Origin of the sequence: Parasediminibacterium schistidii, from assembly GCF_046546515.1 — a bacterium.
Classification (GTDB): domain Bacteria; phylum Bacteroidota; class Bacteroidia; order Chitinophagales; family Chitinophagaceae; genus Parasediminibacterium.
In genome coordinates, this window is sequence record NZ_JBKHKJ010000014.1 from 57,672 (window position 1) to 115,342 (window position 57,671).

Sequence of the window (57,671 nt, forward strand, 5' to 3'; positions counted from 1 at the left end):
TTTTTAAGTAAAGTAAAAAATTATGATATTTTAAGGTCAGATATTACTCAACATTTGGAAATACTCTATACACTTCATTACGGAAAATTTTACTCACTGACGGACGATAATTACAAATTTTTAATTCTTGAAATTGTAAAGCGAAAAACACTTAATCAAGCCTATGGTTATGCTACAATTTTTCCAGATGAAGAAATTTGTAAAAAGGTAATTTCAGAATATAATTTTCAAAAAGTAAAGGAGCAAGGGTATAAGTTAAAAGAGCCTAAAATATTGCCCAAAAATTGGATTGAAATATACAATAGACTTTTTGAAATCATAAATAATCAAGCAGATACTGCAACATATTTTCCAGGCCGACGGTTTATTGACACAGTAAGGCAATATGAACCATATTTCCCAGACTATTCTCAATTTATTAACCAAAGAAATGTAGAGGGCAAAAGCATAAGTAGAAAAATATTCTATTATGATATTTTATTAGGACTAACCGAGGATGTAAGACAAAAAGTAATTAGTCGCATTTTGGAAATATTAAGACCTTTTGAAAATGAAAAAGTAATACAAATTGAGAATATTTTAGAAAACAGAGAACAAACATTTAAAGAACACATTCCTTCAAATTCAAAGGTAAGAAAGCCAACCGTCTTTATATCTTATTCATGGGATAATGAAGAACATAAAACCTGGGTTTTAAATTTAGCAAACAAACTTTGTGTTGACGGGGTAGAAGTAATTTTAGATAGATACTTTTTAAGGCCAGGGACAAATTTGCCACATTTTGTTGAGAAAAATTTAGACAAAGCTGATAGAGTAATAATAATATTTACACAGAATTACAAACTTAAAGCAGATAAAAGAACGGGTGGAGTTGGGTATGAATATTCAATTATGAACGTTGAGCTATATAATAATCAAACTTCTAACGATAAAATAATACCAATATTGCGACAAGGCTCAAAAGAAGAAAGTATTCCGACCTTTATGCAGCAGTTTATACATATCGACACAAGAAATGACGACAACTTTGAGAATAGTTATAATGACTTGATAAGAGAAATATATAATGAGCCAGAAATTCAAAGACCTGAAATTGGAGTGAAGCCTACATTAGGTCGCAGCTAGCACTAGCTCTGCTTGGCTTAGACTCATGTCTAAGTCATAGCGTTTGCAAATCTACCGATTTGCGCATCCCAGCTAGTCCACATGAAACTTAGTGTTGGCATAATCCGCAACTTCCCGAAAGTTTAAACTTTCGGGAAGTTTGGTATTTAGAAGTTTAAGGTTGAACACAAGAAAACTAATTATTTTACTTCAACCCAATGCCAGCCAAAGGCGGCAGGTTTACAAGTAGCTTATAACATTAAGAGGGTTCATCTAGCAATAGTACAATAAATAACTTTTTCAAAATGCTAATATATTTAGTTTATCTTCGTGCAATATTTAGCTTAAAGCATGGAGAAAAACAACCCAAGCTAAATCGAAGTTCTTTTTTTACTAATATTAAAATAGTTGTAGTGCCAAAATAGGGTTTTGTTTTATGGGCATAAAATCACTCACAAATCACTCACTTTTTCTCACAAATCACTCATAAATCACGCACAAATCACTCAAAAAGTACGCACAAAACACGCACAAAATACTCATATAAATTTGTCGATATTGTTGATAATCAATGGTTTAAATGAGTGAACGCGATTTTTGAAAAATGACAAGCGAGGAAAAAAGTCCGAAAAAAGGCAAAGCTGAAACTATTTTAATAAAAAAACTGATAAAATGGATATTGAAAAAAAAGTGCAAGTATTTTCGTTTTGCCTTTCACAGCTAGTCCACGTTAAAACTCGTGTTGCTCAACTTGGCGTAGGCTCCCGTCTTCGTCAAAGCGTTTGCAAAACTCCTGAATTGTGTATCCACCAAACTAACGTACCAGCCACTAATACTTGTATAGATGTTACATGCAAAATCTCTACCTAAGCTCAAAACAATATTAATGGGTAATAAATACCCCAGTTCTTCTTTGCGTGGCGATATATCCACGGCCATTATGTTAATAAAACCATTTTTGTTTGATATGTAAATATTGTTTAAATGAAAAGTTTAAACAATTGTAGCTAACATATAAATAATAGTAATAAGGATAGCATTGGCATTTTTTTTGTTAAAACGGGAGGGGCTAAATGTGTGGGAATACCCTTGAAAAAACATTTAGATAAGTTAAAACCATTTATTTATTCCTTTCGTAAGTATTCCTGCCATTTAATCAAGGCCTTTCTTTTTAATCGTTAAACAATTAATTTATGAAAAAAATTTTTCACTCTTTTGGATGGAAGCATTGCATGGTGCTTCCATTGGCTTTGCTGCTAAACATAGCAGCAAATGCTTCCTCGCACAGGGAAGCACCGTTGATTGCCAATGACCCATTGGCCGACAATACAGACGTGTATGCCTTCAGGAGTCCTGATGACACAAGTACAGTTACTTTGATTGCAAACTACATCCCTTTCCAGTTGCCGGAAGGTGGGCCAAATTATTACAGTTTCAGTCCTAATGTTAGGTATGAAATTCACGTTAAGAACAATGCCTCTACCACAGGTGACGATATTACCTATCGCTTTACTTTTTTTCAGGTAAATGAAGATTCTACTACTTTCTTCAACATCCGCCTTGGCAAGCAAAACCTAAAAACCACTTACAAGCTGGAAAAAAGCATCAATGGCGGTGCGTTTACAACAGTTATTGCTAGTGGCACGGTTCCCCCGCCAAACATTGGCCCACGCAGTATTGAAAATGCAACAGTAGGCTTAGGTACTACTTACGATGCATTGATGAATGCTGCTATTTCTACCACAGCTGCTGGAGAAAAAGTATATTGTGGCCCTGCAGATGACCCTTTCTTTGTTGATCTTGCAGGTGCATTTGATGTAGGCAACTTTAGGCCAGAAGGCAACACGACCAACCCTACTAAAGATGGTTTGGCACGTTTCAATGTGCACAGCATTGCTATTAAAGTACCTATTAAGCTGTTGCAAAAAGATGGCAAAACAGTAGATCAAGCAACTAGCATATTAGATGGTAGCTTTGTAATTGGCGTATGGGCCAGCGCAAGCCGCCAGCAAATTAAAACTTTGTCTGCCGCAGGAACTGGAAGTTATTCTGGCAATTGGGTACAAGTTTCTCGTTTAGGTATGCCATTAACCAATGAAGCAGTGATACCAATTGGTTCTAAAGACAAATGGAACACGGTAAAAGCCAACACAGCCACAGAAGGTGACTTTATCCCTTATTTCAAAAATCCTGAATTGGCTTTGTACATGGACGATTCTCAATTTGGTGGTGCTGTGCCTTCGATGAATGGGTTGCGTATCCAAAGCAAATCTTTAGGCGCATTCGATTTCAGGAACGGTAAAAAAGGATTGTATGGCCTTAAAGGCTCTCCAGCTGTAAAAGGTACTGCTTTGGACGATGCCATATTTGGTACCATTTTATTACCAGACAGTACTAGCCCAAGGGCGGTTGACTTATTGCCAATTTTCTATACAGGCGTGCCAAACCTTATCCCTTATCAATTGGCTACTGGCAAAGCTGGCGGAAGCCCATTGGCTGTTGGCAAACCATTTATAAATAATTTCCTGCCTACATTGGGTGATATGCTCCGCTTGAATATGGCTGTACCTATTACACCAAGGAATAGCAAAGACTTCAGTTCTTTGGGTATTATCCAAGCAGCGGTTTTAGGCTTGACTGATGCACGATATACTGCAAGTGGAACTGCGATGCAATTTATCCCTAATATGGACGGTTTCCCTAACGGCAGAAGGCTGGAAGACGATGTTACTACTATTGAACTGCAAGCGGTATCTGGTGTAGCATTAGCTGCAATAGGTTTATGGTACGATGATTATGTACCTGGAACTACACCAAGCCCTGTAACACCAAGGTTGGTAAACGTACTCAGTTTTAGTGCTGGCGTTACACACAACGATACCACTTTTAAATCGTCTTTCCCTTATGTACAAGCGCCATGGAGAGGGTATGATTACACTGCACAAACAAGGTTCTAACCATTAAAACATATTTATTATGAAACAAATTGTAAAATTGCTTACAGCCTCCATGGTTTGTTTGGTTATGACCCAAACCATTGCAAAGGCTTCATCGCATAGGGAAGCACCGTTGATTTCCAACGACCCTTTAGCCGATAACACAGACTTATACGCTTTCCGTAGCCCAGTTAATACAGACAATATTGTGCTGATAGCCAACTATATACCTTTTGAGCACCCAGCAGGGGGCCCTAATTGGTACACATTCGGAGAAAATATCCGTTACGAAATACACATTAAAAATCAAACCAGTACAACTGGTGATGATATAACCTATCGTTTTACGTTTAAACAAGTGAATGAGGATTCTACAACTTTCTTCAGTATACGTTTAGGTAAACAAAATTTAAAAACCACCTATACATTAGAACGAAGCATTGCAGGTGGCGTGTTTGTGCCAATTGTAATAAATGGTGTAGTTCCACCGCCAAATATTGGCCCTCGCTCTATTGAAAACGCAACAGTAGGTTTAGGTGCTACAAGCTACGATTCATTGATGAAAAAAGCAATTGCTACAGCAACAACAGGCGAAAAAGTATTTGCAGGCCCTGTTGACGATCCTTTCTTTGTTGACCTAGGTGGCGCATTTGATGCTGGAGGGTTTAGGAAAACTGGCAAGGATGGCTTAGCGAAATTCAATTGCCATTCATTAGTAATTGAAGTGCCTATTTCAACCTTGCAAAAAGCTGGCAAAACGGCTGCATTGGCCGCTAATATCCTAGATCCTGATTATGTAATAGGCGTGTATGCAAGTGCAAGCCGCCCATCAATAACAGTTTTGGACTCAACAGGAGGCAAACCAACTGCTTCTGGCACTTGGATACAAGTTTCACGCTTGGGTATGCCTTTAACCAATGAAGCGGTTATTCCAATTGGGCAAAAAGACAAATGGAATGCTACTGCTACCAATAGTGCTGGCGAAGGCGATTTTATTCCTTATTTCAAAAACCCAGAATTGGCTTTATACATGGATGATTCTCAATTTGGCAAAGCTGTGCCTGGCATGTCTGATTTGAGGATACAAACAAAATCTTTAGGTAGCTTCGATTTCAGGAATGGCAAAAAAGGATTGTATGGCTTAAAAGGTTCGCCTGCTGTAAAAGGCACTGCATTGGACGATGCTATATTTGGTACTATTTTATTGCCAGACAGCACTAGCCCAAGGGCAGTGGACATATTGCCTATTTTCTATACTGGTGTGCCAAACTTAGCCCCATATCAATTGGCAACAGGTAAAACAACTAGCCCATTGAACCCAGGCAAACCATTCATCAACAACTTCTTGCCAACCTTGGGCGATATGCTCCGCTTGAACATGGCTGTGCCGCCAACACCAAGAAACAGTGCAGACTTTAGTTCGTTGGGTATCATCCAAGCAGCAGTTTTGGGCTTGACAGATGCACGTTATACTGCTAGCGGAACTGCATTGCAATTTATCCCTAATATGGATGGTTTCCCCAATGGTAGAAGGCTGGAAGATGATGTTACTACAATTGAGTTGCAAGCCGTAGCTGGTGTAACACTTGCCGCTGTGGGCCTTTGGTACGATGATTATAATGGCACTGGCAGCCCAGTTACCCCCAATTTATTAAGTGTAGTAGGATTTAATGCAGGTATTACGCATAATGATACTACTTTTAAAGCAAATTTCCCTTATGTGCAATCACCATGGAGAGGCTTTAATGGTCCAGGCTATGTAGGCCCAGTTAATACACCATTACCAGTAAGTTTTGTTGACTTTAATGCAAAAGCAACGAGCGGCAAAGTAGTACTTACATGGGATGTTGCCAATCAGGTGAATAACGACCATTACGAAATAGAACAAAGCACTGGTGGAAGTGTTTTTGCAACCATAGGAAAAGTAAAAGCTACTGGTGCAACAAGCTATACATTTACGGATGTTAGCCCATCTGCCAAAGTGGTTAATTACTACCGTATCAAGCAAGTGGATGCTGACGGGAAGTTTACCTATTCTCCTATACGCTCTGTGAAGTTTGATGCACAAGTTGCATTTACTGTATCGCCAAACCCCGCTACCAATTACATTAATGTGTACGGTAGTGTTGGCAGTCCTTTAAACATCCATCTTTACAATATAAGTGGAAAAGAATTGGCTGTGAAAACACTTGGGGCAAATGGTGCTGCAACCTTTAATGTGGCTAGCCTTGCAAAAGGTATCTATATTGTGGTAGCAGAAAGCAATGGCGTAAGGGTTCAAACTAAAAACATAGTAAAGGAATAATAAGGTATTGATATATCCTTGATAAATAAGGCCCGGTAGCTTGCTACCGGGTTTTTTTTATAATATTATAGAGAGGTATTCTATCTTTACGCAAACCATATTGAATAAAAAAACGTATTTGATAATAATTGAAAATAAAAAACAAACCCTTCTCCGAGGGATATTTAACCATCTGTTCATCTGAAAAAACTTCACGAAAATGAAAAAAAATCAAATTTACCTATTAAGCATTGTTGTGTTTTTTGTAGCAGTAACTGCTATTGTTTACAATTACAATCAAAAACAAAAACAAAAAGAAGGAACCGTTTATGCCTTGCTAGATAGGAAAGGCCCTGCCGCCAATAGCAAGGAATGGCTTGAAGTAAAGAAAAAAGCTGACGATTTAATGAAAGCCCTTGCAGCAGACCCTACTGATACAAAAGCATCTTTAAAATTAGCCGCATTATTCATCCAAGAAGCCCGTGAAACAGGTAATTTTGTGTATTATGATATGGCTGCCATGCACCAGCTAAATGGGGTGCTAAAAGCTGAACCTAGTAATTTTAATGCCTTGGTTTTTAAATCATTGATTCAAATGAGCCAGCACCATTTTGCAGATGGGTTGGTTACTGCACACCAAGCACAGGCTATTAACCCATACAATGCCTATGTATATGGCCTGTTGGTAGATGGCAATGTAGAAATGGGCAGTTATGATTCAGCGGTAGGTTATGCCGATAAAATGGTATCTGTTCGCCCAGACCTTACTTCTTATTCCCGTGTATCTTACCTAAGGGAAATATATGGCGACTATCCCGGCTCTATCAAAGCCATGAAAATGGCCGTGGAAACAGGAGGCGCAGGGGATGAGCACACCGAGTGGACAAGGATGCAGCTGGGAAATTTGTATGAAAAAGTAGGCGATTTTAAAAAAGCAGATACCCTGTACAATTATTCTTTGGCTTTAAGGCCTGCATACCCTTATGCTTTGGCTGGCTTGGCAAGGGTTGCTATGGCAAACGGTGATTATAAAAAAGCGATTGCTTATTATCAACAAGCGGATTCTTTGATAAATGACAACTCCCTAAAAGAAGAATTGGTTGACATTTACCGCCAAACAGGCGATACTAAAAAAGCAGATGAAACAGCCAATGCCGTAATTGCAGACTATAGCAAAGATGCTCAAGCAGGCGTGAGTGATGAAAACATTGGCCACTATGCCGATAAAGAACTGGCTTATGCATATTTAAAAGTAGGCAATACCGACAAAGCACTGGAACATGCCATGCTGGAATACAATCGCAGGCCAGAAAACATAGATGTAAACGAAGCGGTTGCTTGGGTTTATTACAACAAAGGTGATTATGTAAAAGCATTGCCGTACATAAAAACAGCCCTGAAAACCAATTCAAAAAACCCAACTTTATTAAGCAGGGCAGGGTTGATATATTATAAAAGCGGCGACAAGGCTACTGCAAAAACTTTATTGCAACAAGCTACCACTACCAATGCCTATATTGGTTATGCACTGCGTACAGAAACTACGGCCGCTTTGAAAGCTATTTAAATAGGCAAATGGGTAAGGAGTATGTAGGCAGATAGATTATTGTTTGTACAAAATAGCTTACCAGTGATACACTTCTTATAACTTATAATTCATAACTCATAATTCATAATTCCTCCCTAATTTGCCCTCAATGAAACGCAACTATTGGCAGCTTGCAGGCTTACTATTATTGTTGGTGCTATTATCGGGCAATCTATTTGCCCATACGGTTAATTATTCCCTAGAAAAAGCACCTACTGAAAATGTAGTCATATTCTACTTGAAATTAGGGTTTACACATATCATCCCACAAGGGCTAGATCATATCTTGTTTGTAGTAGGGCTTTGTTTGCTCAGCAGGAAAGTAAAAGTCATTTTATGGCAGGCTACCGCTTTTACGGTTGCCCATTCTATAACGCTTGCTTTGAGCATGAAAAGTATTATTGTAGCACCTAGTGCGGTGGTAGAACCCATTATTGCCCTCTCTATACTCTTTGTCGCCATAGAAAATATATTATTGACAGAATTAAAACCTTGGCGGATTGTCCTTGTGTTTATGTTTGGGTTGATACATGGAATGGGCTTCGCTAGTTCCCTTAATGAAATAGGCTTGCCTAGGAATAAATTTGCCCTGTCTATACTATCCTTCAATGTTGGGGTAGAGCTGGGGCAAATCAGCATTATTATAGCTGTTTTTAGTTTAATTGTTATCCCTTTTGGCAAGAAGCCCTATTATAAAAAATGGGTGGTGTATCCACTTTCCAGCTTGATTGCCTTGGTTGCTTTGTTTTGGACAGTGCAAAGGGTGATGGCGGTTTAGTTCAAAAAAGATAAAGAAAAACAACTACCTTGCAAATAGCAAAAAATGTGAAGGATGCAAACTGTATTAGTAGAAATAGAAGATAACAAAGCATTCGCCCTGCTGGAAAATCTGGAACGATTGAATATCCTGAAAATAGTAGCGGAAAAAGCACCTCGCCCAGCAACTCGGCTTTCTGAGAAATATAAAGGTGTTTTTACTAAAGAAGATGCAGAAAGCTTTGATAAACATACACAAAATATGCGCAACGAATGGGAAAGTATTTAATGGATAATAATGCCATTTCTCATTTCTTTTCGGGTACTTACACAGAAAGTGGATTGGATTTTATATCGAATATCATAGATGATATTCCTAATATTTCCGTAATTACACAAATTGAGGCACTTTCATGGATACAAGCAGACAAAAAGAAAGAACGAATTATAGCTGAATTTATAGCTGATGCCCATGTATTTATACTGACTAATGAGATAGTTGAAAAATGTATCGCCATTAGGCGAAGCAAAAAAATAAAAACTCCCGATGCGATAATTGCAGCAACAGCCATTGAACATAATCTTACACTTGTTTCTAGTGATAAAGGATTCGATAATATAAAAGATTTAGTTGTTATTGATCCTAATTCATTCTAAATAAACATATAGTTTACCAATCACTTTAATGGATGCATACAGAAATAGGTTTATTGTTATTGGCAGCCGTTACTGTGGCTTGTTTGCATACGGCCATGGGGCCAGACCACTACCTGCCATTTATTGCCTTGTCAAAATCAAGGGGCTGGAAATTCAGGAAAACATTGCTGTGGACAGTAGTTTGCGGCTGCGGTCATGTATGGAGTTCTGTGTTGCTTGGCCTTGGTGGAGCCGCATTGGGCTGGAGCTTGGCCAAAGTGAAATCTTTAGAAAATGTACGGGGCGGTATTGCTGGCTGGGCATTGCTGTCGTTTGGCTTGGTTTATGGCATTTGGGGCTTGTATCGGGCATATCAAAACAAACCGCACAAGCATTTTGATACTTTTGATGATGGGGAAATTTATGTGTACGAGCATAAGCACGGCGCAGCAGTGCAGGCAGCCGAAAGGCACAAAGTAACGCCTTGGGTCATGTTCATCATTTTTGTATTAGGCCCTTGCGAGCCGATGATACCCTTGTTGTTTTACCCAGCTGCAAAAAATTCTTGGCATGGAATGTTGCTGCTTATACTTGTTTATACGCTTTTTACATTGGCAACAATGGTGGTAATGGTGGTGCTGGGCTATTATGGGCTTGCCTTTGTGCAAACAGAAAAATGGGAGCGGTACATGCACGCCATGGGAGGCTTAACCTTGTTTGTTTGTGGGGTGGGCATGGTGTTTTTAGGATGGTAAAAGCAAGACTGGCAAAATGTTTGTAATGTTTAAAACTATACTTGTCTCGAAACCGTAAGTGTTGCATAATCATAGGTTTATTGTTATAAAAACATGAGAAAAATAATTGCATACTTGGTTTTAATGGCTTACAGTGCTACTGTAACCATGCCAGTTTTGCCTTATTTTACCGATTTCCTAGCGCATACTTTTTGGCTATACCAGCATATCTCCACGGTCCATTATGAGCATGGCCAATACCATACGCACTACCAATCAATAGAAATACAAAAGAAAGCGGATCCAGAAAAAGGCACAGCCCAAGGTAAATTCCCTTCATCTTCAAATGAGCACATCGTTTTGGGAGTAGATTATAATTCCCCTCATATTCATTTCTATACTATTGAAAAGCCATTGGATAATTTTTCAGTTTTTATTCCCCATAGCAACTTATTTACTGACTATCCTCCACCCAAAGCTTAAATTTCATATAGTAACATTCATACTACAATACTTCTTTAGCACCAAATTGGTGTTGGAGAGGGGCTTCGTATTGGATTTTATTGTCACTGTGTCTCCACTCGCTAATAACCTAAAAGGTAACGTATAGGGGCTGGGCTTGCCCTGGTCTGACTTAACGTTTTTTTTGCAACTATGGGTTATGACGTGCCTATTAATTTGCCTTTATTGGAAAGGGTAGGGGCAAGCCTTGCCCCTAAGGAAGCCCGATATTTTTTAACCTAACAAATGCTTTAATAAATGATAAAATATATAATCCCCATTTTTTTCTTACTCTTATCAATCTCCGCTATTGCCCAGCAAAATATTCAGGGTAATGTAGTGGATGCTGCCACCAACCAGCCAATAGAAGGGTGTAGCATCACTTTACAGCCAGCCAATATCATTGCCATTACCGACATAAGGGGGCGGTTTAGTTTCAAAAATAAAACGAAAGCAGGTATTACCGTTTCGGTAAATTGCATTAGCTATGCTTCCCAAGTATTGCCAATTGCAGCTTTGCAGGCAAAGAATGCCATTTCCCTTGCCGCCAAACAAGTGTCGTTGCAGGATGTAACCGTTGTAAACAATGCCGGCAACCAATACAAGCCCATTAGCAAAACAGATATTGCCATGCGAGGGGTAAACAATTCCCAAGAAGTACTGCGTATTATCCCCGGCATTGTCATTGGCCAGCACCAAGGTGGCGGAAAGGCGGAGCAAATATTTCTGCGGGGCTTTGATGCCGACCATGGCACCGACTTTAGCGAGGCAGTGGATGGCATGCCCATCAATATGGTGTCCCATGCGCATGGGCAGGGCTTTGCTGACAGCCATTTTATTATCCCCGAAACCATCGAAAGCGTTGACTTTAAAAAAGGCCCCTACACAGCATCCAAAGGCGATTTTTGTACTACTGGCTTTGTTGACTTCAATACCAAAAATGCACTTAGCAGCAATGTGGTAAAGGCAGAGCTGGGTATGTTTAACACCTACAGGGCATTAGGCATGTTTAATTTGCTCAACAAAAAAGCAAAGGAAAAACAACAAAGTTGGTATGTGGCATCGGAATACCGCTATTCAGATGCGTATTTCGATAATCCACAGCATTTCAAGCGTTTCAATTTGTTTACCAAATATACTGGCAAGTTATCTGCGCATACTTACCTCACGGTTTCTGCAACTACTTTCTGGAGTAAATGGGATGCTTCTGGCCAAATACCAGAGCGTGCGGTGGACAAGGGCATTATTGGTTTTTATGGGGCAATAGACCCGTATGAAGGTGGCATAACCTACCGCACCAATGCCAATGTGCAATTAGTTACCACTTTGAACAATGGTGGGCTGATTAAAAACCAGTTATACTATTCCAACTATCATTTTGACCTCCACACCAATTTTACTTTTTATTTGGTAGATACCGTTAACGGTGATGAAATAAGGCAGAAAGAAGATAGGGATTTGGTGGGCTACAATGGCAGCTACACACATACTGGCTATGTAGGCAATGTAAAATTGGCTACCGAGGCCGGCATTAATGTACGGGCAGATTTAACCCACAATACAGGCTTATCCCATACCGTAGATAGGTACACTACCCTTAACCAAATAAAACTGGGCGAAATCAGCGAGCTAAGCATTTCCCCATACCTAAGCGAGACTTTTAGCTTCAACGAGCATTTTAGCATGAATGCGGGGCTACGTTTCGACCAGTTTTACCATCGGTACAACAACCAATTGGCAAGCGACACCACACTGCCCGGCATAGGCGTATATAAAGCACAGGCCAATACACTTAGCCCTAAGCTAAATTTCTATTACCATGTAAACGACAGGATGCAGTTTTACCTCACCACGGGTAGGGGCTTCCATTCCAACGACACAAGGGCAGTGGTAGTAACCAATGGGTATGAAATATTGCCTTCAGCTTATGGGGCAGATTTTGGTACTGTTGTAAAACCAGCCACGAACTTGCTGTTGAACGCCGCCGTTTGGTATATATACCTTGGGCAGGAGTTTGTATATGGGGGCGATGGGGGAGATGTGAGTTTTAACGGCAAGACTAAAAGGGTTGGCTTCGACTTTTCTGGCCGCTACGAACCCATTAAGTCTTTGTATATAGATGTGGATGTAAATTATGCCCACGGCAGGGCAATCGATGAACCTAAAGGGGCAAACTACATACCCCTTGCACCCGTATGGACAAGCACTGGCGGCATTACCTACACCCCAAAAAAAGGCGTCAATGGAAGCCTCCGCTACCGTTTTGTAGGAAATAGGCCGGGCAATGAAGATTATAGCCTTACGGCTACTGGCTATTTTATTACAGATGCCGTAATAAACTATAGCACAGGAAAATGGGAGTACGGTGTAGTAGTAAACAATGTGCTGAATACAAAATGGAAAGAAACCCAGTTTGACACAGAAACACGCCTAAAAGGCGAACTCGCAGCCGTTGATGAAATGTGTTTTACACCGGGTACGCCGTTTTGCTTAAAGGCTTCGGTAATGTATAAGTTTTAGGCATTTAGGTGCTTGCCATTAAGGCACTAAAACACAAAGCAGCACAAAGGTTCTGCGCCTAACTAGCCCCAACACCGACCTCACCACAGCCTTCTCCAAAGGGAGATGGGGCAAGAACAAGGTAGAAGGAGCAAAATCAAAGGAGGGAATGTGAAGTACTAAGCGAAGATTTGAAATGGGTTCTTTTTTTTTTTTCGTGATTTATTTTTTGCCATTTTTATTTTTTTGCTTGTAACTCATTGATATTCAGTTGTTTATGTTTTTCAAGCCTCATTTTTTATGATAATTTAAGTGAATTTTATGATAGTTTATTGATAATGGAATGATAGTTTTATAATAAGAAACTAATAATTTATTGATAATAAACTGAAAAGATTTTGATGGTGAATTATCATTTTCCAAAGCCAACTAATATCTGATGCGGGAGGCAAGGCTAAGATGCCCTTAGTTGTTTCTTTAATATAAAACTTGCTTGCATTAGGTATATAGCCCCAAATAAAAATCCTATAAGCAAAACTTTTATGACGTATTTTCATGGGCTTTGCCGCTTGGTTTGGCTGGCTTTTGGCGCCCTGAATTTTATTTTTAAGTGTTTCTGCATTATAACTCATTGAAATACAGTGTTTTTTCGTTTTTTAAGATGAGTGTTTTGTGAGTGAAATGTGAGTGTTTTGTGAGTGTTTTGTGAGTGATTTGTGAGTGATTTCCGCGGAAAAGTGAGTGATTTTTGGGTGTTTTTTTTGAGCATGATGTAAACTGTCATGACGTTTTTTATAAATTAAAAAATAAGCCTCAAGTGGCTGTGCGCTAAGGGAATTATGAATTATGGACTTAGCGGCAGAACATAGCGAAAGGTACATGCCATAAGCAGCGCACCAGCAACACTGTTTTTGTAGTAGATTAGCGGAGGCCATATAGTACAAAGTTGGGATTGATTTGGGACCCGTGCAAAAGAAAAATCCTATATGGGGGAAATATGCCCCCATGAGTATCCCAAAATGCCCCCATAGTGGGGGAATTTGAATTTTGAATTATGAGTTATGGAACCAAGGGAAGAACGTAGCGAATGGTATGCGCCATAGGCTTTGCACCAGCAACACTATTTTTGGCGTTGGCGTGTACTGGGGGGGATTATGAATTATAAGTTATGAATTATAAGTTATGGAATCAGCTGTAGAACTTAGCGAATGGTATGCAACATAAGCTTCGCACCAGCAACACTATTCTTGGCGTGTACTAGGGGGATTAACCATAAAAGTTTTGGTTACGAGAGTATGTTATCAATTGGTTAAGTTTTAAAAAGCGCTTGCAAAACCAAGCGTTTTATAATAAAATAAAAGATTTTTTGCCTTGAAAACTAATTAACTATTAAAATAATATATGAATGCTTATAGCAAATGTTTACTTTTAATATGATTCGTAATTAAGTTACTGTTTTTTTATGAAACGATAAATGAAATATTGCAAAAAACTGCCCACATTATTTTATATTAAATTTTAGTTTATATAAAAAATGTTTTAAAATAAACGTTACAAAACTATGAGCAGATGCACTTGTACGCAGGCGGAGTGTTTTTTAGCACGCCTATTTTCTGTTTATAAACTTCATTTACATGAGAAAAAACGTACTTTCTACTACATTGCCGGGTTGTTTATTTAGTTGGGCATCAACTGCAGGAGATGAGCAAAAAGCTATTTCGTGGCGGAAAAGTAGCTTTGTAGGCAAAAGCCTGGTGCTGTTTTTTTTGTTGGTGTTATTTATAGGTGTGATAAAAACTGAAGCGCAGATTGATGGTGATTACAGGAGCATTGCAACTGGAAACTGGACTGGGGCAAGTACTTGGCAGGTGAGGTCTGGTGGTACTTGGGCTCCTACTAGTACGGCCCCCACATCTGCAAACAATGTTTATATACAAAGTGGGCACACGGTTACTATGACTGCTGATGCCAGTTGTCTTAATTTATTTATTGCTGGTATAGGCTTTACAGATGCAAGCACTACTCTGTCTTCAACGGGATCGGGCAAAGTGAATGTAAGTACTTTCAATTTGCAAGTGTATGGTACGATTAGTATTTTCACACAAGGCACTTTGTCGACAGCTGGTAGCCCATCAACAGGAACTGCAACCACTAGTACTGCCGATGGCAATATTCCAGGTACTACGGGCACGTTTACTACTTCTTCCACAATATATCCAATCACTACAGGTGCTGCCACTGGTGCTTCTGTTGGTACAGGAACTGTAACGTTTGTAGGTACTGCAGATAGGGCTTTATTTGTGCCTAATGGCTGGAATATTAATGGTACAATTAATGCAAATGTGATTTTCAATTTTTCAGCAGGAACAATCTGTACGCTTAGTGCAAATTTTCGTGCGGCAAATATTACAGTAGCTTCTGGTATATTGTCTACCTCGGCGCGTATTGGGTGCGGTAATAATAATACTTCAGTGCCAACCAATACTGGGGCGTTTGTGATTAATAATGGAGCTACATTTAGTTCTTCGGCTACAGGTGTAAATACTTCTGGAAATCAGGTAATATCACATTCGGCATCTTCTGCAGCAAAAAGTTTTACCGTGCAGGCTGGTGGAACCTTGCAATTGTCAGGGGCTGCTCCTTCGATAGATGCGGTAACTGTTTCGCTTTTAGGTACTGTTGTTTACAACGCAAGTGGGGCGCAAAATCTGCTAAGGCCAAGCAGTGTAACTTATTCTCCAGGAGGTTCTTCTGGCGCAGGTACAAGGGATTCGACAAATACATTTATATATAACAATATAACGCTTGCTGGCACGAGTGCTAAAACATTAATAGGTGGGTTAACAACAACTGTAAACGGAACTTTGTCTTTACAAGGAACGTCCAGCCTTTCATTAGGTACTGGCACTCTGTCTTATGGCAGCAATGCAATCGTTCAATATGCAGGTTCTGCAGCACAAACAACAGGTGCGGAGTGGCCAGTAAGCAGTGGCCCGCCTAACATAACCATCGGGAACAGCAATGGCGTAACCACAGCGGCAAGCACTGCCCTCACTATTAGTGGTACGCTAAACGACAGCGTGGGTACTTTTGCTTTGGGCTCTAGTTCTTCCATTACCTATGGCGCAAGCAGCACGCTAAAATATACGGGTACAATTGCCTCGCAAACCACGGGTGCAGAGTTCCCTTCAAGCAATGGGCCTAAAAACCTTACAATTAATAATACGTTTTCAGGCGGCACGGTTACTTTGTCTGCTGCAAGAACTATTTCTGGTGTGTTGACGTTGAATAGCGGGGTACTTGTTACAACAGGCACCAATTTATTAAGCATTACCAATACTGCCACTACAGCCGTAGCAACAAGCGGCAGTTTTTCGGCTACTAACTGCATCCGTGGGCCGCTTGCTAGGTCTTTGCCAGTGAGCCTTGGCTCTGGCAGCACTTACCTGTACCCACTAGGTATCTCTGGCAGCTATACCCCTTTTGAATTGGTGAACCCAGTTACAAGCTCAGCATCCAACGCAGTGGTGCAGGCACAAGTTGTGGCAGGCAACACTGGAGGTTCTGGCACAGCCTTGGCACTAAACACAAATTTGTATTGGTCAGCTTCTGCTACTGCCAATGCTGGCAGCCTTACCAGCACTACCATTAGGCTTACTGACCCCAACTATAGCCCTGCCACGCTGATAGCTAGCAGTGGCACACTGGCTGGTAGCAGCTACGCAACCGTGGGTTCCTGCACGGTGAACAGCACCAACAAAACCATTACATCACCTGCCTTGTCTAGTTTTGCACAGTATTTGGTGATGGGTGCCGTTAGCACTGTGCCGCAGCCATCTAGTTTTACGGCCACTGCTGCTTCCACCACCCAATTGAACCTAGCAGCATCTGGCAGTGGCTTCACGGGAATAGTGGTATATTATAATACAACTAATTCCTTTACTGCACCAACTCCTGGCAATGCACCAACCACCGTGCTAAGCGGGCAAACCATTGCTTATAGCGGCGCAATAGGCAGCCTTACAAACCTTACAGGGCTTACCGCAAATACCAAGTATTATTTTTCCGTTTACTCGTATGACGGGACTAATAATTACTCCTCAGCTCCTGTTACAGCAAATGGAACTACTTTGTCTAATGCACCAGTAATTGGCACAGCAAGCAGCATAAGCAGCAATGGCTTTACTGCCAACTGGACAGCACCTGCAACGCAGGGCAGTGCCTCTTTTACCTATAGCATAGATACCACAATTGTTAATAATAACTTTGGTACAGGTGCTGGCACTATATCTGGCATTTCATCCAGCTCATTGTCGCAAGTATTGACTTCATTAAGCCCACAAGCACTGTATTATTATAGGATATATGCAGTAAACGCAGGGGGCAATAGTGCTTACGCCTCAGGAAGCGTTTATACCCTTTCTACCCCAGTAACATCGCAGGGCACAGGTTTTGCGGCATCCCAAATAAGCACTACCAGCTTCGTTTTTACATTGGGTTCTTTAGCTAGTTACCCAGCTGCTGCCACGGGAGCTGCCACGAAAAGAGGATATTTGCTGGTTTACTCAACTGGCACGCCTGCTTTGGTAGCGTCTCCAAACGGGGTTATACCATCATCTGCTGTGTCTGTTGGCACCCCTATCATTACGGCAGAGGGTACACAGGGTTCAACCGTTCCTTCAGTTACTGGTACTACCGTTACTGGGCTAACCAACGGCAATACTTACAATGCCTTGCTTGTGCCCTATACATGGGATGGTACCAATACAGCCACATACAACTACCTTACCACAGGGGCATTGACCACTACCATCACATTGTACAATAGTGCCGCAAGATGGGGCTTTGCTTCTGCTGGGGCACCTACTATAACTGGTAATGTAACGGGCAATACTTTAGTGGGTAGCCCCACCTATACTGGTATAGGTGGCACGGCTACTACTGGCTTTAGTTATGCCACCATATCGTCTGGCTTGTCGGTTTGCCCTTCTGGGGATGCTGCTTCTCAAACATGGATCATAGACCAAGCATCTGGCAGTACCGTGGTAAACAGTACATATGATGGTATTTCAAATGCAACCCTTAGCACAAATTCTACACGATATGTACAATTTAACGTGTCGCCCGTATCAGGCTATAACCTTACTGTAAATAATTTGCAATTCCCCATTACTTTATCAGGGACAACAAGTTTAATGTACTATGCAATTGCGTATTCTAGAGATGGTTTTGTTAGCGATAAAAATTTCTTAACTGCCAATACAACTGCGGGTGTGAACATTCCGCTTGGCCCTATTTCTATTGCACCATCTTACAATACTCCCATCACGGTTAACAATGGTCAAACGCTATCTGTTAGATTGTTTTTTATAAGAAAATCAACAGTAGTATCAGGCAGTACTTATATTACCATAAAAAATCCAGTAATATCCGGTACAACTACTGCTGCGCCAGACCCATCTATCCTTAGCTTTTCACCTAATAGTGGCGGTGCTGGTACTTCGGTTACGCTTACGGGTACTAACTTCACTGGGGCTTCTTCTGTAACATTGAATGGCGTACCAGTAACAAGTTTTACTGTTAACAGTGCTACAAGTATTACTGCTACTGTTCCATCTGGAGTGGTAAATGGTGGTACATTCATTGTAAACACCAGTTCAGCAGTGCCTGCGGTTAGCCCTACCAACTTCCTAATTAATTACTATTACAAAGGTTCTGGCTCGCTTACAACAGTAAGCAACTGGGGACAAAATACGGCTGGCAATGATGGAAATACGCCATCAGCAGGCTTAACTGGAACTTATTGCAATTTCTATATTGTAAATGGCCCTGCAACAGTAGATGCCAACTGGACACTGGACAATACTTCCAACCTATATATAGGCGATGGAACTACTGCAACTGCAGCTACTGTTGGGTCTGGTGTTACATTGACATCTGGTACAGGTTCAATCGTTAGCCTGCTTGCCAATGCTACTTTACAAATTACAGGTACATATATCCATGCAAGCACAACTGCCCCATCTATTGCGGGTGTGTTAACTATTGGCAGCACGGGCTTGTTTAAAAATACGGCTGCAACCATTATATCGTCTGCAACAACAGCTAATTTTATTGTGAACGGCACATACGAACATGCGGTGGCCAGTACAAGTGCCAATACATCGGCCATACCAACTGCAACGTGGAACACGGGTAGTAATTGTAATGTAACAGGCAGCACAAGCTCAAATAGTTATCCTGCAAGGACTCAAACTTTTTATAATTTCACCTGGAACCCATCTGCCCAAACGGTGAGCGTCTCCATTCCACAAGTTGGTTTTGGTGTTACTAATCAATTGAATGTAATAAATACAGACGCTACTTATGTAGTACTTTCTTCTGCTTCGGTATCGGCTCTTACGGTTGGTAAGTTTGTACAAACGGGTGGTACTGTTTATATTTCTTCTGTATCCTCAACCGAGGCAAGGATATTTAATGTTGGAGACTTTAGCATTAGTGGCAGTAGCGTGTTTGCCATTTCCAACAATAGTACTTATCCGGGTACAATGAACAGTAGTGGCAACCTAACATTTGCTGGTGGTACGTTTAGAAACAACGTTACAGGGTTTGCTTATGTAAACTTTACTGGCACATCGCAAACTTATAATAGCGATGGTACTACCAGTTTTGGTACGAATGCGCTTACTTATGCTATAAACAATGGTACTACTTTAAACATTGCTACTGGCAACCTTTCATTAACAGGTACTTTGACAGTTGCATCTGGTGGTGCTATAAATGTGGCTTCTGGTGCTACTTTAACAGCTTTAAACACTATTACCAATAGCGGTGGCATCAATATTAATGGCGGTACTTTTGTTGTGGGCAGCGGCTTCTCTTATATAGGCAGCTCGGCTATCAACTATAGTGGCAGCACTTCGTTGCTGTCTTATACGGATGCCACTGCAAGCAGGGCATACACGGCAGGCAATGAATGGCCGTCAACCAATAGCCCAGCAAATGTAACCATCAACCTTTCTGGCACAGGTACTACGTCGGTTACTATTGGCAGTAGCAGGACAATAAGTGGTTTATTAACCTTGACTAAAGGCAATTTGATAGCAACTAATGGTGTTGTTGTTTCCAATACCGCCACATCGGCAATAACAGGCTCGTCTAGTTCTTATATTCAAGGTGCGCTTACTTGGTCTTTGCCAGTAAGCCTTGCATCAGGCAGCACTTATGTGTTCCCGATTGGACAATCAACCAATTACCTTCCTTTCTCATTGGTTAACCCTACCACCTCCAGCGCAGCAACAGTAACACTGCAGGCGTTTGGCGCAAGCACTGGCGGCAACGACGATAACAGTACGCTTACCTCTATCAGTGGCACAGAATACTGGGCTTTGATTAGTACAGGAGGCTTTACAAATGCCTCGGCATCCATATTCCGTAGTGCTGCATTAGGTTCATATAATACAATGGGGTATAGTGCTACAAAAACGGGTACATATACTAATTTGGGAGGCATGGTAAGTGGCACTTCGGTCATTAATTCTAATAGCTTTACAGGAAGCAAATATTTCACTTTTGCTCAAATTTATAGTGCAGGTGCGCCAAGCATCACCAGCTTTACACCAACACATGGTGCTGTGGGTACTGTGATAACCGTTACTGGCCGCAACTTTAAAGATGGCAGCGACAACAACTTGGTTACCTCTATTTCTGTTAGCGGTGTTGCCATAACTACCTATACTGTTAGTAGCGCAACCAGTATTACGGCTACCATACCAGCTGGCTTTTCAACAAGTGGGGTGGTAAGTGTAGTTACGGGTTCTGGAACGGCCAATAGCAGTTCTCAATTTAGCACCAATGCTTCTACACCAACCATTACCAGTTTTACCCCTACGGTAGGTGGCAGTGGTACAAGTGTAACGATTACTGGTACTAACTTCGACGATGCCAGCACATCAATAATTGTGTCTGCAGTAACTATAAGTGGTGTGCCAGCAACCAGCTTTGTAGTAAACAGTAGTACTTCTATTACAGTTACTGTTCCTAATGGCGTATCAACAACGGGTGCCATTGGCGTAACCACTTATGCAGGTACTGCAACTAGCGGCTCTAATTTCGCCCTTAATTTTTACTACCGTGGTGCAGGCAATATTACAGCAGCAACCAGTTGGGGGCAAAGTTCTAGTGCTTACGATGGCAATAATCCAGGTAGCGTAACACAGGCTTCTTCTAATTTTTATATCACAGGTGTTACATCCCCATCTTTAGATGCCAACTGGGCATTGGCTTCAACCTCTACGCTCACAATTGGTGATGGGTTAACTGCCAGTAGTTTAAATGTACCAGCATCTATTATATTAACAACAGGGTTGTCCACTACTGTTAAGGCTTCGTCCACTTTGAGTGTTGGTGCCAATGGCAGCATTGTAAACGGTACGTCTAGTACGTTAACACTTACAGGCAACTTATTGGTAGATGGTACCTATACCTATAATAACAATGCGGCACCAGCTATCAGTGCTGCTGGTAAAATAACCATTGGCAGCACAGCTGGTTCTGGTTTGTTTGTTAATAATAGCACGGTAGCATTGGGAACCTTGTCTAACAATTTAATTGTTAATGGCCAATTGACCCACAATCCAAATACTACCATTCCATTAGGCACCTGGAATACGGGTTCTACTATTTACATTGCAGGTGTAACTACTACAATGCCTACCCATACACAAACTTTCTATAATATGGTTTGGGATTGTTCAGGCCAAACAGCAGCATTGACATTGCCAGTTTCTGGCTTTACCTTGAATGGTAGCCTGACAGTTAAAAACACTGGTACTGGTTCATTGAATCTTACAAATACTTCATCTAGCACACCATTTACAGTAATTAATTACACGCAAACCGGGGGAACTGTACTAATTACCCCTGCTTCTACTAATATTAGCAAACTAAGTGCAAGTGGGAATGTTGCTATTAGCGGTGGTACATTTACTTTAAGTGCTAGTGGCACTTATTCTGGCACACTTGCAATAGGTGGCGATTTTAGTGCAACAGGAGGAACAATTGCTGGTGGCACTAGTGCAACCCTAAATATAATACAATATACCAAAGCAGGTACACAGGTATATACAGGTGGAGCCACATTTACAGGAACTATAAGCACTAATATTAGTGCTGGTAGCACATTGAATATTGGCTCTGCTACTTATAGCATCACGGGTGCGTTTACCAATAATGGCAGCGTAACCGGTTCTGGCATTATTAATTTGAATGGTACTGCTGCACAATCTATAACAGGTACAGGTAGTTTGCCAAGCCTTACTTTGGCCAACAGTGCTGGTGCTACTATTAGTAGCGGCATGCAAACTATTACAGGCGTACTAAGCGTAAATGCGGGCACATTTGCCGCAGGGGATAGTATGCTTACCTTAAAATCAACAGGAATATTAACTTCCGCCATATTAGGCCCTGTTTTAGGCACTTTAACCGGCACAAGAATCACGGCGGAACGCTATATTCCTAAAGGCTACCGCAGCTACAGAGATATTGCTCCAGGCGTTTACAGGGCAAGCAATACTATTTTCAACCAATGGATGGAAAATGGCAGTTATACCAACAATGGCTATGGCATGTTCATTACAGGCGGTACGCCTGTAGCTGGTACAACTGGCACTGGTAATAGTATCAGCACAGATGGCAATGGATTTGATGTAAGTGCCAATGCCGTGAAAACTGCTTATACCTATGCAAGCGGTGGTTGGACAAATATCCCTAATACAGGCTTGAGCCTTAACCCATTCCAAGGCTATAGGTTGCTGATAAGAGGTGACAGGAGTTTCAAGCTTTACGGTACGGCCATTGATAATACGTCACTAGGCTTGCTAATGTACAATGCTACTGCCTTGCGCGCCAAGGGTCAGCTGATTACGGGCAAGGTTGCCTACAGTAGTTCTGGCGTATCTAATACGGCTAGCAGTGCTGCGGTTACTGCTTACAACAATGCAACTTATGGTTTAACAACGGCCAACGATTCTAGTTTTAGCCTAGTGGGCAACCCTTATATTTGCCCTGTTGATTGGAAAATAGTTAGCGACAGTAGTGCTAATATTGAGAATTACTACTATTACCTGGATCCTACTTATGGTGCAACAGGGAGGTATTTAGCTGGCAACCCGGCTACTGCCCCTAACTATATACAGGCAGGGCAGGCTGTGTTTATCAAGAACAAGAAAGGCGTTTTGCCCGCTAACCCTAGCGTGGTGTTTACCGAGACCTCAAAAGCAGTTGGCAGTACAAAAAGCTATGTATTTGGTAGCGGCAGCCTTAGCAAGATGGTGCTTACGCTTTTGAAACAAATAGGCGGCGGCGACACCAGCTACTGGAAAATGGATATAGCCACTTTGGCATTCGACAGCAGTTTTAGCAATAGTTACGATGCAATTATAGACGTGCCTAAGTTGCCAAGCGCCTCGGACAACCTATCTATAAAACAAGGCGGCAACAGCCTTAGCATCTATGGCCGCAAACCAGGAACGAAGGACGATACCATTGGCTTGTTAATGTCAGGATTATCAAAAAGCAGCTACCAGTTGCAAGTAGATGCAACAAACTACAACGGCGGGGGATTGACAGCCTTTGTTTATGACAGCTACTTGAAAATAGCCACAGCCTTGCAGCCTGCTGTGAACACGATACCATTTACGGCAGACAATGCGGTAGCGGCTAGCTACCAAGACAGGTTTAGCATCATCTTCAAGCCTACTATATTGCCAATAAGCAACATAGTGCTGAACACAGCCTTGAAAAACGATGTGGTATCAGTTGACTGGAGCACGATAGGCATGGCAGGATTGGTTAGCTTCGACGTGGAAAAATCGCTTACAGGCACTGGCTTTGCCAAGTTGGCAACAGTAGCTGCAACAGCCAGCACGGCTGCATACAGTTTTATAGATGCATCTGTGGCAACAGGCAGCAACTACTATCGCATAAAGGCACTAAGTGCCACTGGCGAAGTTGCATACAGTGCTGTATCGGTTATAAAGAAAGGCGCTTTAGCAGTAAGCTACTCGTTCTATCCTAACCCGGTAACCAACAAAATGGTGAACCTGCAATTGGGCAACGTGGAAAAAGGTGTTTACACAGTAAGCCTCTACAACAGCCTAGGCCAAAAAGTAAGTGATAAAACAGTGCAGCACCAAGGTGGCACTGCTACTTACAGCATTGGTTTGGGCAAGGCACTTGCAAGCGGTGTTTACACAGTAAGCGTGCATAAGTCGAGCGGAGTAACAACTTACCAAGCAAGCCTAAGTGTAGAGTAAGGGAGTTTGAGCTAGGTTTTAATATAGTAGTATCAAATACTCAATTCATTTCCAATCCTTCCAAAAAAGATGGGGAAGCAGATAATCAAAAAAAAGCCGTTGGCGTATTGCCAGCGGCTTTTTTTTGATTTATTTTTTGAATTTGGCATGCTTGAATTATTTAGTGCATTCTATTATGATTTTATATATATTAAATGTATTTAGTGCTCAAGCTATTCAATTGGCAATAATGCCTAAATAAGTCAAATTTTTTTGATTAAAAAACCTTTTTCAGTTTTTTTTAATCTATTTTTAATATAATTTTAATCTTTTTTTAATTTTGTATTATATTACACCCAAATACTTGTTGTAAGTACAATTTGCTTTGAGGCATCACCCAACACACCTTTAGGGCCCTAAAGGTTGGGTTATGGTTTAAAAAATAATTGTAGTTATGTGGTGTTTAATTGCTTAATACTTAATCAAAAAAAATACTATTATGGAAACTGTAAAAAAATCGGCTCCCTTTATTATCCTGGCTATTGTAGCTATTGCGGCAATGTTTATACCTAGTTTGCCTGCCTTTGACGACAAAGGGAAAATTTACAATGCGGCAGACATTACTTGGGTTTTAGTAGCTACTGCATTGGTATTTTTAATGACCCCTGCCCTTGCTTTTTTCTATGGCGGCATGGTACACCGGAAAAATGTACTTTCTACCATGATGAAAAGCGTGGTTGCAGCAGGGGTGGTAAGCGTTTTGTGGGTAGTAGTAGGTTTTAGCTTGTGCTTTGGCGAAAGCATAAATGGCATAATAGGCAACCCATCCACCTTCCTTTTTTTTAAAGGGGTTGTGTCTAGCGGCCCATGGAGCTTGGCACCTACAATACCGCTATTGTTATTTTCTTTATTTCAGTTAATGTTTGCCATTATTACCCCCGGCTTGGTTGTGGGTGCAGTAGCAGAGCGGGTACGGTTTACTTCTTATATTATATTTATTGTTCTCTTTAGCTTGCTGGTATATGCACCTTTGGCACACTGGACTTGGCATCCGGATGGATTCTTGTTTAAAATGGGTGTTTTAGACTTTGCAGGTGGCACAGTTGTGCATATTTCGGCTGGCTGCGCAGCCTTAGCTGGGGCACTTGTTTTGAAACGAAGGAAAGTACACCAAGCACATACCGAAATTCCGCCAGCAAATATCCCTTATGTGCTGATAGGCACAGGGCTGCTCTGGTTTGGCTGGTTTGGTTTCAATGCAGGTTCTGCACTAGGGGCTAATTCCTTGGCTGTTTCGGCCTTTGCTACAACCAATGTGGCTGCTGCCGCTGCGGGCTTGTCTTGGATGTTTTTTGATGTGATAAGGGGCAAGAAACCGTCTGTGTTAGGCTTTTGTATTGGGGCAGTTGTGGGCTTAGTAGCCATAACGCCAGCCGCAGGCTTTGTTGCCATACCTCAAAGCATATTTATAGGGGCTATTGCTGCCGTGATTTCAAATTTGGCGGTATTTATAAAATCAAAGTCCACGCTGGACGATACGCTGGATGTATTCCCTTGCCATGGTTTAGGCGGCATGGTAGGGATGCTGCTGACAGGTGTTTTTGCAACAAAAACAGTGAATGCTGCTGGAGCAGATGGCTTGTTTTATGGCAATCCAGCTTTCTTTTTCACGCAAGTAAAAGCATTGCTAATAGTAGTGGGGTATAGTTTTACTGTTTCGTTTATTATTTTTAAAGTTATTAATTTAATTGTCCCTATACGGGTGAGCGAGGCGGAAGAAGAAATAGGTTTAGATGCTTCGCAGCACAATGAAGAATATGGGCAAGGCACATTGATAGTACATAATAGTGGGAAGCTTGCTGAGGTATGATGATTTTAATATATTAGTAGTGGGATACTCCTGGCCGCCTCTGCGGCTGGGATTTTTTTATTAGCTAACAGGATACAATAGTGCAGGAATTTTTGTGCAAGAGCTGTGTTAAGTAAATGAAAATCAATATGTTTGCATTAAATATTGAATATAAGTATTTTAAATACTATTGGTTAAGGGATAATGTTTTATAACAATGGCATAGAAGTGTTATTTTTACACAATAGCAAGATGGCTTAGGATAATATTTACTATTACAAATACCCACCCAAAGCCCACTATACATTAGATGAATATTTTAATTGGAGATGATCACGCTATTGTGCGGAAGGGATTGAAGATGATTTTGACCGAGGCATACCCTCATGCTTATATTGAAGAGGCAATAGATGGGGCAGACCTTGTAAAAAGACTGCATAATAAACCTTGGTCAGTAATCATTTCTGACATTTCTATGCCAGGCCGGTCAGGACTAGAAATTATTAAAGTAGTAAAAGAATATTATCCTAAGATACCCATTTTAATTTTGAGTTTGCACTCGCCAGAGCATTATGCCGTGCGTACATTCAAAGCAGGTGCATCGGGATATATAACTAAGGAAAGCGCACCAGAAGAATTGGTAAAAGCAATTGAGCAAGTATTAGGAGGGAGGAAATACGTTAGCCCAGAAATAGGGGAGATGCTGCTCCATGCACAGTTGGATGAGTACAATGAAGAACTGCACCAATCACTTTCTGATAGGGAAATGGAAGTGTTCAGGCAAATAGCATTGGGTAAAAAAATTACAGATATAGCAGAAGAACTTTCATTAAGCGTTAATACCATTAGTACTTACCGAACTCGTATATTGGAAAAAATGCACTTATCTTCAAATGCTGAAATTGCTAGGTATGCTTTGCAGCATGGGATACTTTAGTAAGTAATGAGTTATAAATTATGAATTATGAGTTTTTGGGAGTTGGGTGATTTAGAAGCATTTACATGCAATAAATGAATTACATTAAAACATAACTCATAATTCATAACTAACCTACCCCAGCTTCCTTATCTTCTCAATAATGCCTGTAGTAGAGAAGCCTTGGACAATCGGGTTTATTACTACTTTGCCGCCATTGGCAATTACTTCCTCGGCTCCTACAATTTGTGCTATAGTGTAATCCCCGCCCTTCACAAGAACGTCTGGCAATATATTTTCGATGAGGTTCAAGGGCGTGTCTTCTTCAAATATCACCACTGCATCTACAATTGCAAGGCTTGCCATGATTAGCGCACGGCTTTGCTGGTTATTTACAGGCCTTTCGTCCCCTTTCAAGCGTTTTGTGCTGGCATCACTATTTATGCCTACTATCAATAAGTCGGCCTCTTTAGCAGCCTGGGACAGCGAGAATATATGGCCTTCGTGCAATATGTCGAAACACCCATTGGTAAAAGCAATGGTTTGCCCTTTGATACGCCAACCTAGGATTGTTGCCAACAGTGCAGGCAATGTATATATTTTGTTTCCTATCGCATTAATTTGTTTCATTCACAACAGGGGTTTTGTTGTACCAAGGCAATAGCCCAAGGCAAATAAAGCCTACTATTACCACAATTAAAAATTGGGCGAACCATTGCAATGTGCCATTCGCATAACCTATTTCAAAAGGAACGTCGTTTTTTTCTAAAACTTTGGCAAGGAAAAAGGCATAAGCCCCAATACCGCCTGGGGTTACAATCATGCCAATGCTCGCAAACGCAAGTGCAGAAATAGCAACGCCCAAGCCAAAATGGTCTGTGCCATGCGTGGCCATTAACCCAACCCATGTGCCGCCAATGTACAGTCCCCATATACCAACGGTACACAAAATAAATTTGCCTTTTTGTTGTAAGTGACTAATAGAGCTAAGGCCCTCCCAAATGCCTTTTACAATCCTTTCTAAAGCAATGACTATTTTTAGGTGGGCAAAGGCCCTGAACCATATTTTGGCAGTATAAAAAAGTATAAGCAGCACGGTGCAGATAATGCCTACTTTAACCCATGAGAAATGCCCATTTTTATTAGCAAAAAGCTCCAGTAATAGTTGCTTGCCATATTGGCCTACTACTTCGTACTCAGACACAAAAGCCAACAAGAAAATAAGGATTAAGCAAACAACGTCAACAGCACGCTCTATAACAATGGTGCCTACCAGCTTTTCAGCAGGAACATGGCCGTATTTTGATAATATCGTGCATTTCAGCACTTCCCCAAGCCTAGGCACAGCCAAGTTGGCCAAGTAGCCAATCATCACAGCAAAAAAAGTATTGACAATTCCTGGCGAATAGCCCATGGGCTGCATCAAGGTCGTCCAACGTATTGCCCTTAAAATATGGCTAGTGGAAAGGATAACAAAAACGGGCAGCAATAACCAATAATTAGCAGTAAGTAACGATTTTTTAAATTCTGCCCATTTATTGGCGGGTATCTGGTGAAGGCTCCACCAAACCAAAAAAACGCCTATGCCTAAAAAAAGGAGGTATTTTATAAGGTTGGCTATTTTCTTGTTCATGAACGCAAGTTGAAAATGAAAGTCGGCAAATTACGCAACATTATTGCGTATAACCTATTTCCTTTTTTTTGTAAATATAGCTAAACCGCTGTTTAGTTCAGCATTAAAGGAGCATATTGTCTATTAAGCGCACACCATTAATAAATGCGGCTATTAAAATGACAGCAGGTGTTGCAGGATCCCAATAGGTAAGTTCTTCTAAAGTAATGGCATTGCAAACTGCTATATAATCAATGCTGCTGAAACCGTGGGCAAATAACTTTTCAGTTATTTGAGTTTTAAGTGCAGTGAAACTGATGGTTGCAATTTGTTCTTTTGCAAACAGAAGTGATTGGTAAATGGAGGTTGCAAATATCTGGTCTTGTTCCGATAGGCGCATATTCCTGCTGCTCATGGCCAACCCGGAGCTTTCCCTGATGGTAGGGCAAATAACTAGCTTAGTATTTATTCCAGTAATTTCTAGAAGCGTACGAACTACCATGCACTGCTGGTAATCTTTCTGGCCCATCAAAAGCTGGCTTGGCTGTATAATGCTAAGCAAGCGGTGTACTACCTGGCATACACCTTGGAAATGCCCTGGCCTGTATTTGCCTTCCAGCAACGTTTCTATCCTGCCCAGTTTATAATGTAATAAAGGAATGCCCTCTGGATAAATTTCCTCTGGGGAGGGCAGGAATAGCACATCGCATCCTGCCCTGTGCAGCAATGCTATATCATCCTCTGTTTTTGAGGGGTATTTTTCAAAATCAGTTTTGTCGTTAAATTGGGTAGGGTTTACAAAAATGCTGCAAATAGTAAGTTGGGTTGCTTTTTTGCATTCAGCAATCAAAAACAAATGCCCATCGTGCAAAGCACCCATAGTAGGCACAAACCCAATCGTTATCTGCTTGTTTTTTTGGTCATTCAGGAAAGTAGATAAGCTTGCAACCGTTTTAAAAATAATCATTATATGCAAATTTATTGTTGCGTAATAATACTATAAACTTATTTCGCTCTATTTTATGTATTTTTGCCGACTTGTTTTCAGGCTACTCAAAAAAATTACGACGTAACTAGATGTCAAAGAAAAGAATTTTATTCATAGCCACAGAAATGTCGCCTTATTTAGAGTTAACTGAGTTTGCAGAAATTGTAAATAAGTTAGCCATCAAAAGCAACGATGCTGGTTTAGAAGTACGTTGTATCATGCCACGTTTTGGCGTTATTAATGAACGTAGGCACCGTTTGCATGAGGTTGTCCGCTTGTCGGGTATCAATGTGTCGGTTGATAACGACGACTATCCCCTGCAAATAAAAGTAGCTTCTTTGCCCAATGCACGGTTACAAGTTTATTTTTTGGAAAATGAAGACTTCTTCAAGCGAAAGCATATTTTTCATGATGAAAATGAAAAGTGGTTTGACGACAATGGCCTAAGGACTATTTTCTTTTGCAAAGGGGCACTGGAAACAGTGAAAAAATTTGGTTGGGCACCGGATATTATCCATTGCAGTGGGTGGATGACCAGTTTGGCACCAGCTTATATAAGAACTGCTTATAAGAGGGAGCCTGTATTTGGCAACAGCAAAATTGTATTTACGATAGGGGAGAATACGTTTATAGAAAAACTAGCACCCGATTTTATAAAGAAGGCTTTGATTAACGCCAACATTAAAGAGAAAGATTTAGATGCTTTTAAAGAATTAACTAATACTGCTTTATTGAAAGGGGGTGCTACCTATGCCGATGCCATTACTTTTGGTGCAGAGCAGCCCAACCAGCAATTGATTGATGAGTTTAGCAAAGCAAAGGGGAAGAAAATAGTAGGCTTTAAAGGTTGGGATACCGACTTATCCGAATACATGGAATTGTATAACAGCTTTGCCATTTAATACTGGAATTGCAAAAATTAATTTAAAATAGTCTATTTATTTTATAGAAATTTTTCATTAATTTTTAACCCTAAAAAGTTCCTATACTATTATATTTGCATTCCATAAACATAAAAAAAGTTATTAATGCCTTATTTATTTACATCCGAAAGCGTATCGGAAGGACACCCAGATAAAGTAGCTGACCAGATTTCTGATGCTTTAATTGATAATTTTTTAGCTTTTGACCCCGAGTCGAAAGTAGCTTGCGAAACATTGGTTACTACTGGTTTGGTTGTTTTGGCTGGCGAGGTAAAAAGCAAATCTTACTTGGATGTACAGGAAATTGCCCGTGGCGTAATCCGTAAAATTGGATATACGCTAAGCGAATATATGTTTGAGGCTAACAGTTGCGGTATTATTTCTGCCATACACGAACAAAGTGCCGACATTAACCAAGGCGTTGACAGGTCTAACAAAGAAGAACAAGGAGCTGGCGACCAAGGGATGATGTTTGGATATGCCACAAACGAAACCGATGATTATATGCCACTTGCCTTGGATTTGGCACATAAAATATTGATAGAACTGGCAGCTATCCGCAGGGAGAAAACAGATATTAAATACTTGCGCCCAGATGCTAAAAGCCAGGTAACACTAGAGTATGACGATAACAACAAGCCTGTGAGGATAGATGCTATTGTTGTATCTACACAGCATGACGACTTTGACACTGAAGAAGCCATGCAGGTGAAAATTCAAAAAGACATTGTTGAAATATTAATCCCTAGGGTAAAAGCGAAGTATGAAAAATATGCTTCCCTATTCAACGATGAGATTGAATATCACATCAATCCTACCGGTAAATTTGTAATTGGGGGCCCTCATGGCGATACTGGCTTAACTGGCCGTAAAATAATCGTGGATACCTACGGTGGCAAAGGCGCACACGGTGGTGGTGCATTCAGCGGCAAAGACCCAAGCAAGGTTGACAGGAGCGCAGCTTATGCCACTAGGCATATTGCTAAAAATTTAGTAGCAGCGGGCGTGGCAGAGGAAATATTGGTACAGGTTTCTTATGCTATTGGCGTTGCAAAACCAATGGGTATTTATGTAAATACTTATGGCACATCTAATTTGGGAAAAACCGATGGGGAGATTGCCAAGATAGTAGAAGGCTTGTTTGACATGAGACCATACTTCATAGAACAACGCCTTAAACTCCGCAACCCTATTTATAGCGAAACGGCTGCTTATGGCCACATGGGCCGCAAGAACGAAGTAGTTACGAAACAATTTAGGGGCCCAGATAATGTTATCTTTACCCGTGAAGTTGAATTGTTTACTTGGGAAAAGTTAGACTTTGTGCCTGCGGTTAAAGCTGCTTTTGGATTAAGTTAGTTTCTTTGAAAAGTAATGTTTTATAGAAAGAGAGGTTGCCGAAAGGTAGCCTCTCTTTTTTGTTGGACATAGTCGTTTTTCCACAGGGAAAATTGTCCACCTACTAGCGTTATTTGTCCATTTTTTAGGCTTATTGGTGTTGCATCTTTGTACTGTCAATAACGACAAACAATTAAAAAGAAATAAAATGACAACATTCACCGTCCCTACAAGGGAACAAGTAGCTACCACCAACCAAGTAATTTTCGATAATTTACAAAAAGCACTTGGGTTTGTACCCAACCTTTATGCAACCATTGCTTATTCTGATAATGGGCTGGCAAGGTTTCTGGCATATCAAAATGCAAAAACCAGTTTGTCTAATAAAGAAAAAGAAGCCGTTAACTTGATTGTAAGCCAAGTAAATAGATGTGCGTATTGCCAAAGCGCACATTTGGTTTTGGGGAAAATGAATGGCTTTTCATATGCGCAATTATTGGATATTCGCAAAGGAAAAAGTGAAGATACCAAATTAAATGCATTGGTAAGTTTAGCCGCAGATATTACCAAAAATAGGGGCAATGCAAGTGCAGAGCATGTAGATCTATTTTTTGCACAGGGCTATTCCAAAGAAAACTTGGTTGATTTAATATTGCAAGTAAGCGATAAAACAGCCATGAATTATTTGCATAACCTTACGCAAGTACCCATTGATTTTCCAATTGCGCCAGCTTTGTAAATTCACTTAAAAACGAGGTTGTGCTGTATTAAGCCAATCTCGTTTTTTTTAATTTAAATTGTAAATCACATCATCATGGAAATAGAAAAAAGATACCCGTTGCCACCTTTTGATATGGAGAAAGCCCTGCAAAAAGTGCAGATGGCGGAAGATGCCTGGAACAGTAAAGACCCTGAAAGGGTGGCCAAAGCATACACCATTGACAGCGAATGGAGGAACCGCACACTATTTATTAACGGCAGGGAAGAAATTATTGCTTTCTTGAAAGTAAAATGGGAAAAGGAACGTCATTACAAACTAAAGAAAGAACTATGGGGTTTTAGGGAAAACAGGATGGCAGTAAGATTTGAATATGAATACCAAAACGAGGCTGGCCGATGGTTCAGGGCTTATGGGAACGAGAATTGGGAGTTTGACGAAAATGGGCTGATGCAAAAAAGATATGCCAGCATCAACGATTTGGAGATAGAAGAAAAAGACAGAAAGTTTAAATAATTGCTAAGGCGATGGTGCAAAAAAATACATTTACATTAATTAACTCACAAACGGGCAACCTTGCATTTAAGTTGTTTTCTTTTGAAGACAATAGTTATTGTGACCATATCCAGCGGCTTAATTATTATTCATTGATTTGGGTACAGAAAGGGGAGGGGATTCTAAAAGCCGATTTCTCAGAATGTAGCTTTGGAGAAAATACATTGTTTGCATTTGCCCCTTACCAACCATTTATGATTGCCGCAGATAAAGAAATACAAGGCATTGCTTTGAATTTTCATCCCGATTTTTTTTGTATCCACAAGCACCACGACGAAGTAGCCTGCAACGGTGTATTGTTCAACAATATTTACAACCCACCCACAGTAGCAATAGATACGGCAACAATACCTATATTCGATATTTTGGTAGCGCAACTAAAAACGGAAATGCAAAACCCCGCACTGGCCCAATACGAATTGCTGGTTTCTTACCTGAAAATATTTTTGATAACTGCTGCACGGCTAAAAAGCGAACAGGATCCCACTCCAAAACAGACTGTACAAAGCCACAAAGAGCCTTTTATTTTGCAGAACCTTAAAAATTATATTGAAACACATTTCAAGACCAAGCACTCCGCCAGCGAGTATGCAGATTTATTGTTCATCAGCCCAAAGGCATTGGCAAAAATTACAAAGGCGCATTTTAATAAAACCCTTACCAATCTAATTTCGGAACGCATTATAATAGAAGCCAAGCGGGAGCTATACCTAACCAGCAAAACGGTAAAGGAAATTGCCTATACGCTAGGCTATGAAGACGAGCATTATTTCAGCCGCTTTTTTAAAAACAATACTGATGTTTCCCCACAATTGTACAGGGAAACCGTTGGTTTTGATCGTGCGAGGAGCGTAGTTTAGTAATCAAATTCAATTTCTTAAAAGGTATTTAGCAAATATTTGCTAGCACACATCAAAGAACTAAATTGCCAATATGATTTGTATCCATGCGGGTAGGTGCATTTGTTGCATGGGGATTTAGCTGGGCAGAAAATTTTATTTACTTTTTTTAAAGAAATAACTACAAAAAGCAAAATGGAAGAAAAAGAGAAATATTTAAAAATTCTCCTCTTTCTTCCATTTAATTATATAGAGCACAATTCAAAAAACTTCAATCCCCTTTTTTTAAATTGATTCGTGCTGCTTTTAGCCTTCGTGCCTTTGTGGCAAATTAAATTATAAGGCTTTTATTTCTTTTGGCTTCTTGATGGTAAATACCCTGGCTATGTTGAAGCCAAAGCGTATGCCGCCATCGCCCCATTTATCGGTTGTTTCATTAATGAAAGTCCTTTCTGTCATGCCAGTAGAATTGGTAAAATGGAATTGGAATACGTGACCGCCTGTTTCTATGTCAAATCCTGCCGAGAATGAGTTTACATAGCCTTCATCCTTGGTAAACCTGTAATAATACTCTGTAGTAAGGTTTACACGCTTAGACAAGCGTAGCCTCCCCCCAACGCCTAGTGAGTACTTATCGTTTTTTTGGTAAGAATAATCAACAGAATTATAATGCACAAGCGTTGGCATCAATTGCAAGGAAATATAGTCATTAAACTTGCGGGCTACCAATACTTGGGCGGAATAAGAAAAACGGTCGCTATAGTTGTTCAGCTGGCTATTTTTTACAGTTTTCCATATTACAGAACCGGCAACACTTACCGATATAGGCATTTTTATTTTGCCTGTTGACTGCCGCAGTAGTTTTGCTTTTGCAAACCCATCGTATGTTTTTTCAAAAGTACTCCTGCCTACGCCTACCATCAACCATTTGTTGATGCCGTAGTCAACACCCATCCGCATGCTAGCAGCGTCTAAGCCAAACAGTGTGTAAGACCCTTCGTTTACCGGATTGAACCTGTGCGATATTTTTACATCCAATATCCCTGCCCCCACGTTTTCAATGGATTGCCCATTAATCAAACGGGTAGTTTTAAAAATGGCTGTTGTATAATCTGTTTTATTCAGTTGGTCTTTTTTGTCTTGCTCCTCTTGCGATTTAAATAAGTCCACATCTTGGGCTTTGCCAATAGTATAGCAACCCAACGCTAAGGCTAAGATAAAAACTTGTTTCTTCAATGCTATTTTCATGAAATTATTTTAAGATACCAATTATTAAATGATTTATTGCCTCATAAAATAGGCTATCTGTTTTTGCCACAAAGGCACAAAAACACTAAGAAGCGCAAAGAAAAAGAAGTACTAAGGTTTTGGCTAACAGTAGCGTACATAAGTCAGGTTCTTTTTCTTTTCTTCTTCTTTATTTCTTTATGTGCCACTTTGAGCCTTCGTGCCTTTGTGGCAGAAAAAACCGAGCAGTAGCACGTTACTCGTATTTGCAATTAATAGCCAGCTTGGCATCTTCAGCTATTTGCGAGCCGATATAGCTACCTGTAATATAATCTTTCAATTTCACTTTAAAATCTGCCTTTAAAACGGGTTTACCGCCTTCTACACTAATTGTTCCTGGTACAGTTATCTTTTTACTAACGCCATGGATGGTAAGCATGCCTTCGGCAGTAGCGGGGTAAACACCGTCTTTTTCAAAATTAACTGCAGAAATATTGGTGATATATCCCTTGAAATCTGCTTTGGGAAACTTGGTGCTTTCCATATAGTTTTCATTAAAATGATCTTCCATCAAGGCATTGGGGAACTTGAAACTTTTTATCAAAACGCTAAATACCATCTGCCCTGTTTTTTCAACTATTTTACTGTCAACTTGGTTGTTTACAGCTTTAATGTCTGTAGTGGCAGAAGCATCAAAAGTAATTTGACCAGACTTTGTAACAAATATTTTTTGTGCAATTGCACTTGTACAAAGCGTTGCAGCAAGCAAACCAATCAAAACAATTTTCTTTTTCATTTTTTAGTATTTTATTTTATTGTGGTAAGCCCTTATTGATCCAAGCACTTATTTTATTGATGTTGCAAGCACTCAATTTGCTTGCACTTTTAGGCATTGGGTTAGATGTCCAATTTATATCACTTTGCAGTACACCAGGGTTTGAGGTGATATAGGTTTTCAGCATATCATAGCTATCGTACTGGTATCCGCCTCCATTGTTGGCAGACCCACTATGGCAGGAATAGCAATTCTGGCTAATAATAGCTTGTATGTCTTTGCTGTAAGTAACAGAAGTAGTGTCGCAAACAGCCGCTGCCGCATTGGGGTTTATTACATCGGCTTTGTCGTAATAACACCCAGCTATGCAAAAGCAAGCAATAGCAAAAAAGATTATTTTTTTCATAAATAATTTTAAAAATTTTAGTAAGCTTATTTGCCATAGAGGCGGGAAAACACAAAGAAGCACCTTTTAATAATAGTTATATTATAATTTATAACATAACCATTATATACGCTAAATGTGTTTTTTTAGTTGCCTCACTTAAAGATGGATTTTTACAGGGTATGTTGAGGAAATGCAAGCGTCGGCATCTTTAATTTTCAAATTGTAAATAATTGTATCAAGCCGTGCAAATGAATCTGGCAAGGCTTTCCAGCTTTTTCCACCATCAATACTGCCTAAATAGGGCTTTTTGCCACTCCCTTAAATATTGAGGGTATCAATAATAATGTAGCCGGATGTATGCACCGGCAAAGAGGGGTCAGTACCATAGTCAAATATGGAGTGATCGCTTGCCGTGTCTAAAGTAAAGTCTTTTCCAAGGCACTTGTCCAATACACCAGCCTCGTGCTTGCAGGAAATGCCAAAAACAATAGCCAACAACACTGTAGGCCATGCAAATAAGTTTCTTTTTCTTGCTGCCATTTATAGTTTTTTATATGGAATGATCAAAAGCAATTATTCACCACATAGACACATAGTACACAATGGATTCAGGACAAGGGTTGCCAACCTTCAAAAGGTTGGCAACCCTACTATAATGCCATACGGTCAAAAAGAAAGAACCTGATTTATATTATCCTATACCTTTTAACCTTCTTCTTCTTTGTGCTTTTTCGTATTTTTGTGCCTTTTTGGCAAAAAAACATTGCTAATATGGTATTATTCTAGCGCCAAAGTAATCCTTTGTACAATGGTATTGCCACTAGAAACTACCACGTAGTAAATGCAATGAGCCGATATATTGCCCACTTTTAAACTCAAGCTATTAGCGCCCTCAATTACATTGTAAGCAGTAGTAGAAATCTTTTTGCCCGCTATATCTACAACCTGTAAGCTAATGCTGCCCGATTTTGCTGCTGTATATTTCAATTTCAAGTCTTGTCCAGCTTTTATTGGGTTGGGATATACATTGGTAATAGCATTTTTAGACGCTTGCAAAGATACTGATTGCAAAGTTGAATAAGTGCTGCTACCATCCTTATCTACTATTTTCAATCGGTAATAAACTGTGCCGTGGAAAGTACTTGCGTCATCTATATAAGAATACGCAATTGTAGCAGAAGAGTTGCCTGCGGCTGATACTTTTCCGACAAAAGTGAAAGTGGCACCGTCAATACTTTTTTCTATTTCAAAATAATCTGAGTTTATTTCAGTAGCAGTTACCCAGCTTACTTTGGCTTTTGTGCCTAGGGCAACAACACCAAAGGAAGCCAATTTTACTGGCGTAGGCAAGGCAACAGTAGTTGTAAATGTGCTGCTGTAGCATTTGTCGCCACTAGAGCTACCATTGTTATTGGCACAAAGGCCAGCAAATTTAAAAGCAACAGTGCCCGGAGTATTAGGTGCAGTCCAGGTAATATTATCGAAGGCATAACTAGTTGCTGTTAAAACAGGAGCAGACGTTCCATGGTGCACATTGAGGGCCGCAGTGCCTGAAATTGCGGCATTAGGATTTGTAGTAGCAAAAGCACCTTTGGCAGCACTCATGTCAAAACCCCAGCGTTTTCCTCCAGGGTCCGAAAGGGTAATGGTAACAGGGTAAGCAGTTCCAACAATAGTTGTGGCTGGTATGCCCGTAAGCACAATAGATCCAGCAGTGCCTTTGGCATGGCAACTTTGGCATCCGCCGCTGTAGCCTGTTACAGAATTGCCATTAATGTAAGAGACCCTTTTAGGGCTACGGATAGAAGATGTCCCTATTACGATAAAAAGGGAAGCAGAAACAAATACTAATAGCGTTTTTCTCATTGCTGTTTTATTTAATGTATAAAAAAACTTGGGTTGAAGGTATGTTTATAAGGGTACGCCAACGATTACTTTACTTTTGATAGTGATAATGCCCTATTTATTGTAATATATAGTTTATAAAAAATCCAACTAATTTATCCTGTAATACTAATCACATTTGCATTTACTGGAACTATATATTTTTTAATGCTAAATTGAGTTGGCGGTATCAAGATTGCTAACTTATTGCGTTCCATAACAGGCCTATTCTGTACTTATTATCAATGTTGCAACTTTATAAAATAAAGCCCAACTAGATAAAGAGGCTTTATTTAAAGGTAACGTTGCCTATATAATATTAAATTATAATTAAAATGGTAGTTGAGCTCAGCTATTTGAATAAAACGAGCAGATTGGGAACTGTTTTAACTTAAAAGGCATAACTATTGTGTATTGTGCTTTATTTGTGTTCTTCACGGTTGAATATTTTTTTAATGAACATGGCTGTGGAGCGTTATTTTTGAAAACGTTATTTATCAATTAACCATAAAAAAATAAAATGAGCCATTCAAAAATCACGTTGCAAGCAACTGTAGGCGCAGGCATTAAGAAAGTTTGGGATTATTACACTAACCCAACGCATATCATCCATTGGAATTTTGCCGACCCAAGCTGGCATTGCCCAAGTGCAGCAAACGATATGCGCATAGGCGGTACCTACAAGGCAAGGATGGAAGCCAAAGATGGAAGCTTTGGGTTTGACTTTGAAGCTATCTATACTGAAATGACAGAAGGCAAACATTTTACCTATGGCTTTGGTGGCAGGTCTGCCACAGTTCAATTCAACGATTCGGATGGCAAAACTGAGGTAGTGGTAACCTTTGATGCTGAAAATGAAAACCCCATCGAGATGCAAAAAGGAGGGTGGCAAGCTATTTTGAATAATTTTAAAAGCTATACTCAAAACAACTAAACTATTTGACGATGCCTCGTGTACCATGTGTTTCTTAATTCTTTGTGTACTTTGTAGCAAAAACTATTTAGAGCAAGATTTAGAATAACTTAAAAAATAAAAAAAATGAAAAGTTCAATCAAAAGCAAAGTATTATTTGTGTTCGCCCTCCTTTTTGGTTTAATGTTTATCAATGCGGGGCTGAACAAATTTTTTAATTATATGCCTATGCCGTCGAACCTGCCACCCAAAATGATAAAAGCAATGGCTGCATTTATGGAAATTGGCTGGCTGATGCCGCTAATAGGCGCTGCAGAAATAATTGGCGGGGGTTTAATTATTTTACCAAAAACAAGGGCGTTAGGCGCATTAATTATTTTCCCCGTTATGGTGGGCATAGTACTAACCAATATTGTTCAAGATACCAGTGGCTTGCCAATAGCGTTGGTGTTTAGCATTATCCTGATTTGGATAATGATAGAAAACAGGGCGAAATATTTGCCATTGCTAGGGTAAAATTAGTATCCTTAAAAATTTAGAATAACGAATAAAATAAATAAATTAAAAAAATAGAAATCATGGCACTTATCAATCCCCACATTAATTTCAATGGAAATGCCGAGGAAGCATTCAATTTTTATAAATCTGTATTTGGAGGGGAATTCGCAAAGATTATGCGCTTTAAAGATTTAGCAAGCGCTGAATATCCCATAGCAGAAAGTGAAGCAAATAAAATAATGCACATTGCCTTGCCTATTGGCAAAAATATTTTAATGGCAAATGACGTTCCAGAAAGAATGGGTAGGGTAAATGAAAATGAAAACAGGTCTAAAATAGCTGTTAGTGCAGAAAGCCGTGAGGAAGCCGATAAGTTATTTAATGGGCTTTCAGCAGGCGGAGATGTTGAAGTGCCTATTAGCGACAGCCCTTGGGGTTCGTATTTTGGGATGTTTAGGGATAAATACGGGATTGAATGGATGGTCGATTTTGACCCGAATTATAAGGGAAACATATAGGCAACAAACGACAGGTACATAGCTTTCTGCCTCACAGTTTTTTAACTGCAAGGCATGGCAAGGGATTTTTATTTTTTCTTCTGTGGTTCTCCATGCCCTTCGGTAATCAATTTAAACAAACTTCCCTTTATATATTGATCCCAACCTTTTACGCACATATCATAACATTCTATTGCCGGAACTAAACCGATATGGTTAAACGTAATTTGGGTTGAATTTCCTTCTGTTGTAAGGTCAAAACTTATTTTTGTGTTTGTCCATTCGTGTTTGTCCGTTAGCCAAGGCAGGTAGCAGTCTGTTACCAGCCACACTACTTTTTTGTTTGCGATAACTTCAACTAATTGGTGTGTTACAAAAGAATCATTCCCAAAAATGACTTTAAAAACATCATTCAATTTTTCGGAATTACCTTCTATATTTTCTGACCACCATTTTGACACGCTTTTGATGGCATCGAATACTTTGCTTGCAGGTTGGCTTACCAGGATGGTAGCGGCGTAATTTTTATTTTCCATTTTGTTTGCTTTTAAAATTTACACAAAGAATGGAATAGTTTTTCTAATGGCGTTGTAAAAATCGGAAGTGCTATTCTTTATAAAACAGTTTTCCAAAATCGTTTGCTTTGTTTTCAAAACCTGTATAAGATAAGCCTGTAAACCGCTTGAATTCTTTAATAAAATGTGATTGGTCGTAATAGAAATCGTAAAAATCATTTTTCATAAACGATAGCTCGTCATTGTTGGCTACCGCATTATAATATTGTTTGAAACGGATAATGGTAGATAAGTTTTTGGGGCTAATGCCGAGTTTGTCGGTAAATTTCATATGTAACCATCGGCTGCTATAGCCTGTTTTCTTCTCCAATTCTTTGATAGTGATTTTTCCTTTTGATGATATGATTTTAGATACGGAATATTCAAAAATAGCATCATTATCCTGTAGCGATAATTGATTCAGCAAAAACTGTTGCAATAAGGCCACTTTGCCTTCAATGCCTTCAATATTGCACATTTGCTCTTCCAATTGTTTGGCAACAATGCCAATTATATCTTTGAGTGGGTAGATTTGGTTTTGAATATCGCTTAGCCGCATCCTGAAAAAACGGTAAGCCCCTTGTGGGCTAAACTCTGCACAAAGTGTTCCTGTGGCAGTATCTTCTGCAACATCTAATATTACAGGCACATCTATCAATCCCGTTAAACTAATAGTCTGTTCTTTTGAAGCAAATAACCGCCCGTTCACCGTAGGAACAATGCCATTGCGGAATGCGACTGTCAATTTAATGTTTCCATTAGGTACCACCAATTTCAAATCTTCAGCGGGCATCCTTCCGCTGCTTTCAAATAACCACATCTTTTCAATATAACCTTTTAGCAAAGGATGTGGTTCAATATGTTGAAATCGCATTTGCATTGTACTTCTGTAAGGTAAAAATTGGGCGTAGGGAATTTATAAAATAGGTAACTCAAAATTAAGCGAAAGTTTCTTCTAAAGAAAAACTTTTGAAAATACCAAATCCTCTGAATTCCATTCAGACTGCAAATAATAGTCCTCACAAATAACCCTCACAAATCATCCTCTAGTCAAGTATATTTGCGGCTTTCGTGCCTACGGGCAGCATTATAAATGATTAATTGAGAAAATGAAGTTTGAGAAGGAGATAAACCGCCGTAAAACATTTGCCATTATATCCCACCCGGATGCGGGTAAAACAACACTGACGGAAAAGTTGTTGTTGTTTGGAGGTGCAATACAAACGGCGGGGGCTGTAAAAAGCAACAAGATAAAAAAACACGCAACGAGTGATTTCATGGAAATTGAGCGGCAGCGTGGTATCAGCGTTGCCACGAGTGTGATGACGTTTGAGTACGAAGGATTTTTGATAAACCTATTGGACACGCCAGGCCACAAAGATTTTGCGGAAGATACCTACCGTACCCTTACGGCAGTAGATTCTGTAATATTGGTGATTGACAGTGTGAACGGGGTGGAAGACCAAACCCGCCGACTGATGGAAGTGTGCCGTATGCGGGACACACCTGTAATTGTATTCGTAAACAAAATGGACCGGGATGGCAAAAACCCTTTTTACCTGTTAGAAGAAATAGAAAACGAACTAAAATTATCCCTGCACCCAATGACCTGGCCTATTAACAGCGGCAAGGATTTTAAAGGGGTATATAATTTATCGAACAAAAGCCTGCGTTTGTTTGCAGCCAGCACAAAAGGGGAGGAGGACGAAACCACCGTTGCCATTTCTGATTTGAAAGATACCATTCTGGAAGCTAAAATTGGCGATAGGGATGCAAGCCAACTGCGTGAAGATGTGGAATTGATAGATGGTGTGTATGGGCAACTGAATAATGAAGAATACCTAACTGGAAAGGTAGCCCCTGTGTTTTTTGGAAGTGCGGTAAACAATTTTGGCGTGCAGGAAATGCTGGATACATTCATTAAAATTGCACCCGTGCCGCGCAGCAGGGAAACTTCTGAACGCTTGGTGGATGTTGGGGAAGATAAATTCAGCGGATTTATTTTTAAAATCCACGCCAACCTAGATCCTAAGCATCGGGACAGGATTGCCTTCCTTCGTGTGTGCAGCGGCCGCTTTGAGCGTAATAAATATTTCCACCATGTACGGCTGGACAAAGACATGCGTTTCAGTAACCCTTATTCATTTCTTGCCCGCAGTAAGGATGTTATAGACGATGCTTATCCAGGAGATGTTGTTGGTTTGTTCGATACAGGCAACTTTAAAATTGGCGATACGTTGACAGAAGGGGAAGATTTTTATTTCACTGGCATCCCCACGTTCTCGCCAGAGATATTCAAGGAATTGGTGAACAAAGACCCGATGAAAACCAAGCAATTGGAAAAAGGCATTAGCCAGTTGACTGATGAAGGGGTAGCACAGTTGTTTACCCAGTTTGGCGGCAACAAAAAAATCATTGGTTGCGTGGGCGATCTTCAATTTGAAGTAATCCAGTACCGCTTACTACAGGAATACGGAGCCGCTTGCGAATTCCGTACCATGCCTTTTTACAAAGCCTGCTGGCTTACCAGCAAAAACACTGCGAAGTTGGAAGACTTTCTCCGCTTCAAGCAACAAAACAGTGCTGCCGACAAAGACGGCAACCCGGTTTACCTTGCGAACAGCGAATGGTTTTTAAACACGGAAATTACTAATAACCCTGATATTGAGTTTCATTTTAGTAGCGAGGTGCATAAATAGGATACTGTATTCTCATATCGTATTTTTTACGCACACGGTAAAACTTGTACCTTAGCGGTGTTTCAGTTTTTTTATTATAGTAAGCATTCATTCATTAACCAGTTTATATAAATGCTCCAACAAATTGCTTTTATAGTACTTGCTGCTGTTTCCATATATCTATTTTCCAAAAAAGCAAGGGAAATAAAAAGGAATATTTTTTTAGGGAAAGATGAAAACCTAAACGACAACCCAAAACTGCGCTGGAAAAACCTTTTGCTGTTGGCTTTTGGGCAGAAAAAAATGTTTAAAAAACCATTGGTTGCTGTAATGCACCTTGTTATTTATGCTGGGTTTATAATTATTAATATAGAAATTGTAGAAATCATATTAGATGGTTTATTGGGCAGCCACCGCTTGTTTGCCCCATTTTTAGGTATTGTGTATGCTGGGCTAATTAACTTTTTTGAAATACTAGCCACTGGCGTAATCATTGTCTGCATCGTTTTCTTTTGCAGGCGCAATATGCTGAAACTAAAACGTTTTACGAGTAAAGACCTAAATGGCTGGCCAAGAAGCGATGCCGACTATATACTGGCAACAGAAATTGTATTAATGAGCCTTTTCCTTACCATGAATGCGGCAGACACATTGCTTCAGGAAAGGGGGGTAGAGCATTATTCCCATTATATTACTGGAAATTTTGTATGCTCGTCCTTGTTTCATACTTTATTAAATGGTGTTAGTAGCAATGGATTAATTGTACTGGAAAGAGTGTGCTGGTGGCTGCATATAACAGGTATTTTTGCTTTTTTAAATTACCTGCCCTATAGCAAGCACCTGCATATTGTGCTAGCTTTTCCCAATGCCTATTTTGCAAGGCTGGTGCCACAGGGTAAAATGGCGAATATGCCTGCTATCCAAAACGAAGTACTTTATGCCATGCAGCCCGAGCTTGCCCCCGCCGATGCACCCCCTTCAGCTAGTTTTGGTGCTAAGGACGTGGCAGACCTAAGCTGGAAAAACCTGCTGGATGCGTATAGCTGCACGGAATGTGGCCGCTGCACTGCAGAATGCCCAGCCAACATCACTGGCAAGCTCCTTAGCCCCCGTGCCATCATGATGAAAACAAGGGATAGGCTGGAAGAAGTGGGCAAAAACATCAACCAAAACAAAGAATGGCAGCCAGACAATAAAAGCCTGCTGCACGACTATATTACTATGGAAGAGCTAAGGGCCTGCACAACCTGCAATGCCTGCGTGGAAGCCTGCCCTGTGAGCATTTCCCCATTAGACATTATTATAGAACTACGCAGGAACCTGATAATGGAAGAAAGCAATGCCCCGCAAGAATGGAACGGCACTTTTAGCAACATAGAAAACAACTTTGCCCCTTGGAAATTTAGCCCTAATGACAGGGACAAATGGATGGAGGAATTGTAAACTAATGTTTTAATGATTTGCATGATTTGTTTTTCGCCATCATACCAATTTTTATTTACTTTGTACTTTAAATTTTACCTGCCCTGCAAGCAGGTTTATAAAATTTATTGAGAATATGGAACCATTGTACAATCGTGTAAGCAGCGAATTGCTAAAGCAACGTATGCTTGAAGAAACTGAACCCCGCACCACCATTAGCTTTTACCATTATTTTCATGTAGAAAACCCGAAAGATTTTAGGGATTTCCTGTACCTGCACTTAAATGAAATAGGTGTGTTTGGCCGAGTTTACATTGCACAAGAGGGCATCAATGCACAAATAAGCGTGCCTGCCTGTAATTTCGAGGCTTTCAAAAGTTTTTTGTATTCCATTGCGGCACTAAATGGTATCCGTCTGAACATTGCAGTAGATGATGACGGTAAGAGTTTTTGGGTGTTGAAAATAAAAGTCCGTGAAAAAATAGTGGCCGATGGCATAACAGACGATGCTTTCAGCATGGAAAAGAAAGGGCTGTATGTGAATGCCGAGCAAATGAACCATTTGCTAGAAAAAAAAGAAACAGTGGTGATAGACATGCGCAACCACTACGAATACGAAGTTGGCCATTTTGAAAACGCCTTGGAAATACCATCCGACACTTTCAGAGAGCAGCTGCCTATGGCGGTTGACATGATGAAAGGGAAGGAAGACAAGAACATTATCATGTACTGCACTGGGGGCATACGCTGCGAAAAAGCAAGTGCCTATATGCTGCACAAAGGGTTTAAAAACGTATTCCATTTGGAAGGGGGTATTATTAACTATGCCCAGCAAGTAAAAAAAGCAGGGCTGCCCAGCAAGTTTATTGGCAAGAACTTTGTATTCGATAATCGCCTTGGCGAGCGGGTAACAGACGATGTGATAGCCCATTGCCACCAATGCGGCCAACCAGCCGACACGCACACCAACTGCAAGAATGATGGCTGCCACCTATTGTTTATACAATGTGCAAGCTGTGCAGAAGCCTACACTGGTTGCTGCTCTACCGAATGCCAAACCATTTATCAATTGCCCGAAGAAGAACAAAAAGCTATCCGATCCGGGGTGGATAAAGGTAATGTGGTATTCAACAAAGCCAAATCTAGGCTACGCCCAAGGCTAGAAGACCGTTTATAGTTCACCGTTGACAGTGAACCGTTAATAGGCAACTCTAACTAGTGGCTAGTTTTATTAACCGTAAAAGTGTGGTCTTTATATAGCTTAGTTGTTACGAATAAATACAGGGTAGTCTGTAAACGGTTTATTGTCAACTGTCAACCGTTCACGGTGGACTGTCAACAGTGAAAGGATTAAACGTTATATCATTGTAAAAGTTTTCTTACTTGCTTTTGATGGAACACCATTTGCTAACCTAAAAGCAAAACCCTGTACAATGAAAAATATATGGCGGATAATAATATTAATGGCGGTGGCAATAGGATTTGCGATTGTGGTGGCTAATGCGCAAAGCAGTTGGCCAAAGGAAATACCATTGGATAATGGTGGAAAAATTATCATTTATCAACCGCAGCCAGAAAGCTTGAATGGCGACATACTTGCTGCTAGGGCAGCAGTATCTATTGCCAAAACATCTTCAGACGACCCAACTTTTGGAGCACTTTGGTTTGATGCCACTTTGCAGACAGACAAAGACAGCAGGACAGCCACTTTGGAAAGCTTAAACATAAAACAAGCAAAGTTCCCAGGCATACAAGACCAGCAGCAATTGCTACAATACACACAAAAGGTACAATCGGAAGTGCCAAAATGGAACATGCAGTTTTCTTTGGATCAATTGCTTACGTCTATTGAGCAAACAAAACAATTAACCGACCCCAATTTAAAGAACGATGCTCCTAATATTATTTATAAAAACACACCAACAACTTTAGTCATTATTGATGGTGAACCCAAGCTACAGCTAGACAAGCAAAGCAATTTGCAAAAAGTGGTAAACACCCCTTCTACTATTGTGCTTAGCCCAGACGATAATATGTATTATTTATACGGTGGAGGATTGTGGTACAAGTCGAAAAATATACTAAATGGCTGGAGCAATGCCACCAGCTTGCCTGTAAAAATCCAGCAGTTGGACTTGCAGATACAACAGCAGCAGAAAAAAAACAACGACAGCAATGCAACAGATAAGCCCGTAACGCCTACCGATATATTGATAAGCACAGTGCCTGCCGAATTAATCCAGACAGAAGGTTCGCCAACTTACCAAACGGTAGAAGGTACTAATTTGTTGTATGTAAATAATAGCTTGAACGACATTTTTAAAGACATCAACACCCAGCAGAATTATATATTAATATCGGGCAGGTGGTACACTTCTACTTCTTTAAGTGGGGGGTGGCAATATGTGCCTGCAGATAAATTACCAGCCGATTTTGCCAAGATACCAGAAGGCACAGAAAAGGACGGCGTGCTATCTAGCGTAGCCGGTACCAGCGCCGCCAACGAAGCCTTGATGGATGCGCAAATACCCCAGACTGCAAAAATAGACAGGGCAACGGCTACCACCATTGTTACTTATGATGGCAGCCCTGTATTTAACCCTATCCAAGGCACTAATTTGAATGTGGCTGAGAATAGCAGCATAACTGTGCTGAAATCAAATGGGAATTATTATGCAGTTGACAATGGGGTTTGGTATGTTAGCAATAGGCCAAACGGCCCATGGCAGGTTTCTACAGACAGGCCAGCTGATGTAAACAATATCCCTCCAGACAACATGGCTTACAATGTGAAGTATGTATATGTCTATGATTACACCCCCGATTATGTATATGCTGGCTACACGCCGGGCTATTTAGGGTGCTATAGTTATGGGCCTACCGTGGTTTGGGGCACAGGCTATTATTACCGGCCATGGTATAGGCACACCTATTACCCACGCGCATATACTTGGGGTTTTGGCATGGCGTACAATCCATGGACAGGCTGGAACATAGGCTATACATCTGGCTATAGCCTAGGGTGGCATTATTACGACCGCAATCCTTATTGCAGTGGCTGGTTTGGGCCACGTGCTTATAGGCCACCATACAGGCAATGGGGCTATAATGGCGGGTTTTATGGCAGAAGGGAAGTAGTGCTTGCACAGCCAAACATCCGGGTAAACAGGCCTATTAATATCGTAGCAAATACCCCCCGCCCAAGAAGGGAGATTTATATAAACAATGACCATAAGATAAATTTGTACAACCGTGTACAAGGTGCTAGGACTGTGGATGTAAACCACAGGGCAACCCCAGGCATATATAATGCCCCTAATACTAAGCCGGTAACACCACGCCTTACATTAAATAGGCCACAAGTTTGGCAAGTGCAGGGAGTTAACAAAAATGCTCCACAAACCCCCAATAGCCGCCCATTTGCTAGGCCTAGCTCACAAATGAACAATGTGGCTGCCGACCAGCAAGGCAATATTTATAAAAAAGACAATGAGGGGTGGAAACAAAGGGACAACAGCAACTGGAAACCCGCTACGCCTACACCAGACATGAACAGGGTACAACAACAGCGGGAAAGAGGCGGGAACAGGGAGCAATACTACCAACGTTCTCAACCAGTTACAAATAACATACCTTATACCAGGCCTGCCCCTGTACCAAGAATGCAACAAGTGCCGCCGCAGCAGCCGCAGCGTTCAAGTTGTAATGGTGGTGGGAGGAGAAGGGATTAGTTAGTTTTATGTTATTTATTTCTTCTTGGATGCGTAAGCTGCTTTCATTGCTTTTAAATCAATTTGGGAGCAATCTGCAATAAATTGCTCTACTATTTCTAAGGGCATTTCTTGTTCATCCTTAAAATTAATACAGCCTTTTTGGAAACTGGCATTTGGCAATAGCTGTTGGTATTTCTCATGCAATGCTAGCGAGCAATATATTGGCATAGCATGTACTGATATATGTTTTTTCACGCTAGCAAGCCCGTATTTGAACGAGCCTTCGGCATTGTAAAGTATCATTTCATTCTTCATCATCATGCCAATAGTTGCAGTAACAGAGTTATCATTAGCAACAATAATTTCATGGATTTTGCACAACAATTCCTGCCTTTCGGGCATTTGCTTGGAGATAAATGATTGGATAGGCATATACATTACAATTAAGGCATAAAACTAAAGTAATTGTTTAAACAAAGGGTTGCCAACATTTTGTAGGTTGGCAACCCTACTATTTAGCCTTTGTGCTACTTTGCGCTTTCGTGCCTTTGTGGCAAGAACTAGCGTTGGTAATACATTACAATAGATGCTTTGCCTATCGTTTGCTGGTTCAGGTAAAAGCCAACAACAGCAGGGGAAGCATTGGCATCCAAGCCTAATTTTTCTGTTTTTAAAGCATAAACAGTAAATAAGTACTGATGGAAACCATGCCCCGGAGGTGGGCAAGGGCCGCCATAGCCTGGCACGCCATAATCTGTTTTTCCTTGTATGGCCATTTTAGGCAAAAGCCCGGCACTAACATTGCCTGCGCCTGCTTTTAATTCTGTAGTAGAGGCTGGCAAATCAAAAACTACCCAATGCCAAAAGCCGCTGCCTGTGGGCGCGTCTTTATCATACAGGGTAACTGCAAAGCTTTTTGTTCCCACGGGAACATTTTCCCAACTTAATTCTGGGGACACATTTTGGCCGCTGCAGCCAAAGCCATTAAATTCTTCTTTTTTAGTGCCGCTTCCGCCAATATCGGTACTTTTTAGCGTAAATGTTTGTGCATTTGCAGCACATGCAAACAATAAGCAAGATGCAATGAGTACGTTTTTTAACTTCATATTTTTAATTTTATTTTAGAACATAACAAAACTAATTAATCATTGTTGAAACATTATTATTGTTTAGGGTGAATGGCAATGCTTCTTTTAATAAGAAGGCAAATAATTAACAAAATAACTGGCTGTATTTTTGAAAGGTAATTGCCTTTTGCTCGTATATAGTTTAAATATTTACCATGAAAAAGATTTGCTTTTACTTGTTGGTTGTTTGTGTTGTGGGTAGCAGTTGTGCCAATGCCCAAAAAAGCAAACAATACCCAGACCCGCCAATTGCCAGTGCAAAAACAGTTTATCCTATGAAGCTAACGAATGCCGAATGGAAAGCTAGGTTAACCCCTACACAATACAATATACTACGGGAGGAAGGTACCGAAACTGCTTTCTCTGGCAAGCTGGATCATTTTTACAAGAAGGGGACTTACTATTCAGCCGCTTCGTTGCAGCCTTTATTTAGCTCCGATGCAAAGTTTAACTCTGGCACGGGCTGGCCTAGTTTTTATGCCCCCATTACGCCGGATGCTGTACGATTGGTGCGTGACGAAAGCTATGGCACGGTACGCTGGGCTGTGGTGGACAGTAAAAGTGGCTCGCATTTGGGGCATGTCTTTGACGATGGCCCCGACCCTTCAGGCAAACGCTACTGCATGAATTCGGAAGCATTGATTTTTGTACCAGAAGGAGGGAAGCCCCCAACAGCATCGCATTGATAGGTGGCATAAAAAGACATCACACCAAGCCCTTACCAAAGTAGCTACTGTGAGTACACATCTTTAAACCTAGATTTTTCAGTTGAAATATATTGTAAGCACCAACTACTTCAAAGACAAGCGCTTGCTTGATTTTTTGGCTTTATCATAGTGTACTATGTTTTCAGCCAAAAAATCGGTCAAATGCTTGTCTTTATTGCATTTGAGCCTTTTATAACTAAGTCAATAGTAAAATCAGGGTTTAAGCTGTGATGGTTTTATTTGGTTTAACTGTAGTTTTGTACTTACTTTCTTACATAGTTAACCAATCATGAAAAAAACATTGCTTACTGCCACTTTTTTGTTCCTTATCTTCCCTTTCTTAGTTTTTTCGCAGGTTGCAAATAATACAAAATGGGATCGGTTAGAAGCTGATTTCCTAAACCCTCCAGCCACAGCAAAGCCCTATGTATGGTGGCATTGGATGGGGAGCAACTTCTCAAAACAGGGCATCACTAAAGATCTTGAAGCCATGAAAGCAGCCGGAATTGGCGGTGCTACTATCTTTAACCTTACCTCGGCCGTTCAAGAAGCCAATGCCCCAACAGGCAATTTGCCTTGGCCTAACCAAACTTATCGTAGCCCTGCCTATTGGGAGGCAGTCCGTTTTGCAGCAGCAGAAGCACAAAGGTTAGGATTGGAAATTGGTTTGCATAATTCTGTAGGATATTCAACCACGGGCGGCCCTTGGATAAGCGAAGAAAAAGGGATGCAAAAGTTAATATGGAAGAGCATAGATGTTGAAGGCGGGAAAAAAATTTCAGTAACCGTTCCAAAGCCCCTTTTACCAGTTCAAAGTGGGTATGGAAGCATAGGCAAAGTGGCCACCTACTACCATGACATTGAATGCCTAGCCGTGCCTCAACTAGATAGTTTTTCTTTGAAACAAGTTATTAATCTTACTTCACTACTAGATATAAATGGCAACATTACATGGGAAGCGCCACCTGGCAATTGGAGGATATACAGGATTGGCAACTGCCCTACCTTAAAATCGCCACACCCTATACCTGACGATGTTATTGGCAAGGCACTAGAAGTTGATAAAATGGATTCGGCTTATAATGCCTATCATTGGCATGTAGTAATAGACTCCATAAAGCAGCACCTAGGCAAATATATGGGTACCAGCTTCAAGCATTTGTTGATAGATAGCTACGAGTCGGGGTATCAAAACTGGACAAGCAATTTCAGGGAAGAATTTATAAAACGCAAAGGCTATGATCCGCTGCCTTGGATAGTTTGCTTTAGCAAATCCATCACTGGCGAAAAAGATAATAAAAATCGAAAAATAATTAATTCAGCATCCGAAACCCAGCGTTTTGATTGGGATTATACAGATGTTATAAATAGGCTGTATAATGAATATGGCTGGCAGGTAGGGAAAAAATCTTGTAACGAAAACAACCTCCAACTACAATGGGAGCCTTATTCAGGGCCTTTCGATATTGTTGAAGGTGCAGGTCTGCCAGATTTGCCCATGGGCGAATTTTGGACTTCATGGAAAGGGGGAATCAACGCTGCAATACCTGCCGCTGCACGTGCTGCTGGGAAAACAATTGTAGGTGCCGAATCTTTTACAAGTTGGCCTATTAATAGTAAATTTACTGAAACGCCTGCTTGGCTTAAGCCTTCGGCCGATGGTGCTTTTTTATCAGGTGTTAACAGGTTGGTGCTGCACCATTGGGTACACCAGCCTTTTGACGACAAATACCAGCCGGGTATGGGGATGGGCTGGTGGGGCACCCACTTTGGCCGTCACCAAACCTGGGCAGAAGCAGGGAAAGCATTTTTCAGTTACCTCGGCCGCTGCCAAGTTTTGCTGCAATTTGGCGAGCAGGTTGCCGATTACCTTTGTATTGACAAGCAGGATGGCTTTAGCGATTTGATGGCCACAAATGATTTCCTAATAAAAGAAATTAAAGTTGAGGGGCATCAAATTTTATTGCCGTCTGGAAGGAAATACGCCTTTTTAGTTTTCCCTAATAGTGGCACAATGCTTCCTGCTGTTGCAGAAAAGATAAAGGGATTATTATCAGCAGGTGCATATATTGTTTGCACACCGCCACAAAGTTCCCCAAGCTTGCAGGGTTTTCCCAATGCTGATATGAAAATAGAATCCATTGCACAAGAAGTATGGGGCAATAAAACAGAAACCAATTATGGAAAAGGCTGGGTAACCAATAGCGTAAAGCGTGCAATTGCAAAATGTAACATCTCACCTGACTTTATAGTTGAAAATGCAGGCAATAGCAAGGAAATAAAATTTCTACACCGTCAAGGGGCGAATACACATGTATTCTTAATTGCCAATACCGATTCTATGCCACAAAAGATGGCTTTGTCTTTCAGGGTAAAAGGGCTAGAACCAGAAGTATGGCAGGCAGAGGATGGCAGCACCTTTAAAGCGAGTGTTTGGAAGGAAGCTGGTGAAAGGACTATTGTACAACTTTTTTTAAAAGCATCACAAACCGCTTTTGTAGTGTTTAGGAACCCTGCCACAACAGCAATACATACAACATCCCTAGCCATTAATGGCACTGCCACCGACTGCAACCTTGCTACTAAAAACAATAAGCCATCTTTTGTAGCCTATAAGGAAGTTTCTGCAAAAGTTAGCCTTTCAGATGGAAGCGAAAAGGTTTTTGATATAAAGCCTTTGGAAACCAAGGAAATAAATGGTGATTGGCATGTTGTATTTAATCCTAAATTAGGTACTTCTTTCGAATTAAACTTTCCTGTATTGGTTGATTTTAGCAAATATGAAAACAAGGACGTGAACTATTTTTCCGGCACGGCGCATTATACCAAGCAAATACAGCTAACGGCACTTGAACTGGCAAAAGGAAAAAGGGTGATGCTTGACTTGGGTACAGTAAATGATATTGTTCAACTGCATGTAAATAACAATAACATGGGGGTATTATGGTATCCCCCCTATAAAAAGGATATTACCGAAGCCTTGAAAGTTGGTGCCAATACGCTCGATATTGCCGTAACCAATACCTGGGCAAACAGGCTGATAGGGGATGAGCAAGAACCAGAAGACATTGTTTTTGGAAAAGAACGTATCCTTAAGAAAGATACAGTAGGCAGGCCATTGAAAGAATACCCCAACTGGTTTATAAACAACACGCCACGGCCATCCAAGGGGAGAAAAACATTTACCAATTGGTATTATTACAAAAAAGACAGCCCACTGCAACCGGCAGGCTTAGTAGGCCCTGTAAGGCTACAATATGGGGAATTAAAAGAATTATAGGTAGTTACAACTTGCAGGGAAGTTGCCATGAATGCACGAATAAGCACGAATAAAAGCATTATGCCATTTGTGAACCAAGCGAAGGGTACACGCCAAAGGCAATGCACCAGCAACACATCTTTTATTTTTAGCTTTGTGCACTAGCTGGGTATTTTACGCTACAAACAAAGCTTGCATTTGCTAAGGCTGTTTCACTACTAAATCTTGAGGATTGGTTTTTTCTTTTTCCTGCACGCTCTGCTTGCCTGTTTCTACCTCTATCATTTTTGTTGTTACGGCATATTCACTAGGTAATATTTCAGATCCATATTCCATGGCGTAAGCCTTGGTAAACTCTGCCCCAAAATACAATATAATGGAAGAATAGTATATCCATAACAGCAATACTACCAATGAGCCAGCCGTGCCGTAAGTGCTGCCTATATTGCTTTGCCCAATGTAAAACGAAATACCAAACTTGCCTAGCATAAACAAAAATGAAGTGGCCAGCGCACCTGCCACTACATCTTTCCATTGTATTTTTGCATCAGGCAGTACTTTAAAAATAACGGCAAATATTACTGACGTTACTATTAAAGTGATTGTTAGGTTGAGTAGATAGAAAATAATTACTGTAACCCCCGGGTATATTGCCTGCAAGCGGCTGCTCAATCCCTCTATTATGGCAGAAAGGCCAAGCGAAACGAGTAATAAAAACCCCAAACTAATGATTACGGAGAAGGACAAAAACCTATTTTGCAATAGTTTTAGCCAGCCTTTTTTGGGTTTTGGTTTCAGGCCCCATATCATATTGATGGATTCCTGTATTTCTGCAAATACAGAAGTAGCACCAACTAAAAGCGAAACGCCGCCAATAATGGCAGCCACTTTTCCTTTGCCTGTTATAAAGGCATTTTTAATAATTTGCTGCAATTGCAAAGCCGTGTCATTCCCCACAAAATGCTGCATTTGTGCATATATTTTGCCTTCCACTGCCTCCCGCCCGAAAAAAATACTGCACAATGCAATAATCATTACCAGCAATGGCCCCATGGAAAAAATAGTATAATAGGCCAGCGATGCACTAAGCTTGGTAATATTATCTGTGGAAAAGCCGCTAAAAGAATTTTTTAGTATTTGCCATAGCGTTTTAAATGAAAACTTTTTCTTCATTTTTTTTAAATGAATCAATACAAAAAAGCTACCAAAAAATTACAAATTTTGCCCTTGTTGGTCTTCGCTCCATTTTTCGCCGTTGATGAGTGTCTCCCACCAACAACGAAACGATAACAGATTATCTAGTTTAGTACTGTAAAAACAAATCGATTAGCGGGGCAAAACGAAAACCCTTGCACATTTTTTATAATATCCATTTTATTGTGTTTTTTATTAATATAGTTTCAGTTTTGCCTTTTTTCGGGCTTTTTTCTTGTTTGTATGTTTTTGAAAAATCCCATTCACTCATTTAAATCATTGATTATCAACAATATCGGAAAATATTTATGCGTGTTTTGTGCGTATTTTGTGCGTACTTTTTGAGTGATTTGTGCGTGATTTATGAGTGATTTGTGAGAAAAACTGAGTGATTTTATGCCCATAAAACAAAACCCTATTTTGGCACTACAACTATTTTAATATTAGTAAAAAAAGAACTACAATTTAGCTTGGGTTGTTTTGATTCCATTTTTTAAGCTAAACCCTCCACGAAGATAAACTAAATATATTAGTATTTTGGAAAAAAATATTTGGTTATTGGTTGATGGTACACCTACGGATAGGATAATAGATTTTGTTAAGTGTAATTGCTTACAAACAGCAGTCTAATTTACATTTGAGTTAGATTTCTCGTGCCTCGAAAAGACGGGGAGAACGAAGCGAAGGCTACATGCAATAGTGGATGCACCAGCAACACTTATTTATTTGTAGTGACATGCGCTAGTTGAGAGACTATTTTCCTATTGGTCGGTGTCTCACCGACCAATAGAGAAACGAAGCGAAAGGTACACGCAACAGTGGATGCACCAGCAACACATCTTTTATTTTCAACTTCGTGTACTAGCGGGGCATACCGCAAATCAGAGATTTGCAAACACTTTGACGTAGACGGGAGTCTACGCCAAGCTGGGTAATTGCCCACAAACATCAGTCTGATTTACATTTGAGTTAGATTTCTCGTGCCTCGAAAAGACGGGGAGAACGAAGCGAAGGGTGCACGCAATAGGCGATGCACCAGCAATACTTCTTTTATTTGTAGTGACATGCGCTGGTTGAGAGACTATTTTCCTATTGGTCGGTGTCTCACCGACCAATAGAGAAACGAAGCGAAGGGTACACGCCACAGGCGATGCACCAGCAACACTTCTTTTATTTTTAGTCACGTGCGCTAGCGGGGGGATTTATCTAAACACCTCATTCAGCCTCCACAAAAGTGTTAAAGCTTGTACTGAGCCAGAATTAATGTATATATCCAAGATGTCTATTAGATTCTTAAACGAAGAATCATCTAGTAATAAATCTCGATGATCTGCCAATAATTTTTCAGTCAGTTTAACCATTTCAGCTATTCCGTGAGCATCATAAGTATAGCCTGTTGAAATAGAATACTGCGTTATTGATGCTGCCATCGAAAGAACATCTTTGACATCGTAGTGTAAAACATGATTTAATGACTCAATAAAGTAGTGAGCAGAATTGCCAATAATTAATCCCTTTCCAGTAATCTTAGAAGAATATAAAACAATTTGTTGATAAATAGGCTTTACGAGAAAATAAAAGCCTCTTCTATTCTCATCGTTAATCGGTAATGAAAATTGATTTTTACCCGTACCAATCCTGGCCTCGTCAAGTTGAAAATATAATCTTATAATTACTTCATGAATAATTTCGAATGAGTTCTTTATTTCCTTGTTCCCAGAATTGAATTCCTCATCCTTAGCTGAGGAAAGTCTTTTTCCGCAAGTTTCAACATAAGATTTAATTATTTGAAAAAGGGGTTTGTATTTTTCCGGATCTGACGCAAATTCATTGAGTATATTGGAGGGGTGTAAGCTATTACATAATTCAAATATTATACTTTTACAAAGTCTAGATATACTAATTGCATTAATCAATTCTTGATGAGCTCTTTCCGATTTGTGGCTGAGAAAGAACCATATTAGCATCTTAGCAAATGCATCTATAAAGTTATCACTAAATTCAAAAAGGTCACTTTTTGCTAAGCATAAATCAATAATATCATTTACTTGTTTTTCAACATTGTTCAAATCAACATGAATGTTTCCAAGTAAGGCTGCGTAAATAAAACCATCGTCTTCTTTCTCGATTCTATCAATATAAAGCTTCCAATATCTAGCGTAATCTTTTTCGGCAAGAAGGCTAATTCTATTCACTGCCATATACCTAATAATCGGCACGCTATCATTCAAGGCTTGACGTAATAGTTCATAAAATATTTCATCTTGGTCATAAATGTATATATATAGTAAACCTTCTGTAGCTACAATTCTTGGTGTTGGAGACCAACCATGCGCCGGCGAATTTCCCTCATTATTAGCATCAAACTCAGTCAAGTAATTAAATGAATAACTAATGACTTTTTTAATTAGTTTAATCTGTTCTTCAGGGCAACCAGTTAAATTTCTACAAATAATCGACAAGGATGCAGCTATTTCATTTAACACCGAATAAAATAAATCTGAATGTAAAGTTGTGTGTCTACTTTCCAATTTGGAATAAGCATCTAAGGCTATCTCCAAATGCAGAGAGTAATCGTTTATTGAAGGTTCATCATTACGCCATTTATTATTAAAAGCTTCTAGTTTTTGTCTTGCATCAATCAAAATTTCATTTTCAGGAGATTTAACGTCAACTCCTCGTTCCTGCATCCACATCTCGCTGGTAAACGTTGTTACAGATGATTGATAGGCTAAGGGAAGTGAATTGTCGACTGGTCCGCTGTC

The 57,671-nt window shown here is 40.2% G+C and carries 42 protein-coding genes (2 of these 42 cut by a window edge); 27 read left to right on the forward strand and 15 right to left on the reverse strand.

Going from position 1 to position 57,671, the window contains the following annotated elements; genetic code table 11:
- Positions 1-1,125 carry the 3' portion of a toll/interleukin-1 receptor domain-containing protein gene (locus ACHFIY_RS09815; RefSeq protein WP_410845908.1) on the forward strand. 138 nt of this gene lie to the left of the window's left edge, so only the last 1,125 of its 1,263 coding nucleotides appear in the window; the start codon falls outside the window, past its left edge; its stop codon occupies positions 1,123-1,125.
- A 699-nt stretch (positions 1,126-1,824) separates the two neighbouring features.
- Here ACHFIY_RS09815 and ACHFIY_RS09820 read toward each other — a convergent pair.
- Entirely contained in the window at positions 1,825-2,043 is a 219-nt protein-coding gene (locus tag ACHFIY_RS09820) for a hypothetical protein (RefSeq protein WP_410845909.1), read from the reverse strand.
- A 254-nt stretch (positions 2,044-2,297) separates the two neighbouring features.
- On the opposite strand from ACHFIY_RS09820, the gene ACHFIY_RS09825 reads away from it, so the two are divergent.
- From ACHFIY_RS09825 to ACHFIY_RS09880, 12 genes are all read left to right on the forward strand, one after another.
- Positions 2,298-4,061 carry a DUF4331 domain-containing protein gene (locus tag ACHFIY_RS09825; RefSeq protein ID WP_410845910.1) on the forward strand — a complete coding sequence of 588 codons (1,764 nt, stop codon included), beginning with the start codon at positions 2,298-2,300 and terminating at the stop codon, positions 4,059-4,061.
- Between the two features lie 19 nt (positions 4,062-4,080).
- On the forward strand, positions 4,081-6,345 hold the full coding sequence (locus ACHFIY_RS09830) for a DUF4331 family protein (RefSeq protein WP_410845911.1): 2,265 nt from the start codon (positions 4,081-4,083) through the stop codon (positions 6,343-6,345).
- Positions 6,346-6,544: 199 nt separating this feature from the next.
- Entirely contained in the window at positions 6,545-7,891 is a 1,347-nt protein-coding gene (locus ACHFIY_RS09835) for a tetratricopeptide repeat protein (RefSeq protein WP_410845912.1), read from the forward strand.
- 130 nt (positions 7,892-8,021) lie between these two features.
- Complete coding sequence (locus tag ACHFIY_RS09840) at positions 8,022-8,690, forward strand: HupE/UreJ family protein (RefSeq protein ID WP_410845913.1); 669 nt, start codon at positions 8,022-8,024, stop codon at positions 8,688-8,690.
- Positions 8,691-8,744: 54 nt separating this feature from the next.
- Positions 8,745-8,957 carry a hypothetical protein gene (locus ACHFIY_RS09845; RefSeq protein WP_410845914.1) on the forward strand — a complete coding sequence of 71 codons (213 nt, stop codon included), beginning with the start codon at positions 8,745-8,747 and terminating at the stop codon, positions 8,955-8,957.
- The gene (locus tag ACHFIY_RS09850) at positions 8,942-9,325 is read left to right on the forward strand and encodes a type II toxin-antitoxin system VapC family toxin (protein ID WP_410845915.1); all 384 of its coding nucleotides are present in this window, start codon (positions 8,942-8,944) and stop codon (positions 9,323-9,325) included. Before ACHFIY_RS09845 ends, ACHFIY_RS09850 begins: the two co-directional genes overlap by 16 nt.
- Positions 9,326-9,357: 32 nt before the next feature.
- A complete protein-coding gene (locus tag ACHFIY_RS09855) occupies positions 9,358-10,059 on the forward strand; it encodes an urease accessory protein UreH domain-containing protein (protein WP_410845916.1) in 702 nt (233 codons plus the stop codon).
- A 93-nt stretch (positions 10,060-10,152) separates the two neighbouring features.
- The gene (locus ACHFIY_RS09860; protein WP_410845917.1) at positions 10,153-10,521 is read left to right on the forward strand and encodes a hypothetical protein; all 369 of its coding nucleotides are present in this window, start codon (positions 10,153-10,155) and stop codon (positions 10,519-10,521) included.
- Between the two features lie 276 nt (positions 10,522-10,797).
- On the forward strand, positions 10,798-13,059 hold the full coding sequence (locus ACHFIY_RS09865) for a TonB-dependent receptor (RefSeq protein WP_410845918.1): 2,262 nt from the start codon (positions 10,798-10,800) through the stop codon (positions 13,057-13,059).
- 1,613 nt (positions 13,060-14,672) lie between these two features.
- Complete coding sequence (locus tag ACHFIY_RS09870) at positions 14,673-24,353, forward strand: IPT/TIG domain-containing protein (protein ID WP_410845919.1); 9,681 nt, start codon at positions 14,673-14,675, stop codon at positions 24,351-24,353.
- 478 nt (positions 24,354-24,831) lie between these two features.
- Positions 24,832-26,202 carry an ammonium transporter gene (locus ACHFIY_RS09875; RefSeq protein WP_410845920.1) on the forward strand — a complete coding sequence of 457 codons (1,371 nt, stop codon included), beginning with the start codon at positions 24,832-24,834 and terminating at the stop codon, positions 26,200-26,202.
- A gap of 289 nt (positions 26,203-26,491) precedes the next feature.
- On the forward strand, positions 26,492-27,118 hold the full coding sequence (locus ACHFIY_RS09880) for a response regulator (protein WP_410845921.1): 627 nt from the start codon (positions 26,492-26,494) through the stop codon (positions 27,116-27,118).
- Positions 27,119-27,232: 114 nt separating this feature from the next.
- On the opposite strand, the gene rfaE2 is transcribed toward ACHFIY_RS09880, so the two are convergent.
- From rfaE2 to panC, 3 genes are all read right to left on the reverse strand, one after another.
- Positions 27,233-27,727: a D-glycero-beta-D-manno-heptose 1-phosphate adenylyltransferase gene (gene rfaE2, locus ACHFIY_RS09885; RefSeq protein ID WP_410845922.1), complete on the reverse strand. Its 495-nt coding sequence runs from the start codon at positions 27,725-27,727 to the stop codon at positions 27,233-27,235.
- Positions 27,714-28,730 (reverse strand): lysylphosphatidylglycerol synthase transmembrane domain-containing protein, encoded by a 1,017-nt coding sequence (locus ACHFIY_RS09890; protein WP_410845923.1) that lies wholly within the window; start codon positions 28,728-28,730, stop codon positions 27,714-27,716. The genes rfaE2 and ACHFIY_RS09890 overlap by 14 nt, the downstream gene beginning before the upstream one ends.
- A gap of 103 nt (positions 28,731-28,833) precedes the next feature.
- Complete coding sequence (gene panC / locus ACHFIY_RS09895; protein ID WP_410845924.1) at positions 28,834-29,676, reverse strand: pantoate--beta-alanine ligase; 843 nt, start codon at positions 29,674-29,676, stop codon at positions 28,834-28,836.
- A gap of 110 nt (positions 29,677-29,786) precedes the next feature.
- On the opposite strand from panC, the gene ACHFIY_RS09900 reads away from it, so the two are divergent.
- The 5 genes from ACHFIY_RS09900 to ACHFIY_RS09920 all read left to right on the forward strand — a co-directional run bounded on the left by ACHFIY_RS09900 (position 29,787) and on the right by ACHFIY_RS09920 (position 34,091).
- The gene (locus ACHFIY_RS09900; protein ID WP_410845925.1) at positions 29,787-30,599 is read left to right on the forward strand and encodes a glycogen/starch synthase; all 813 of its coding nucleotides are present in this window, start codon (positions 29,787-29,789) and stop codon (positions 30,597-30,599) included.
- A gap of 126 nt (positions 30,600-30,725) precedes the next feature.
- On the forward strand, positions 30,726-31,979 hold the full coding sequence (metK, locus tag ACHFIY_RS09905; RefSeq protein ID WP_410845926.1) for a methionine adenosyltransferase: 1,254 nt from the start codon (positions 30,726-30,728) through the stop codon (positions 31,977-31,979).
- A gap of 187 nt (positions 31,980-32,166) precedes the next feature.
- The gene (locus ACHFIY_RS09910) at positions 32,167-32,697 is read left to right on the forward strand and encodes a carboxymuconolactone decarboxylase family protein (RefSeq protein ID WP_410845927.1); all 531 of its coding nucleotides are present in this window, start codon (positions 32,167-32,169) and stop codon (positions 32,695-32,697) included.
- A 75-nt stretch (positions 32,698-32,772) separates the two neighbouring features.
- Complete coding sequence (locus ACHFIY_RS09915; RefSeq protein ID WP_410845928.1) at positions 32,773-33,192, forward strand: DUF1348 family protein; 420 nt, start codon at positions 32,773-32,775, stop codon at positions 33,190-33,192.
- A gap of 11 nt (positions 33,193-33,203) precedes the next feature.
- Positions 33,204-34,091 carry a helix-turn-helix domain-containing protein gene (locus ACHFIY_RS09920; protein WP_410845929.1) on the forward strand — a complete coding sequence of 296 codons (888 nt, stop codon included), beginning with the start codon at positions 33,204-33,206 and terminating at the stop codon, positions 34,089-34,091.
- A gap of 315 nt (positions 34,092-34,406) precedes the next feature.
- Here the strand turns inward: ACHFIY_RS09920 and ACHFIY_RS09925 are convergent, their stop codons facing one another.
- From ACHFIY_RS09925 to ACHFIY_RS09945, 5 genes are all read right to left on the reverse strand, one after another.
- The gene (locus tag ACHFIY_RS09925; RefSeq protein WP_410845930.1) at positions 34,407-35,318 is read right to left on the reverse strand and encodes a DUF5777 family beta-barrel protein; all 912 of its coding nucleotides are present in this window, start codon (positions 35,316-35,318) and stop codon (positions 34,407-34,409) included.
- Between the two features lie 235 nt (positions 35,319-35,553).
- Positions 35,554-36,093, reverse strand: coding sequence for a YceI family protein (locus ACHFIY_RS09930; RefSeq protein WP_410845931.1), 540 nt, complete (start codon positions 36,091-36,093; stop codon positions 35,554-35,556).
- A 16-nt stretch (positions 36,094-36,109) separates the two neighbouring features.
- Positions 36,110-36,478 carry a hypothetical protein gene (locus ACHFIY_RS09935; protein ID WP_410845932.1) on the reverse strand — a complete coding sequence of 123 codons (369 nt, stop codon included), beginning with the start codon at positions 36,476-36,478 and terminating at the stop codon, positions 36,110-36,112.
- 300 nt (positions 36,479-36,778) lie between these two features.
- Positions 36,779-37,000 (reverse strand): hypothetical protein, encoded by a 222-nt coding sequence (locus ACHFIY_RS09940; RefSeq protein ID WP_410845933.1) that lies wholly within the window; start codon positions 36,998-37,000, stop codon positions 36,779-36,781.
- Between the two features lie 237 nt (positions 37,001-37,237).
- Positions 37,238-38,326: a choice-of-anchor V domain-containing protein gene (locus ACHFIY_RS09945; RefSeq protein WP_410845934.1), complete on the reverse strand. Its 1,089-nt coding sequence runs from the start codon at positions 38,324-38,326 to the stop codon at positions 37,238-37,240.
- Positions 38,327-38,864: 538 nt separating this feature from the next.
- Here ACHFIY_RS09945 and ACHFIY_RS09950 point away from each other — a divergent pair.
- From ACHFIY_RS09950 to ACHFIY_RS09960, 3 genes are all read left to right on the forward strand, one after another.
- Positions 38,865-39,278, forward strand: a complete 414-nt coding sequence (locus tag ACHFIY_RS09950; RefSeq protein ID WP_410845935.1) for an SRPBCC family protein — start codon at positions 38,865-38,867, stop codon at positions 39,276-39,278.
- Positions 39,279-39,383: 105 nt separating this feature from the next.
- Positions 39,384-39,773 (forward strand): DoxX family protein, encoded by a 390-nt coding sequence (locus ACHFIY_RS09955; RefSeq protein ID WP_410845936.1) that lies wholly within the window; start codon positions 39,384-39,386, stop codon positions 39,771-39,773.
- A gap of 62 nt (positions 39,774-39,835) precedes the next feature.
- Positions 39,836-40,273: a VOC family protein gene (locus tag ACHFIY_RS09960; RefSeq protein ID WP_410845937.1), complete on the forward strand. Its 438-nt coding sequence runs from the start codon at positions 39,836-39,838 to the stop codon at positions 40,271-40,273.
- A 68-nt stretch (positions 40,274-40,341) separates the two neighbouring features.
- On the opposite strand, the gene ACHFIY_RS09965 is transcribed toward ACHFIY_RS09960, so the two are convergent.
- Positions 40,342-40,788, reverse strand: a complete 447-nt coding sequence (locus ACHFIY_RS09965; RefSeq protein WP_410845938.1) for an SRPBCC domain-containing protein — start codon at positions 40,786-40,788, stop codon at positions 40,342-40,344.
- 70 nt (positions 40,789-40,858) lie between these two features.
- A complete protein-coding gene (locus ACHFIY_RS09970) occupies positions 40,859-41,686 on the reverse strand; it encodes a DUF6597 domain-containing transcriptional factor (RefSeq protein WP_410845939.1) in 828 nt (275 codons plus the stop codon).
- 229 nt (positions 41,687-41,915) lie between these two features.
- Between ACHFIY_RS09970 and ACHFIY_RS09975 the strand changes: the two genes are divergently transcribed.
- The 4 genes from ACHFIY_RS09975 (at position 41,916) to ACHFIY_RS09990 (ending at position 48,637) form a co-directional block, all read left to right on the forward strand.
- Positions 41,916-43,505 carry a peptide chain release factor 3 gene (locus ACHFIY_RS09975; protein ID WP_410845940.1) on the forward strand — a complete coding sequence of 530 codons (1,590 nt, stop codon included), beginning with the start codon at positions 41,916-41,918 and terminating at the stop codon, positions 43,503-43,505.
- Between the two features lie 111 nt (positions 43,506-43,616).
- Positions 43,617-44,927 carry a 4Fe-4S dicluster domain-containing protein gene (locus tag ACHFIY_RS09980; RefSeq protein WP_410845941.1) on the forward strand — a complete coding sequence of 437 codons (1,311 nt, stop codon included), beginning with the start codon at positions 43,617-43,619 and terminating at the stop codon, positions 44,925-44,927.
- Positions 44,928-45,042: 115 nt separating this feature from the next.
- A complete protein-coding gene (gene trhO, locus ACHFIY_RS09985; protein WP_410845942.1) occupies positions 45,043-46,083 on the forward strand; it encodes an oxygen-dependent tRNA uridine(34) hydroxylase TrhO in 1,041 nt (346 codons plus the stop codon).
- A 256-nt stretch (positions 46,084-46,339) separates the two neighbouring features.
- Positions 46,340-48,637, forward strand: coding sequence for a hypothetical protein (locus ACHFIY_RS09990; protein WP_410845943.1), 2,298 nt, complete (start codon positions 46,340-46,342; stop codon positions 48,635-48,637).
- A 15-nt stretch (positions 48,638-48,652) separates the two neighbouring features.
- Here ACHFIY_RS09990 and ACHFIY_RS09995 read toward each other — a convergent pair whose 3' ends face one another.
- Together ACHFIY_RS09995 and ACHFIY_RS10000 are read right to left on the reverse strand one after the other, a co-directional pair.
- Positions 48,653-49,051 (reverse strand): DUF1801 domain-containing protein, encoded by a 399-nt coding sequence (locus ACHFIY_RS09995; protein WP_410845944.1) that lies wholly within the window; start codon positions 49,049-49,051, stop codon positions 48,653-48,655.
- A 128-nt stretch (positions 49,052-49,179) separates the two neighbouring features.
- The gene (locus ACHFIY_RS10000) at positions 49,180-49,725 is read right to left on the reverse strand and encodes a YbhB/YbcL family Raf kinase inhibitor-like protein (protein WP_410845945.1); all 546 of its coding nucleotides are present in this window, start codon (positions 49,723-49,725) and stop codon (positions 49,180-49,182) included.
- A gap of 176 nt (positions 49,726-49,901) precedes the next feature.
- Here ACHFIY_RS10000 and msrB point away from each other — a divergent pair, with 176 nt between their 5' ends.
- Complete coding sequence (gene msrB, locus ACHFIY_RS10005; protein WP_410845946.1) at positions 49,902-50,432, forward strand: peptide-methionine (R)-S-oxide reductase MsrB; 531 nt, start codon at positions 49,902-49,904, stop codon at positions 50,430-50,432.
- Between the two features lie 310 nt (positions 50,433-50,742).
- On the forward strand, positions 50,743-53,733 hold the full coding sequence (locus ACHFIY_RS10010; RefSeq protein WP_410845947.1) for a glycosyl hydrolase: 2,991 nt from the start codon (positions 50,743-50,745) through the stop codon (positions 53,731-53,733).
- 180 nt (positions 53,734-53,913) lie between these two features.
- Here the strand turns inward: ACHFIY_RS10010 and ACHFIY_RS10015 are convergent, their stop codons facing one another.
- Together ACHFIY_RS10015 and ACHFIY_RS10020 are read right to left on the reverse strand one after the other, a co-directional pair.
- Positions 53,914-54,885: a YihY/virulence factor BrkB family protein gene (locus ACHFIY_RS10015; protein WP_410845948.1), complete on the reverse strand. Its 972-nt coding sequence runs from the start codon at positions 54,883-54,885 to the stop codon at positions 53,914-53,916.
- Between the two features lie 1,223 nt (positions 54,886-56,108).
- Positions 56,109-57,671, reverse strand: the 3' portion of a protein-coding gene (locus ACHFIY_RS10020; protein WP_410845949.1) for a hypothetical protein. It continues 1,464 nt past the right edge of the window; 1,563 of the gene's 3,027 nt are visible here — the last part of the coding sequence; its start codon lies off the right edge, out of view; the stop codon is at positions 56,109-56,111.

What these genes read in the sequence shown, in the direction of transcription:
- ACHFIY_RS09960 (WP_410845937.1), top strand. Translation starts at nt 39,836, where the DNA reads ATGGCACTTATCAATCCCCACATTAATTTCAATGGAAATGCCGAGGAA.
- ACHFIY_RS09820 (WP_410845909.1), bottom strand. Translation starts at nt 2,043, where the DNA reads ATGGCCGTGGATATATCGCCACGCAAAGAAGAACTGGGGTATTTATTA.
- ACHFIY_RS09980 (WP_410845941.1), top strand. Translation starts at nt 43,617, where the DNA reads ATGCTCCAACAAATTGCTTTTATAGTACTTGCTGCTGTTTCCATATAT.
- ACHFIY_RS09855 (WP_410845916.1), top strand. Translation starts at nt 9,358, where the DNA reads ATGCATACAGAAATAGGTTTATTGTTATTGGCAGCCGTTACTGTGGCT.
- ACHFIY_RS09965 (WP_410845938.1), bottom strand. Translation starts at nt 40,788, where the DNA reads ATGGAAAATAAAAATTACGCCGCTACCATCCTGGTAAGCCAACCTGCA.
- ACHFIY_RS09870 (WP_410845919.1), top strand. Translation starts at nt 14,673, where the DNA reads ATGAGAAAAAACGTACTTTCTACTACATTGCCGGGTTGTTTATTTAGT.
- ACHFIY_RS09975 (WP_410845940.1), top strand. Translation starts at nt 41,916, where the DNA reads ATGAAGTTTGAGAAGGAGATAAACCGCCGTAAAACATTTGCCATTATA.
- ACHFIY_RS09825 (WP_410845910.1), top strand. Translation starts at nt 2,298, where the DNA reads ATGAAAAAAATTTTTCACTCTTTTGGATGGAAGCATTGCATGGTGCTT.
- trhO (WP_410845942.1), top strand. Translation starts at nt 45,043, where the DNA reads ATGGAACCATTGTACAATCGTGTAAGCAGCGAATTGCTAAAGCAACGT.
- ACHFIY_RS09835 (WP_410845912.1), top strand. Translation starts at nt 6,545, where the DNA reads ATGAAAAAAAATCAAATTTACCTATTAAGCATTGTTGTGTTTTTTGTA.
- ACHFIY_RS09845 (WP_410845914.1), top strand. Translation starts at nt 8,745, where the DNA reads ATGCAAACTGTATTAGTAGAAATAGAAGATAACAAAGCATTCGCCCTG.
- ACHFIY_RS09925 (WP_410845930.1), bottom strand. Translation starts at nt 35,318, where the DNA reads ATGAAAATAGCATTGAAGAAACAAGTTTTTATCTTAGCCTTAGCGTTG.
- ACHFIY_RS09840 (WP_410845913.1), top strand. Translation starts at nt 8,022, where the DNA reads ATGAAACGCAACTATTGGCAGCTTGCAGGCTTACTATTATTGTTGGTG.
- ACHFIY_RS10000 (WP_410845945.1), bottom strand. Translation starts at nt 49,725, where the DNA reads ATGAAGTTAAAAAACGTACTCATTGCATCTTGCTTATTGTTTGCATGT.
- ACHFIY_RS09880 (WP_410845921.1), top strand. Translation starts at nt 26,492, where the DNA reads ATGAATATTTTAATTGGAGATGATCACGCTATTGTGCGGAAGGGATTG.
- ACHFIY_RS09910 (WP_410845927.1), top strand. Translation starts at nt 32,167, where the DNA reads ATGACAACATTCACCGTCCCTACAAGGGAACAAGTAGCTACCACCAAC.
- ACHFIY_RS10010 (WP_410845947.1), top strand. Translation starts at nt 50,743, where the DNA reads ATGAAAAAAACATTGCTTACTGCCACTTTTTTGTTCCTTATCTTCCCT.
- ACHFIY_RS09915 (WP_410845928.1), top strand. Translation starts at nt 32,773, where the DNA reads ATGGAAATAGAAAAAAGATACCCGTTGCCACCTTTTGATATGGAGAAA.
- ACHFIY_RS09850 (WP_410845915.1), top strand. Translation starts at nt 8,942, where the DNA reads ATGGGAAAGTATTTAATGGATAATAATGCCATTTCTCATTTCTTTTCG.
- ACHFIY_RS09860 (WP_410845917.1), top strand. Translation starts at nt 10,153, where the DNA reads ATGAGAAAAATAATTGCATACTTGGTTTTAATGGCTTACAGTGCTACT.
- ACHFIY_RS09935 (WP_410845932.1), bottom strand. Translation starts at nt 36,478, where the DNA reads ATGAAAAAAATAATCTTTTTTGCTATTGCTTGCTTTTGCATAGCTGGG.
- ACHFIY_RS09950 (WP_410845935.1), top strand. Translation starts at nt 38,865, where the DNA reads ATGAGCCATTCAAAAATCACGTTGCAAGCAACTGTAGGCGCAGGCATT.
- ACHFIY_RS09990 (WP_410845943.1), top strand. Translation starts at nt 46,340, where the DNA reads ATGAAAAATATATGGCGGATAATAATATTAATGGCGGTGGCAATAGGA.
- panC (WP_410845924.1), bottom strand. Translation starts at nt 29,676, where the DNA reads ATGATTATTTTTAAAACGGTTGCAAGCTTATCTACTTTCCTGAATGAC.
- ACHFIY_RS09890 (WP_410845923.1), bottom strand. Translation starts at nt 28,730, where the DNA reads ATGAACAAGAAAATAGCCAACCTTATAAAATACCTCCTTTTTTTAGGC.
- ACHFIY_RS09920 (WP_410845929.1), top strand. Translation starts at nt 33,204, where the DNA reads ATGGTGCAAAAAAATACATTTACATTAATTAACTCACAAACGGGCAAC.
- ACHFIY_RS09995 (WP_410845944.1), bottom strand. Translation starts at nt 49,051, where the DNA reads ATGCCTATCCAATCATTTATCTCCAAGCAAATGCCCGAAAGGCAGGAA.
- ACHFIY_RS09930 (WP_410845931.1), bottom strand. Translation starts at nt 36,093, where the DNA reads ATGAAAAAGAAAATTGTTTTGATTGGTTTGCTTGCTGCAACGCTTTGT.
- ACHFIY_RS09830 (WP_410845911.1), top strand. Translation starts at nt 4,081, where the DNA reads ATGAAACAAATTGTAAAATTGCTTACAGCCTCCATGGTTTGTTTGGTT.
- ACHFIY_RS09865 (WP_410845918.1), top strand. Translation starts at nt 10,798, where the DNA reads ATGATAAAATATATAATCCCCATTTTTTTCTTACTCTTATCAATCTCC.
- ACHFIY_RS09945 (WP_410845934.1), bottom strand. Translation starts at nt 38,326, where the DNA reads ATGAGAAAAACGCTATTAGTATTTGTTTCTGCTTCCCTTTTTATCGTA.
- ACHFIY_RS09970 (WP_410845939.1), bottom strand. Translation starts at nt 41,686, where the DNA reads ATGCAAATGCGATTTCAACATATTGAACCACATCCTTTGCTAAAAGGT.
- ACHFIY_RS09955 (WP_410845936.1), top strand. Translation starts at nt 39,384, where the DNA reads ATGAAAAGTTCAATCAAAAGCAAAGTATTATTTGTGTTCGCCCTCCTT.
- msrB (WP_410845946.1), top strand. Translation starts at nt 49,902, where the DNA reads ATGAAAAAGATTTGCTTTTACTTGTTGGTTGTTTGTGTTGTGGGTAGC.
- metK (WP_410845926.1), top strand. Translation starts at nt 30,726, where the DNA reads ATGCCTTATTTATTTACATCCGAAAGCGTATCGGAAGGACACCCAGAT.
- ACHFIY_RS09940 (WP_410845933.1), bottom strand. Translation starts at nt 37,000, where the DNA reads ATGGCAGCAAGAAAAAGAAACTTATTTGCATGGCCTACAGTGTTGTTG.
- ACHFIY_RS09900 (WP_410845925.1), top strand. Translation starts at nt 29,787, where the DNA reads ATGTCAAAGAAAAGAATTTTATTCATAGCCACAGAAATGTCGCCTTAT.
- ACHFIY_RS10015 (WP_410845948.1), bottom strand. Translation starts at nt 54,885, where the DNA reads ATGAAGAAAAAGTTTTCATTTAAAACGCTATGGCAAATACTAAAAAAT.
- ACHFIY_RS09875 (WP_410845920.1), top strand. Translation starts at nt 24,832, where the DNA reads ATGGAAACTGTAAAAAAATCGGCTCCCTTTATTATCCTGGCTATTGTA.
- rfaE2 (WP_410845922.1), bottom strand. Translation starts at nt 27,727, where the DNA reads ATGAAACAAATTAATGCGATAGGAAACAAAATATATACATTGCCTGCA.